At 73.6% G+C, this 57,671-nt stretch carries 45 protein-coding genes, 1 tRNA gene and 3 pseudogenes (1 of these 49 running past the window's edge); 29 read left to right on the top strand and 20 right to left on the bottom strand.

Translation table 11 applies throughout. The annotated features are described in order from the left end of the window. The 3 genes from BL253_RS03225 to BL253_RS03215 all read left to right on the top strand — a co-directional run. Positions 1-660: the 3' portion of a DivIVA domain-containing protein gene (locus BL253_RS03225; protein WP_076813444.1), read on the top strand. 405 nt of this gene lie to the left of the window's left edge; only the last 660 of its 1,065 coding nucleotides appear in the window; its start codon lies off the left edge, out of view; its stop codon occupies positions 658-660. 269 nt (positions 661-929) lie between these two features. Then, positions 930-3,272 (top strand): AAA family ATPase, encoded by a 2,343-nt coding sequence (locus BL253_RS03220; RefSeq protein WP_076813443.1) that lies wholly within the window; start codon positions 930-932, stop codon positions 3,270-3,272. A 290-nt stretch (positions 3,273-3,562) separates the two neighbouring features. Next, a complete protein-coding gene (locus BL253_RS03215; RefSeq protein WP_420801618.1) occupies positions 3,563-5,473 on the top strand; it encodes a glycosyltransferase family 39 protein in 1,911 nt (636 codons plus the stop codon). Positions 5,474-5,531: 58 nt separating this feature from the next. Here BL253_RS03215 and BL253_RS03210 read toward each other — a convergent pair whose 3' ends face one another. Further along, positions 5,532-7,238: a glycosyltransferase gene (locus BL253_RS03210; RefSeq protein WP_241834479.1), complete on the bottom strand. Its 1,707-nt coding sequence runs from the start codon at positions 7,236-7,238 to the stop codon at positions 5,532-5,534. A 670-nt stretch (positions 7,239-7,908) separates the two neighbouring features. Here BL253_RS03210 and BL253_RS03205 point away from each other — a divergent pair. Beyond that, positions 7,909-9,762 carry a glycosyltransferase family 39 protein gene (locus tag BL253_RS03205; protein WP_076813441.1) on the top strand — a complete coding sequence of 618 codons (1,854 nt, stop codon included), beginning with the start codon at positions 7,909-7,911 and terminating at the stop codon, positions 9,760-9,762. Next, on the top strand, positions 9,759-11,315 hold the full coding sequence (locus tag BL253_RS03195; protein ID WP_241834478.1) for a glycosyltransferase family protein: 1,557 nt from the start codon (positions 9,759-9,761) through the stop codon (positions 11,313-11,315). Before BL253_RS03205 ends, BL253_RS03195 begins: the two co-directional genes overlap by 4 nt. 63 nt (positions 11,316-11,378) lie before the next feature. On the opposite strand, the gene BL253_RS03190 is transcribed toward BL253_RS03195, so the two are convergent. The 3 genes and pseudogenes from BL253_RS03190 to BL253_RS03180 form a co-directional block, all read right to left on the bottom strand. After that, on the bottom strand, positions 11,379-11,573 hold the full coding sequence (locus tag BL253_RS03190; RefSeq protein ID WP_076813435.1) for a DUF5703 family protein: 195 nt from the start codon (positions 11,571-11,573) through the stop codon (positions 11,379-11,381). A gap of 325 nt (positions 11,574-11,898) precedes the next feature. Beyond that, positions 11,899-12,336: pseudogene (locus BL253_RS03185) on the bottom strand (maleylpyruvate isomerase family mycothiol-dependent enzyme); the annotation flags it as partial. Between the two features lie 27 nt (positions 12,337-12,363). After that, the gene (locus BL253_RS03180) at positions 12,364-12,657 is read right to left on the bottom strand and encodes a helix-turn-helix domain-containing protein (protein WP_076813720.1); all 294 of its coding nucleotides are present in this window, start codon (positions 12,655-12,657) and stop codon (positions 12,364-12,366) included. A 169-nt stretch (positions 12,658-12,826) separates the two neighbouring features. On the opposite strand from BL253_RS03180, the gene map reads away from it, so the two are divergent. From map to BL253_RS03155, 5 genes are all read left to right on the top strand, one after another. After that, positions 12,827-13,594 carry a type I methionyl aminopeptidase gene (gene map, locus BL253_RS03175; protein ID WP_076813719.1) on the top strand — a complete coding sequence of 256 codons (768 nt, stop codon included), beginning with the start codon at positions 12,827-12,829 and terminating at the stop codon, positions 13,592-13,594. Positions 13,595-13,662: 68 nt separating this feature from the next. Beyond that, the gene (locus BL253_RS03170; protein ID WP_076813433.1) at positions 13,663-14,211 is read left to right on the top strand and encodes a PadR family transcriptional regulator; all 549 of its coding nucleotides are present in this window, start codon (positions 13,663-13,665) and stop codon (positions 14,209-14,211) included. Beyond that, positions 14,208-15,014, top strand: a complete 807-nt coding sequence (locus BL253_RS03165) for an ABC transporter ATP-binding protein (protein ID WP_081437947.1) — start codon at positions 14,208-14,210, stop codon at positions 15,012-15,014. The genes BL253_RS03170 and BL253_RS03165 overlap by 4 nt, the downstream gene beginning before the upstream one ends. Then, positions 15,011-17,503, top strand: coding sequence for an ABC transporter permease (locus BL253_RS03160; protein ID WP_081437946.1), 2,493 nt, complete (start codon positions 15,011-15,013; stop codon positions 17,501-17,503). Before BL253_RS03165 ends, BL253_RS03160 begins: the two co-directional genes overlap by 4 nt. Before the next feature lie 321 nt (positions 17,504-17,824). Further along, complete coding sequence (locus BL253_RS03155; RefSeq protein ID WP_076813431.1) at positions 17,825-18,265, top strand: CBS domain-containing protein; 441 nt, start codon at positions 17,825-17,827, stop codon at positions 18,263-18,265. A 188-nt stretch (positions 18,266-18,453) separates the two neighbouring features. On the opposite strand, the pseudogene BL253_RS44640 reads toward BL253_RS03155, so the two are convergent. After that, positions 18,454-18,627: pseudogene (locus BL253_RS44640) on the bottom strand (TfoX/Sxy family protein); the annotation flags it as partial. 148 nt (positions 18,628-18,775) lie between these two features. On the opposite strand from BL253_RS44640, the pseudogene BL253_RS03145 reads away from it, so the two are divergent. Beyond that, positions 18,776-19,051, top strand: a pseudogene (locus BL253_RS03145) (alcohol dehydrogenase catalytic domain-containing protein); the annotation flags it as partial. A gap of 11 nt (positions 19,052-19,062) precedes the next feature. Here BL253_RS03145 and BL253_RS03140 read toward each other — a convergent pair. Beyond that, positions 19,063-19,953: an alpha/beta fold hydrolase gene (locus BL253_RS03140; protein ID WP_081437945.1), complete on the bottom strand. Its 891-nt coding sequence runs from the start codon at positions 19,951-19,953 to the stop codon at positions 19,063-19,065. 27 nt (positions 19,954-19,980) lie between these two features. Here BL253_RS03140 and BL253_RS03135 point away from each other — a divergent pair, with 27 nt between their 5' ends. Beyond that, a complete protein-coding gene (locus tag BL253_RS03135; RefSeq protein WP_076813429.1) occupies positions 19,981-20,589 on the top strand; it encodes a TetR/AcrR family transcriptional regulator in 609 nt (202 codons plus the stop codon). A 185-nt stretch (positions 20,590-20,774) separates the two neighbouring features. After that, positions 20,775-21,152: a ClpX C4-type zinc finger protein gene (locus BL253_RS45275; protein WP_076813427.1), complete on the top strand. Its 378-nt coding sequence runs from the start codon at positions 20,775-20,777 to the stop codon at positions 21,150-21,152. 188 nt (positions 21,153-21,340) lie between these two features. Here the strand turns inward: BL253_RS45275 and BL253_RS03125 are convergent, their stop codons facing one another. The 4 genes from BL253_RS03125 to recD2 form a co-directional block, all read right to left on the bottom strand. Next, entirely contained in the window at positions 21,341-22,171 is an 831-nt protein-coding gene (locus BL253_RS03125) for a class I SAM-dependent methyltransferase (RefSeq protein WP_076813425.1), read from the bottom strand. Between the two features lie 252 nt (positions 22,172-22,423). Next, the gene (locus BL253_RS03120) at positions 22,424-24,025 is read right to left on the bottom strand and encodes a TROVE domain-containing protein (RefSeq protein ID WP_076813424.1); all 1,602 of its coding nucleotides are present in this window, start codon (positions 24,023-24,025) and stop codon (positions 22,424-22,426) included. 111 nt (positions 24,026-24,136) lie between these two features. Continuing rightward, positions 24,137-24,208 (bottom strand) — tRNA-Pro (locus tag BL253_RS42150). A 448-nt stretch (positions 24,209-24,656) separates the two neighbouring features. After that, positions 24,657-26,891, bottom strand: coding sequence for an SF1B family DNA helicase RecD2 (gene recD2 / locus BL253_RS03115; RefSeq protein WP_076813714.1), 2,235 nt, complete (start codon positions 26,889-26,891; stop codon positions 24,657-24,659). Positions 26,892-27,431: 540 nt separating this feature from the next. Here recD2 and BL253_RS03110 point away from each other — a divergent pair. Next, the gene (locus BL253_RS03110) at positions 27,432-28,724 is read left to right on the top strand and encodes a septum formation family protein (protein ID WP_076813422.1); all 1,293 of its coding nucleotides are present in this window, start codon (positions 27,432-27,434) and stop codon (positions 28,722-28,724) included. A gap of 81 nt (positions 28,725-28,805) precedes the next feature. Here BL253_RS03110 and BL253_RS03105 read toward each other — a convergent pair whose 3' ends face one another. Beyond that, on the bottom strand, positions 28,806-29,303 hold the full coding sequence (locus BL253_RS03105) for an anthrone oxygenase family protein (RefSeq protein WP_081437944.1): 498 nt from the start codon (positions 29,301-29,303) through the stop codon (positions 28,806-28,808). Between the two features lie 167 nt (positions 29,304-29,470). Between BL253_RS03105 and BL253_RS03100 the strand changes: the two genes are divergently transcribed. The 3 genes from BL253_RS03100 (at position 29,471) to BL253_RS03090 (ending at position 32,633) form a co-directional block, all read left to right on the top strand. Then, positions 29,471-30,466, top strand: a complete 996-nt coding sequence (locus tag BL253_RS03100) for an AraC family transcriptional regulator (protein WP_076813421.1) — start codon at positions 29,471-29,473, stop codon at positions 30,464-30,466. A 182-nt stretch (positions 30,467-30,648) separates the two neighbouring features. Then, the gene (locus BL253_RS03095) at positions 30,649-31,968 is read left to right on the top strand and encodes a septum formation family protein (RefSeq protein ID WP_076813420.1); all 1,320 of its coding nucleotides are present in this window, start codon (positions 30,649-30,651) and stop codon (positions 31,966-31,968) included. A 71-nt stretch (positions 31,969-32,039) separates the two neighbouring features. Continuing rightward, a complete protein-coding gene (locus BL253_RS03090) occupies positions 32,040-32,633 on the top strand; it encodes a septum formation family protein (RefSeq protein WP_076813418.1) in 594 nt (197 codons plus the stop codon). Between the two features lie 184 nt (positions 32,634-32,817). Here BL253_RS03090 and BL253_RS03085 read toward each other — a convergent pair whose 3' ends face one another. Beyond that, the gene (locus BL253_RS03085; RefSeq protein WP_241834476.1) at positions 32,818-33,603 is read right to left on the bottom strand and encodes a TylF/MycF family methyltransferase; all 786 of its coding nucleotides are present in this window, start codon (positions 33,601-33,603) and stop codon (positions 32,818-32,820) included. A 440-nt stretch (positions 33,604-34,043) separates the two neighbouring features. Between BL253_RS03085 and BL253_RS03080 the strand changes: the two genes are divergently transcribed. Together BL253_RS03080 and BL253_RS03075 are read left to right on the top strand one after the other, a co-directional pair. Then, positions 34,044-35,546 (top strand): amidase, encoded by a 1,503-nt coding sequence (locus BL253_RS03080; RefSeq protein ID WP_076813416.1) that lies wholly within the window; start codon positions 34,044-34,046, stop codon positions 35,544-35,546. Positions 35,547-36,045: 499 nt separating this feature from the next. Then, positions 36,046-37,842: an ABC transporter ATP-binding protein gene (locus BL253_RS03075; RefSeq protein WP_241834475.1), complete on the top strand. Its 1,797-nt coding sequence runs from the start codon at positions 36,046-36,048 to the stop codon at positions 37,840-37,842. A gap of 163 nt (positions 37,843-38,005) precedes the next feature. Here the strand turns inward: BL253_RS03075 and BL253_RS03070 are convergent, their stop codons facing one another. Both BL253_RS03070 and BL253_RS03065 read right to left on the bottom strand, forming a co-directional pair. Continuing rightward, on the bottom strand, positions 38,006-38,743 hold the full coding sequence (locus BL253_RS03070) for an MBL fold metallo-hydrolase (RefSeq protein ID WP_081437942.1): 738 nt from the start codon (positions 38,741-38,743) through the stop codon (positions 38,006-38,008). Further along, positions 38,743-39,828, bottom strand: coding sequence for an S-(hydroxymethyl)mycothiol dehydrogenase (locus tag BL253_RS03065; protein WP_076813415.1), 1,086 nt, complete (start codon positions 39,826-39,828; stop codon positions 38,743-38,745). The genes BL253_RS03070 and BL253_RS03065 overlap by 1 nt, the downstream gene beginning before the upstream one ends. 347 nt (positions 39,829-40,175) lie before the next feature. On the opposite strand from BL253_RS03065, the gene BL253_RS03060 reads away from it, so the two are divergent. Genes BL253_RS03060 through BL253_RS03040 form a run of 5 tightly spaced genes read left to right on the top strand, consistent with a single transcriptional unit; the run spans position 40,176 to position 44,839 of the window. Beyond that, the gene (locus BL253_RS03060; RefSeq protein WP_076813413.1) at positions 40,176-41,249 is read left to right on the top strand and encodes an aliphatic sulfonate ABC transporter substrate-binding protein; all 1,074 of its coding nucleotides are present in this window, start codon (positions 40,176-40,178) and stop codon (positions 41,247-41,249) included. Further along, the gene (locus BL253_RS03055) at positions 41,246-42,184 is read left to right on the top strand and encodes a TauD/TfdA dioxygenase family protein (RefSeq protein ID WP_081437941.1); all 939 of its coding nucleotides are present in this window, start codon (positions 41,246-41,248) and stop codon (positions 42,182-42,184) included. The genes BL253_RS03060 and BL253_RS03055 overlap by 4 nt, the downstream gene beginning before the upstream one ends. Next, complete coding sequence (locus tag BL253_RS03050) at positions 42,181-43,143, top strand: ABC transporter permease (protein ID WP_076813411.1); 963 nt, start codon at positions 42,181-42,183, stop codon at positions 43,141-43,143. Before BL253_RS03055 ends, BL253_RS03050 begins: the two co-directional genes overlap by 4 nt. Further along, positions 43,140-44,108: an ABC transporter ATP-binding protein gene (locus tag BL253_RS03045; RefSeq protein WP_241834474.1), complete on the top strand. Its 969-nt coding sequence runs from the start codon at positions 43,140-43,142 to the stop codon at positions 44,106-44,108. Before BL253_RS03050 ends, BL253_RS03045 begins: the two co-directional genes overlap by 4 nt. Beyond that, complete coding sequence (locus tag BL253_RS03040; protein WP_076813409.1) at positions 44,105-44,839, top strand: TetR/AcrR family transcriptional regulator; 735 nt, start codon at positions 44,105-44,107, stop codon at positions 44,837-44,839. Before BL253_RS03045 ends, BL253_RS03040 begins: the two co-directional genes overlap by 4 nt. On the opposite strand, the gene BL253_RS03035 is transcribed toward BL253_RS03040, so the two are convergent. Then, the gene (locus BL253_RS03035) at positions 44,761-45,252 is read right to left on the bottom strand and encodes a GyrI-like domain-containing protein (protein WP_241834473.1); all 492 of its coding nucleotides are present in this window, start codon (positions 45,250-45,252) and stop codon (positions 44,761-44,763) included. The genes BL253_RS03040 and BL253_RS03035 overlap by 79 nt on opposite strands. A 469-nt stretch (positions 45,253-45,721) precedes the next feature. Continuing rightward, the gene (locus BL253_RS03030; RefSeq protein WP_241834472.1) at positions 45,722-46,261 is read right to left on the bottom strand and encodes a hypothetical protein; all 540 of its coding nucleotides are present in this window, start codon (positions 46,259-46,261) and stop codon (positions 45,722-45,724) included. Between the two features lie 92 nt (positions 46,262-46,353). Here BL253_RS03030 and BL253_RS03025 point away from each other — a divergent pair, with 92 nt between their 5' ends. Then, positions 46,354-46,950 (top strand): TetR/AcrR family transcriptional regulator, encoded by a 597-nt coding sequence (locus BL253_RS03025; protein ID WP_198946137.1) that lies wholly within the window; start codon positions 46,354-46,356, stop codon positions 46,948-46,950. 246 nt (positions 46,951-47,196) lie between these two features. Further along, entirely contained in the window at positions 47,197-49,116 is a 1,920-nt protein-coding gene (locus tag BL253_RS03020) for a P-loop ATPase, Sll1717 family (protein WP_131831437.1), read from the top strand. A 52-nt stretch (positions 49,117-49,168) separates the two neighbouring features. Here the strand turns inward: BL253_RS03020 and BL253_RS03015 are convergent, their stop codons facing one another. Then, the gene (locus tag BL253_RS03015; RefSeq protein ID WP_076813701.1) at positions 49,169-50,323 is read right to left on the bottom strand and encodes a cytochrome P450; all 1,155 of its coding nucleotides are present in this window, start codon (positions 50,321-50,323) and stop codon (positions 49,169-49,171) included. A 306-nt stretch (positions 50,324-50,629) separates the two neighbouring features. Between BL253_RS03015 and BL253_RS03010 the strand changes: the two genes are divergently transcribed. Together BL253_RS03010 and BL253_RS03005 are read left to right on the top strand one after the other, a co-directional pair. After that, positions 50,630-50,905: a cell division protein SepF gene (locus BL253_RS03010; protein WP_076813402.1), complete on the top strand. Its 276-nt coding sequence runs from the start codon at positions 50,630-50,632 to the stop codon at positions 50,903-50,905. Beyond that, complete coding sequence (locus tag BL253_RS03005; RefSeq protein WP_241834471.1) at positions 50,902-51,927, top strand: alpha/beta fold hydrolase; 1,026 nt, start codon at positions 50,902-50,904, stop codon at positions 51,925-51,927. The genes BL253_RS03010 and BL253_RS03005 overlap by 4 nt, the downstream gene beginning before the upstream one ends. Before the next feature lie 151 nt (positions 51,928-52,078). On the opposite strand, the gene BL253_RS03000 is transcribed toward BL253_RS03005, so the two are convergent. From BL253_RS03000 to BL253_RS02990, 3 genes are all read right to left on the bottom strand, one after another. After that, positions 52,079-53,095 carry a Gfo/Idh/MocA family protein gene (locus BL253_RS03000; protein ID WP_076813401.1) on the bottom strand — a complete coding sequence of 339 codons (1,017 nt, stop codon included), beginning with the start codon at positions 53,093-53,095 and terminating at the stop codon, positions 52,079-52,081. 376 nt (positions 53,096-53,471) lie between these two features. Further along, positions 53,472-53,921 carry a hypothetical protein gene (locus BL253_RS02995; protein WP_241834470.1) on the bottom strand — a complete coding sequence of 150 codons (450 nt, stop codon included), beginning with the start codon at positions 53,919-53,921 and terminating at the stop codon, positions 53,472-53,474. A 326-nt stretch (positions 53,922-54,247) separates the two neighbouring features. Next, positions 54,248-57,358 (bottom strand): WD40 repeat domain-containing serine/threonine-protein kinase, encoded by a 3,111-nt coding sequence (locus tag BL253_RS02990; protein WP_241834469.1) that lies wholly within the window; start codon positions 57,356-57,358, stop codon positions 54,248-54,250. A 37-nt stretch (positions 57,359-57,395) separates the two neighbouring features. Between BL253_RS02990 and BL253_RS02985 the strand changes: the two genes are divergently transcribed. Continuing rightward, positions 57,396-57,671 (top strand): transposase family protein (locus tag BL253_RS02985; RefSeq protein WP_241834468.1); only part of this gene is annotated, 276 nt, incomplete at its 3' end.

The following is a 57,671-nucleotide window of genomic DNA, read 5'->3' as shown; positions in this document are numbered from 1 at the left end:
GAGGCGCGCCGGCTCGCCAGGGAGCGCCACGAGGACCTCGAGGCCGAGATCGCCCGCTCGGCCACGTCGCTGGAGGCCCTGCGCCGCCAGCAGGGCGAGCTGCTCGGGGCGATGCTGCGGCTGCGCGGCCTGTTCGCCTCGGATGACATGGAGCGCGCGGTGACCGACCTCGCCAGGGCCGGCGCCGAAGTGCCGCCCGAGGACGCGGAGCGGCCGCCGGCCCGGCAGGGCGACACGGCCCCATCGGTCACACCGTCGCCGCCCGCGGCCACACCGCCCGCGGCCACACCGCCCGCGGCCACCGCCCCGGCGCCAGCCGCGCCCGCCGCTCCGCCGCCGCGCGCGGCGCCCGGGGCGGCCACCGGCGCCGCGGAGTCACGCACCGCGCAGCCACGGCCCGCGACACCGCCGCCGGGTGAGGCGACGCGCCCAGGGAGTCCAGCAGGCCCGGGGGGTCCGGCGGGCACGGGGGTCCCGGGGCAGCCGGCCGCGGCGCGGACCGGCACCGGCCGCCACCGGGCCGCGCGCGGTCCCGCCATGGCCGACATCCTCGACGGCGAGCTCTACCCCACCGACTCCATGCCGGTGACCCCCCCGACCGGTCCCATCCGCCGCGGCGCCGACGAGGACATCGTCGACGCCGAGATCCTCGACCGCTGAGTCCTTCCGCCGGCGCCTGAGGGCCGCGGCCCGCCAGCGCGCCGAGGTCCCACGGCCGCGGAACGGGGCCGCGCGAGAACGAGGCGGCCGCCGGCCGAGACGGCGGCGGGACGCGGACCGGCGGCGCGCGGGGCGGCTCAGGCGGCGCTGGAAACGGCCCATACCGACCCCGGCGCGGCGGCGGTCAGGCTACCGGGACGCGGCCCGGCGCTGGTTACGCTTCGGGCATGCCGGACCAGACCTCCCCTGCCCCCGACGCCCGGAGGACCATGGGCGCGACAGGCTTCGCCACCGCCTCCGCGGGAGCCCCCGCGGACGCGCACCCGCCGGTCCCCGGCCAGGCACCCGCCACCGACCCGCTGTTCGGCGCGTTCTGCGCGGCGGGGCTGTGGCCAGGGCTCGGGCGGACCACGGCCTCCCGGCTCGCCGGCGCCGGCATCCACCGCCCCGCCGACGTCGACCTGGCCAGGCTCTCCGCCGTCGAGGGGGTGAGCGGGCCGCGGGCACGCCGGCTGCTGGACACGTTCCGCGCCGCCTCCGGGAAGTACGAGGTCGCCGAGCTGCTCGCCGCGGCCGACCTGCCGGTGCGGCTGGCCAGGGGGGTCGGCGACGAGCTGGGGGCCCGGGCCGCCGACGAGCTGCGCGCGGACCCCTGGGCGCTGCTGGTCGGCGGGGAGGCCGAGCTCACCCATGCCGACCGGCTGGCCCGGTCGATGGGGCTCGGGCGCGACGACCCGCGGCGCGGGCCCGGGGTGCTCATCCACCTGCTCGCCAGGGCCGCCGCCCGCGCCGGGGACACGGCGGGGCCGGTCGAGGCGGTGCTGGCGGCGGCCGCCCGCGAGGGCGTGAACGACCCGGCGGCGGCGCTCAGCGACGCCGCCCAGGACGGCCGCCTGGTTCTCGTCGACGACAGGATGGGCCTGGAGCGGTACGCGATGGCCGAGCAGGCCGTCGCCGACGGCATCGAACGGCTCACCGCGACCGCCGAGCCGCTGCGCCCCGGCGGGCGGCGCCGCCCGCGCCCCGGCGCCGGGGCGCCCGCGGACGGCGGCCTGGCCCGGCCCACCGGCGGCGACGAGGACGAGGACGAGGACGACCAGGCGTCGGCACACCTGGCCACCGAGCTCGACTTCGGCCTCGACGAGGGCACCGGCCAGCCGGACGACGGCGACAGGGACAGGGACGGGGACGGGACCGACAGCGCCGCCGTCGCCGGGGGAACCGGCGGCACCGGCGGCGCGCCTGGCGACGACGGCCCCGCCGTCCTCGCCGCGGCGGCGGCCGGCGCGACCGGCGGCGAGGAGGACCTGACCGACGGGCTGGACGAGGTGCAGCTGGCCGCGGCGCGCACGGCGCTGGCCGTCGGGGTGAGCGTGCTGACCGGCGGCCCGGGGACCGGGAAGAGCCGCACCGTGGCCACCGTCGTCCGCCTCGCCCGCGCCGCCGGCGCCGAGGTGGCGCTCGCCGCGCCGACCGGGCGGGCGGCCAAGCGGCTCGAGGAGCTGTGCGACGCCCCGGCGAGCACGCTGCACCGGCTGCTCGGCGCGCAGGGCAGGGGCGGCGGGTTCACCCGCGGCGAGCACTACCCGCTCGACGCCGACCTGGTCGTCGTCGACGAGGCGTCGATGGTCGACGCGGAGCTCGCCGCCGCCCTGGTGGAGGCCTGCGCGGACGGCACCCATCTGCTGTTCGTCGGCGACCCGGCGCAGCTGCCGAGCATCGGTCCCGGCCAGCTGCTCACCGACCTGATCGAGTCGGGCGTGGCGCCGGTCACGGAGCTCTCCCGGCTGTACCGGCAGTCCGCCGGCGGGGCGATCGCGCAGCTGGCGACGGCGGTACGCGGCGGCGACCTGCCGCCGCCCGCGGGCGGCCCGGACCGCGAGGTGGTCGTCGTCATGGCCCGCTCGGCGGGTGAGGCGGCGCACCGGGTCGTACAGCTCGTCACCGACTCGATCCCCCGGGTCCTCGGGATCGTGCCGGCCGACGTGCAGGTCGTCACCCCGGTGCACGCGGGCCCGGCGGGCACCGTCGCTCTCAACACGGCGCTGAAGGCGGCGCTCAACCCGGGACCGGGGACGGTCAGCGGGTTCGACGTCGGCGACCGGGTGGTCGCGACGGCGAACCATCTCGACGTCGGGTTCGCCAACGGCGAGATCGGGGTCGTCACCAAGCTCGCCGACCGCGGTGGACTGCTCGTCACGTTCCCCGGGGGCACGGTGGAGGTACYGGCCGGCGTGCTCGGCGACCTGCGGCACGGCTGGGCCGTGACGGTGCACCGGGCGCAGGGCAGCGAGTGGCCGGCGGTGGTCACCGTCTTCCCACCGGAGGCTGGCCGGATGCTCAACCGCCCGTTGGTCTACACGGCGATCACCCGGGCCCGGGGCCACCTGTCGATCGTGTGCGTGGGCGGCCCGGCGCTGCGCCAGGCGGTGCGCACGTCCGGCGGCCGACGCCGGGTGACCCTGCTCGCGCCGCTGCTCGCCGGAGCCGAGGCGGGCGAGCCCACCGAGCCGGACGAGGACGAGGACGTAACGGATGAGGGCGTCGACGCCGTGGGGCCGCCGACTGGTCACCTGGGTGGTGGCCGGCGCATGACCGAGTCCGTCGGGTGAGCCGCGACCAGGCGGCCGGGCAGCCCCGAGCCGGTGGCGCCGGGCGCGGCGTCTGGCGCATGGGCCGGCCGGGCGCGGGCGACATCGAACCAACCGGGACCGGGCGGGGATGGCGGCCTCGTTGGTCGATCCCGGGCCTCGGTAGCGTTCGTGGGGTGAACATCGACCCATCCGCCAGCCCGATCGTGTACCCGTCGGGCGACGACACCTCGCTGGCGGCACAGGCCCCGCCCGAGCTGACCACCCCGGCCGTGCCCGCGCGGGCGTCGATCAACCCGCCCGCGGACACCGTGACGACGGCCACCGTCCCGCGCCAGGCACCGCCTGTCGACCCTGGCCCGCCGCGCCACCGGGAACCGGCGCCGTCGGCCGCCCCCGCCGTCCCTTCCGCCCCCGCCGCCGCCGTCCCGGCCGCCGCCGCCACCCGCGAGCCGGCCCTGACGGCGGGCCCCGCGCGGGCAGGCTCCCTCTCAGCCGTGACCGCCCCCGAGAGCGACACGAACAGCCCGGCGGACGGCACGCCGGCCGGTACCGCCGACCGCGACCCGGCCGCCGGCGCCCGAGGACCGCTGGGCGCCGCCCATCGCGCCGGCCTCTGGCTGGTGGCGTTCTGGGTGAGGCTGCGCGACCGGGCGCGGCGAAGCCCGCTGGCCGCGCGGGTGGGCGGACAGCTGCCGCTCGTGCTCATCGGGGCCGCCGTGCTGATCGGCGGGGTGCTGCGCTTCGCGACGACGAGCCACCTGTGGCTCGACGAGTCGCTCACCGTCGAGATCGCGCACCGGCCGGTCGGCGGCCTGCTCTCGGCGCTGCGCCACGACGGCGCGCCGCCGCTGTACTACCTGCTGCTGCACCTGTGGATCAAGATGTTCGGTGACGGGGACGTCGCCGTGCGGTCGCTGTCCGGGGTGCTGTCGCTGGGGACCCTGCCGCTGGCGTGGGCCGCCGGCGCCCGGGTGGGCACGCTCGCCGCCGCCTACGGCAACGGGGACGAGGCCACGCCGCGCCGGGTCGCCCGCGCGACGCTGCTGCTGTTCGCCTGCTCTCCGTACGCGATCCGCTACGGCAGCGAGACCCGGATGTACTCGATGGTCGTCCTGCTGGTGCTCGCCTTCGGGCTGGCGCTGGTCCGGTCGCTGGACCGGTCGTCGACGTGGCGGCTCGCGTTACTGACGCTGGCGACCGCGGCCCTCGTCTACACCCACTACTGGACATTCCTGCTGATCTTCACGGTGGCGGCGTTCCTGCTGCTGCAGTCGCGGCGCCGTCCCCTCTACCGCCGGCCGGCGCTGCGCGCGTTCGCCGCGATGGCGGCCTCCGCCGTGCTGTTCGCCCCGTGGATGCCGTCGTTCCTGTTCCAGATGCTGCACACCGGGACGCCGTGGGCGCCGCGGGTGCAGGCGCAGGTGCTGCTGGACACGGTGTTCGACTGGGCCGGCCCGCAGTCGACGGGGGCGCTGCTGGGCCTGGTGCTGCTCGGCGGGGCGCTCATCGGCCTGACCGGCCGCCCGAGCGGACGCGAGCTGGTCGTGAAGCCGTCCGGGCGGATGCCCGGCCGCTACCTGGCCGCGGTGTGGCTCGTGCCGCTGACCCTGGCCTACGTGGTGAACATGTTCGGCGGCAGCGCGTACGCGGAGCGCTACACCGGGATCTCGCTGCCCGCCTGCCTGATGCTCGCGGCGCTGGGTGTGTCGATCCTGCCGTCGAAGCGCTGGCGCAGCGGGGTGCTGATCGTCGCGTCGCTCGCGGGCCTCGTCGGCGGCTTCCAGCTGGCCCGGACCGAGCGCACCCAGGCCAGCGAGATCGCGGCGGAGATCGCCAGGCAGGCCAGGCCGGGCGACGTCGTCGCGTTCTGCCCCGACCAGCTCGGCCCGGCCGTGTACCGGGCGCTCACCCGCCTCGGCGAGACCGACCTGCGCGAGGTCGCCTACGCGGACGCCACCGGCCCGGCACTCGTCGACTGGGTCGACTACGCCGCCCGGATGCAGCAGGCCAACAGCGACGAGTTCGCCCGCTCGCTGGACACCCTCGCCGGCCCGGACCACACGATCTTCCTGGTGGGGGCCGACGGCTACCGGTTCCTCGAGGGCTCGTGCAGCCTGGTCTCCGAGCAGCTCGGCGTCCGCCGCGACCGCAGCGTCCTCGTCAACAAGAGACCCCTGTACGAGGGCGCCTGGCTGGAACGCTTCACCACCCTGCACTGAGGCGTGGCTCGGCCGGGGCGTGGAGCGCCGCGGCCGAGCCCGTCGGAGCGCCCAGGGCTCAGGGGTGGCCAGGACGCCGAAGGCCCACCCGCGTGGCTTCGGCGGCCGGCCGGGGCGGGGCATCGCGAGGGCGGGCAAGCGTGCTGGCCATCGCCAGGACCAGCAGGGCCATCGGCAGGGTGTAGTGGTTGAAGAACGACTGCTTGTTCAGCTCGACCACGGTCAGCAGGACCAGCGCACCGCCGGCCGCGAAGCCGGCCGCGTCGCCCCGCGCCCGCCAGGCGAGCAGGTACGCCACCGCCAGCGCCACCGCGGTCGCTCCGAAGCCGAGATTGACGCCGAAGTGGTGCGCCCAGCCGGTCACCGACAGCGAGTGGTCGAGCACCGGGTAGCTGAGGTTGGTCTGCACGGCGTCGTGGAAGAAGGCGCGCGGGTCGTCGAGCACCCAGGGCGCCACGAGCGCGAGCGCGAGCCCGCAGGCCGCGGCGGCGCGCCGCCGGCCGAACGCGGGCCACACCGCCGCCACCGGGACCAGCAGGACGACGTGCTGCTTGCTCGCCAGCGCCACGGCGAACGCGACGACCGCGATCGTGCCCCGGCCGCCGCTGGCCGCCCACACCATCACGGCCAGGCAGGCGACCAGCAGCGGCTCCGTCCAGGACTGCTCCAGCGCGTAGCAGGACTCCGGGAAGACCAGCACCARCAGCGGAACGACGGGCATCCACGGCGCGTCGCGCCGGCCGAGCGCCCGGACGGCGTAGACCGCGACGACGAGCGCCGCGAGCAGCCCGTAGCGGACGTCGCCGAGCAGGAGCCGGAACGGCGCCAGCAGCACGGACGTGGCCGGCAGGTAGGGGTAGACGTCGACGAGCCCGCCGTGCAGGTCGCCGGGCCGGCCGGTCAGCCACACCTGGTGGTACATGTTCACGGCGTCGACGAGTCCCCGCGAGGACTCCTGGAGCAGGTGGAACACGTCGATCTCCGGGTCGGGCGCGGCCAGCACCGTGGCGCCCCCCGCCGTGACCGCGAGCGCGACCACGGCGCCGAAGGCACGCCGGCCGCCCAGCGCCCCGAGCCCCCGGGACAGCGCCGGCGGCCAGGGCCTGGGCCGTTCGGCGAGCAGGCCCGCGACGACGCCCGCGGCGGCGAGCAGGCCCGCGGCGATCGAGCACCAGTCGGCGAGCTCGGCCCACCCGCCGGAGCCGTAGTACCGGGGGTGGCGCAGCACCGGCCCGAGACCCACCAGCAGAGCGACGGCGGCCCAGGTCACCCGCCACGACAGCCACGGCGTCGACCGCCCGAGCCGGCGGGCGGCGACCCGCACGGGCCGGCCGAGCCAGCTCGCCGGGCCCTGGCCGCCGCCCAGCAGGGCGACCGTGACGGCGGCCACTCCCCAGCCGACGAGAACCGCCGAGATCGACCAGGCACCGTAGCGGCCGTCCTTCGCCGCGATCCCGACGGCGAGCGCGCACCACGCGGCCACCAGCCCCGCGAGCGGCCTCGTGACCGCCGCCAGTTCAGGCGCGTGCCCCGGCGGCGGCGCCTCGGTCGTGCGCGCGCCGTCACCGGGCTGGCCGACAGCGGTGGGCCCGTCCCCCAGCGCGGCGCGGCCCGCCGCCGCGGCCCCGGCGGCCCCTGTGGCCCCGACGGCCCCGGCCGCGGTACTGGCCTGCGCGCCGTGGCTCACGTCGGCACCGACGGCCACGGCGGCCGGCGTGCCGCCGGCCACGTCACCGCGACCCGCGCCGGTGATCTCAGCCGTCATGCCGGCTCCGGCGGGACGCGGAGTGAGGCCCTCGGGTCACGCGGAGGGTGACGACGCGCGCATCGCGGACGAGTGAGGCCATGACGGCACCTTGCCAGACCGCGCCCGGCCAGGCCCGGACCGGCCCGGACGGCGCACCACCACACCGCGGCCGTCCACCGCCGGTGCGCCGGCCCGGCGCCCACGGCCGGCCGGCCGGGTGCGTCGGCGCGGCGCGGCGCGGCGATCGACCCGTGGCGATGGGACGATCACCACTGACGCGCAAGGAAAGGCGGGACGGACCGGTGGCCAGACGGCACAAGGGGCGAGCCGGTACGCCCCCGCGGCCCATGAAAGACTGGGCGCGCACGCCGGCCGGCGGCCGTCGGCGCCACCTCGCCTGCCCTCGACGGCGAGCCGGGCCCACTGGTAGAGCCACTACCTGGGGGCACCGTGGCGTCGCTGGAAGCCACGGCGGCACCACAGCGGACCAGCGCACGCGGGAACCCAAAAAACAGCGGACCGATAACCGAAGGCAGCAGACGGACAACAGCGAGAGTGCCGTGAAACACCCTCCTACCGGCATGGAAGCCAGGACGGGACCACAGATGGACCCGTCCGCGCCGCGGTGGGAGTGGAAGGGCTCGGGTGGCTCATGCCCCCCGACGGACAGGGACGGAGAGGACAGACCGTGACGGACGTCGCGGTCCGGCCGGCGGAGCGCATCCCCGAGCCGGTCGACACGCCGGGGCCGCGCCCCGGGCGCGCGGATCGGATCTACCAGGTCGTGATGCTGCTGATCCTGGCGGTCGCGGTCGTGGTGCGCTTCACCGCCCGCCAGGACCTGTGGCTCGACGAGGCGCAGAGCGTCGCGATCGCGAAACTGCCGCTGACCGGCGACGGAACCACCATGATCACCGGTCTGCGCGAGGACGGCTCACCGCCGCTCTACTACCTGATCCTGCACGCCTGGATCAKCCTGTTCGGTACCGGCAACTCGGCGGTGCGGGCACTGTCGGCGATCATCAACCTGGTCGCCGCCTGGCCGCTGTACCTGCTGGCCCGCCGGGTCGTCGGGCAGCGGGCCGCCCARCTCGCGGTGGTCTTCTACATCACCTCGCCGTTCGCGCTGCGCTTCGCGACCGAGACCCGGATGTACAGCCTGATCGTGCTGCTGACCGCGCTCGGGGGCCTGGCCATCGAGCGGGCACTGCGCAGGCCCACCGCACTGTCGGTGGTCTACGTGGCGCTCGCGGCCGGGTCGCTGGCGCTCACCCACTACTGGTGTCTCTACCTCCTACTGACGGTCGGTGGCTGGCTGGTCCTCCTGTGGTGGCGGCCGAGGTTCCTGTTCGGCGGTGCCGACGGGGCCGACGACGGCCAACCGGGCGGTGGGCCGTCCGCCGACCCGGCCACCCAGGACGCCGTCGACGAGGGCCTGGCGCTGGCGGGGCTGCCGGCGGGCAGCGTCGCCGCCGACCCGGCACCACTGCCGGGGACCGGCGCCGCCGCAGCCAGGGCCGCGCGTCACTCCGCCGCCGCCGCGGCGGCACGCGCCGCGGCCGCGGCCGCCCGGCCGCGGTTCCCCGCCGCCGGGCGACGAGGAGCGTTCGCGGCGCTCCTCGGGATCGTCTGCGGGGCGATCGTGTTCTCCCCGTGGCTCGGCGAGTTCCGCTTCCAGTCGGCGCACACCGGCACGCCGTGGGGCGAGCCGGCGACGTTCGCCGCCGTCTCGCACGCCTACGGCCAGTGGGCCGGCGGCCCGTCGACCGTGGGCCGGATCCTGCTGCTGTTCATCACCTGCCTGGTCGCGCTCGGCATCGCCGGACGGGGCCTCGGCGGGCGGTTCGTCCTGATCGACCTGCGCGGCGGGGAGCCGGGGCGCACCCTGTTCCTCCTGTCGACGGTGACGCTGCTGGTCGCCGTCGCGGCCGGCAAGGTCGTCGGCAACGCCTGGGCCGACCGGTACACGGCGACGGCGTTCGTGCCGTTCCTGCTCGTCGTCGGCCTCGGCGCGACGGTCGTGCGCCACAGGCGGTTCGTCCAGTGCACCGTCGCGGTCTGCTCCCTGGCCGGGGTGATCGGCGGCTACGTCGACGTCCAGACGCAGCGCACGCAGGCCACCGACGTCGCGTCGGTCCTCAGGCGGGAGGCCAAGCCCGGCGACCTCCTGCTGATCTGCCCCGACCAGCTCGGACCGGCCCTCGCCCGCACGATCCCCGCCGGTCTGAGCGTCCACGTCGTGCCGACGTGGGGACCGCCCGACAGGGTCGTCTGGGTCGACTACGAGGAGCGCAACAAGGCCGCCGACGGCGCCAAGCTCGCCGAGCGGGCCCTGGCGGAGGCGGGCAAGGGCCACACGATCTTCATGGCCGACTCCGGCGGCTACCGGACCTACGAGACGCTCTGCCTGCAGATCCAGACCACGCTGCAGCAGAAGCGGCCGGGGGCCAACCTGGAGATGGAGCAGGGCAAGCCGTCGGACGTGTACGAGAACTACCAGCTCATCCGGTTCCCGCCCGCGCCACCCGCACCGCCCGCATGACCGACGCGCCGGACGGCGGGCGGCCGGCCGGGTCACGGCCGCCCGCCGCGTCCTCGTTCTCGTCCTCGGACGACGAGACCCTGCCGGGGTCGGACGCCTCCTCCGCGAGACCCGCCCCGGCGGCGCCGGCCGACGGGCGGCTCGTCGCGACGACGGGCGCCGCCAGGACCGCCTCGCCGGGCGCGGGCGGCGCGGGCGGCGCGGCGTTCCCTGACCGGGAGGGGGCCGGTGCCGCGCCCGAGCCTCGGTTCGAGGCGTACGGGCCCGCGGCGGCACGGCCGGTGGAGCGGCGCGGCCCCGGCGCGCACCGGGCGATGCGTCGCGACACCGGCGACATCGACAACATGCTCGTCGTGCTCGCCGACCCGGCGGCCGCCCGCGGGAGTTCCGGTGCCCGCCAGCGGTTCGGCCTGTACGACGGCGTCGCCCCCGACGTCAACCGCGGCGGCCGGCTCGCCAGCTGGTATGTGCTCGAGGCCGCCGTCGCCTGGGTGGCGGGCCGGGTCGTCGTCGCGGCGGCGCTCGGCCTGGTCCACTTCCTGACCGGCTCGGTCGCCGACAACGGCGGCAAGCTCGACCACACCGGCCTGCTCGGCTGGGACGCCGGCTGGTACGAGAGCATCGCGACCCACGGCTACGGCGGGGCTGGCGAGGAGAGCCGTCGGTTCTTCCCGCTGCTGCCGCTGCTGGTACGCGGCCTGTGCGCGCTGCCGGGCCTCGCGGGACGCCAGGGCGCGGTGCTGCTGGTCGTCGTCAACGCGCTGGCGTTCGCGCTCACCGTCCTGCTCGCCCGGCTGGCCCGGGCCGAGGGGTTCTCGGACCCGGCGATCCGCCGGGTGATCTGGCTGTCGGCGCTGGCCCCGCCCGCGTTCGTGCTGGCGATGGGCTACGCCGAGGCGCCCGCGATGCTGCTCGCGGTCGGGGCGTTCCTCGCCGCGCGTTCGGGGCGGTTCGGGCTCGCCGGGCTCGCGGGGCTCCTCAGCGGCCTGTGCCGGCCGCTGGGCCTGCTGCTGGTCGCGCCGATGGCGATCGAGGCGGCCCGCGGGCCGCGCTCGGCCAGCCCGCGCTGGTGGCTGCCGCGGTTCGCCGCGGTCGTCTCCCCGGCCGCCGGCGCCGCGATCTACGTGGCTTGGTCGGCGGCGACGTACCACGACGGCCTCGCGCCGCTGACCATGCAGCGCGACGCGGTCCGCCACGGCGCCGCCGGCAACCCGCTGTCGGTGCTGTGGGACGCGGCGCAGGGCACGATCCACGGCGAGGTCGGCACGGGGCTGCACGTGCCGTGGCTGCTGGCCGCGCTGGTCGCGCTGGTGCTGATGGCCCGGCTACTGCCGGCCAGCTACCCGGTGTGGTGCGCGCTGGTGCTGCTCACCGTGTTCACCGGCTCGAACCTGGACTCCTCGGAGCGCTACGTGTTCGGCGCGTTCCCGTTCGTCCTGGTGGCGGCGCTCGCGCTCGGCCGGCGCACCGTCTGGCCGTTCGCCCTGGCGGCCTCGGTCACGGTGATGACGGTCTACGCCACGCTGACGTTCACGCTGGCATACGTGCCTTAGCCGCCGTCGGGCCAGGCCGGTGGCCGGCCTGGCCCGACGGCGGCCGGTTCGGGTGCGGCCCCGTCAGGTCGGAAGGTAGCCGGGCAGGCTGCCTGGCCGACGGCGGCGGCGCAGCACCACGCGCCGCGAGCCGTCGGGAAGCAGCCGCAGCCGGTCGAGCTCCCAGCCTCCGAACTCGGCATGCATGGTCAGGACCGTCTGCGCCGTCCGCCGGTCCGTCGACGGCGGCAGGTACAGCCGCTGGTACTCCAGGTCCATGTGTCGACACGGTAACGGCCAGGTAGATCTCGAGGGTACGTTTCGCGGTGACTTGAGGCCCCGATGACACGTCCCACCCCATGGCATCGCGCAGGTCACAGACCCGGTAGCGGCGCGTCGCGCGACGATCCACCCACTCGCCCCTTTCCGTCACACTCCGCGTTCAGCCCGCGCACTTGTCGTGTCACGAACCGTGACCGGGGCGCGCGACTCGACAGACAGGATCTTTTCCGGCGCCGCCAGGCCGTCAACAGCGTGGACAACGCCGTACGTCACACCACCCGCGCGACCGTGGTCGATCCCGGCGCCTCAGGGCGCGGACGGGTCAGAGCGCGTAGGTGCGCAGGAGGTCCAGGACGCGCGCGGCGCCGGGGCCTCGCGTCGCCAGCCCCGAGGACGCCGGGGCGAGACGGCGGGCGGCGACGCGGCAGAACGCGCCCGCCGGGCCGCTGACCACGCAGGCGGCGTCGGCCGGGCCGTACTCCCAGCGGGTGACGCCGTCCGGGGCGGTCAGCTCGCAACGGACCGCCGGCGCCCGCTCACCGGCGGACGCGAACGCGTACGGCAGCGTGCGGTGCGCGAGCCAGGCGACGTGGCGCAGCCGGTCGGTGTCCGGGAACGGGATCGCCAGCGGCTCGGCGATGTCCAGGCCGTGCGCCCAGTGCTCGGCGAGCCGGGTGGTGGCGAGCGCCGCCGGTCGCAGTGGGGCCGCCACCCAGGTCACCGGCCCGTCCGGGTCGGCCCGGCGCAGCGCCTCGAGGGCGTGGCCACGGCGCGGACGGGTACCGGGTCAGGCGGACATGCGGTTGGCGACGTAGTCGAGAGCGTTGGCGACGCCGCCGGGGTGGGCGCAGGCGGCGGCGATCTCGTCGAGGGAGACGCCGAGCACGGTGGCGAGCGCCGCCACCGTGAAGAAGGCGGGCGTCGGGATCCGGCCGGACTCGATCTTCCGGATGGTCTCGGCCGAGACGCCGGCGAGCTCGGCGACGCGCACCATGCTGCGCTCGCCGCGGGCGGCCCGCAGCAGTGCRCCGAGCCGTTCGCCTCGCGCCCGTTCATGGTTGGTCAGCGGTGTCCGCACCATGCGCAGCATTCTAATCCCGTGATAGTTATACCGGTATAGTTATCGCAGATGTCGACCGCGCCGTCGCGCGGACCGGGACCACACGGTGGCGAGTTCGGGCCAAGTCCCGGCCCGCGGCCCCGCCGGCCGGCCGGTATGACGCGGCACAGCCCCGATGGAGGAGATGAACATGGTCGAGCTGAAGTCGCCGGCGGCGATCGAGGCGATGCGGGCGGCGGGACGGGTGGTCGCGCGGGCGCTGGCCGCGGCCCGGGACGCCGCGCACGTCGGCGCCAGCCTGCTGGAGCTGGACGAGGCCGCGGCGCGCGTGCTCGCCGACGCGGGCGCGACGTCGACGTTCAAGGGCTACCTGCCCTCGTTCGCCCCCACCCCGTTCCCGGCGGTGCTCTGCGTGTCCGTCAACGACGTGATCGTGCACGGCATCCCGGACGGCTACCGGCTGCGCGACGGCGACCTGGTCAGCGTCGACTGCGGCGCGGAGCTCGGCGGCTGGACCGGCGACGCCGCGACCAGCTTCACCGTCGGCACCGCGCACCCGGCGGACCTGCGCCTGATCGCGGCCGCCGAGGAGGCGCTGGCCGCCGGCGTCGCGGCAGCGCGCCCGGGCGGCCGGATCGGCGACATCTCGCACGCGGTCGGCCAGGTCTGCCGGCGGGAGCGCTACGGGATTCCCGAGGGGTTCGGCGGCCACGGCATCGGCCGGAAAATGCACGAGGACCCCCACGTCGCCAACGACGGCGCTCCCGGCCGCGGCTTCCCGCTGCGCACCGGCCTGGTGCTCGCGATCGAGCCGATGCTGGTCGCCGGCGGCCGGGACCGCTACCGCACCGACCTGGACGGCTGGGCGCTGCGCACCACCGACGGCAGCCGCGCCGCCCACGTCGAGCACACCGTCGCCATCACCGACGACGGGCCCCGCGTCCTCACCCTCCCCTGACCGCCCTCCCCGGCCTCTACGACGACGTGTATACATGTCGTGTATACACGTCATGTATAGTCCGGTCCATGTCGATCGGACACACGCTGCTGGGGCTGTTGGAAGCCGGGCCGCGCCACGGGTACGACCTCAAGCGCAGCTACGACGAGCGGTTCGGGCACGATCGGCCGCTGCATTACGGGCAGGTGTACGCGACGCTGTCGCGGCTGCTGAAGAACGGCCTCGTCGAGGTCGACGGCGTGACGCCCGGCGACGGCCCGGACCGCAAGCGCTACGCGATCACCGAGGCGGGCGTCACCGACGTCGAGCACTGGCTCACCCAGCCGGAGCGGCCCGACGTCTACCTGCACAGCGGGCTGTACACCAAGCTCGTCATCGCCCTGCTCACCGGGCGCGCCGCCGCCGACGTCCTCGACCGGCAGCGCGCCGAGCACCTGACGGCGATGCGGGCGCTCACCCGCCGCAAGACGGGCGGCGACCTCGCCGACCAGCTCGTCTGCGACCACGCGCTGTTCCACCTGGAGGCCGACCTGCGCTTCCTGGAGCTGACCGCGGCCCGGCTGGACGCGCTCGCGAGCGCGCTCCGGTCGCCCCAGGCCGACGAGGCCCGGCCATGACCGCCCGTGACCGGTCCGCCCGCGCCGTAGCGGCGCCCACGGCACCCGCGGTACCGGTGTCGCCGGCCGCCGGGCCAGGCACGGGGCCGGCCGGTGTGGGCCTGGCCGCGCCGGCGGACCCCTCGGAGTCGCCAGGCGCCCTGCTGGCCGCCATCGAGCTGCACAAGCGGTTCGGGGCGACGCCGGCGCTCGACGGGGCGAGCCTGCGCGTCGACGCGGGCGAGATCGTCGCGCTGATGGGGCCGAGCGGCTCGGGCAAGTCGACGCTGCTGCACTGCCTGGCCGGCATCGTCGGCCCCGACGCCGGCGAGGTCCACTACGGGACGCGGCGGCTCTCGGCGATGTCCGAGGCGGGCCGCAGCGCGCTGCGCCGCGGCGAGTTCGGTTTCGTGTTCCAGTTCGGCCAGCTCGTGCCCGAGCTGACCTGCGCGGAGAACGTCGCGCTGCCGCTGCGTCTCGGCGGGGTCGGCCGCCGCGCGGCCCGCGAGCGCGCGCACGCGCAGCTGGCGCGGCTCGGCGTCGACGACGTCGCCGGCAAGCGGCCCGGCGAGGTGTCCGGCGGGCAGGGCCAGCGGGTCGCCGTCGCCCGCGCGCTCGTCAGCGAGCCCAGGGTGATCTTCGCGGACGAGCCGACCGGGGCGCTGGACTCGCTGAACGGCGAGGAGGTGATGCGCCTGCTCACCGAGGCCGCCCGGACGGCGGCCGCCGCGGTCGTGCTCGTCACCCACGACGCCCGGGTCGCGGCCTACTCCGACCGGGAGGTCGTCGTCCGCGACGGCCGGACCAGGTCGCTGGCCGGATGAGCGCCCCGGCCGTGACCAGGACCACCGCGCCCGCGGCCGGGCCGAGGGCGCGCGCGTGGCTCGTCCAGCTTCTGCTGGGGGCGCGTCTCGCCCTCGCCGGCGGCCCGTCGGCGTGGCTGCGCACCGCCATGACGGGCCTGGGCGTCGGGCTCGGTGTCGCCCTGCTGCTGGTCGCCGCGTCCGCGCCCGCGATCCTCCATGCCCGCCACGACCGGGGCGCCGACCGTGACGCGTCGTCCTACCTCGTAGGCGGACCGCTCGCCCCCGGCGACACCACCGTCGTGGCGGAGCCGTACGAGACCACCACGCACGGCCAGGAGGTCTCCGGGCTGGTGGTGCGCCCGGACGGGGCGCACCCGCCGGTGCCACCGGGCCTGTCCGCCCTGCCCGGACCCGATCAGATGGTGGTGTCCCCCGCGCTCGCCCGCCTGCTCGACGCGCCGCGCGGCGCGCTGCTGGCCGCGCGGCTGCCCTTCGAGCGGGTCGGTGTGATCGGCGCGGCGGGGCTCGCCGGTCCCCACGAGCTGTACGTCTACATCGGGGAGCCCCGGGACCGGCGGCCGGACGGCGCGCCGGGCGACGGCCAGGAGTTCCGGATCGACCACTTCGGTTCCCCCCAGCGGGGCGCGTCGATGCCGGCCGTCCTGACGATGCTCATCATCGTGATCGTCGCCGTGCTGCTGCTGCCGATCGGCGCGTTCACGGCGGCTGCCGTCCGGTTCGGGTCGCAGGCGCGGGACCGGCAGCTGGCCGCCGTCCGGCTCGTCGGCGCCGACCCGGGGATGACACGGCGGATCGCGGCCGGCGGGGCGCTGGCCGGCGCGCTCGCGGGCTGCGTCGCCGGCGCCGCGCTGTTCGCCGCCGGGCGCCCGCTGGCGCAGCGCGTCGCGCTGTTCCGCAGTGGCGTGTTCGCGAGCGACATCCGGCCGAGCCCGGTCCTGGCGGCGCTGGTCCTCGTCGCGGTGCCGGCGAGCGCGGTGGCGATCACTCTGTTCTCCCTGCGCCGGGTGGTGATCGAGCCGCTCGGCGTGGCGCGCCTCGCCCCGACGACGCGGCGGCGGCTGTGGTGGCGCCTCGCGATGCCCGTGATCGGCATCGCCCTGCTGCTGCCTCTGCACGCGGGCGGCAGTCAGATCTTTGGCAGGAAGGACCAGGCCCAGCTCGCCGCCGGCGTCGTGCTGGTCCTGGTCGGGGTGACCGTGCTACTGCCGTGGGTGCTCGACGCGGCCGTGCGCCGGCTCGGCCCCGGCCCGCTGGCCTGGCAGCTGGCGGTGCGCCGGCTGCAGCTGGACGGCGCGACGACCGTGCGGGCGGTCGCGGCCGTGGCGGTCGCCGTGACCGGTGCCATCGCGCTGCAGATGGTCTTCTCCGTCGTCGAGGACCGGTTCACCCGCGACATCACGGTCGTTCCCGGCGGCAGGAGCACGGCGGTGACCCGGCTGTGGGTCGACGCCGGCTCCCCCGGTTCGACCGCCGCCGACCTGGGCCAGGCGCTGGCGGCCGCGCCGGCGGCGCGCCAGGTGTGGACATGGGCCTCGGGCGGGATGACGACCGTCGACCTGATCGGCGGCCGCCCGGCGGACAGCCGCCAGGCGGACAGCCACCTGTACGCGGACCTGGCGGTCGCCGACTGCGCGTCGTTGAGACGGTTCGCCGCCCTGCCCAGCTGCGCCGACGGCGACGCCTTCCTCGCGGTCCCGGAAACCGCCACGGGCGGGGGCGCGCCCGTCGTGCTCAGCCCCGAGCAGCTCACGGGCCCGACGGTCGGCGCGCTGATGTCGGGGGCGCCCCAGGCGCTGCCCGGCCCCGGCACCCGGATGATCGTGGGTACCAGCGTGGCCGGCGCTGGCCTCGCCTGGACGATCCCCGCCGGGTCGCGCGTCGTCGCCACGCGGCCGGACGCGCCGGTCGGCACCGCCGTGCTGGCCACCCCGGGCGCCGTCGGCCCGGAGCTCCTCGACACACTGATCCCCACCGGCTATCTCGACGTCGACCGCCACGAGCCGGACGCCTACGACCAGGCCGCGGTGGCCGCCGCCCGGGTCGACCCCCTGGCGCATGTCCTGACATCCGGGCGAACGGTCGTCGACCCGCTGTTCGGCCAGATCCGGACGGCTATGTATGTCGGGATCGTCGCGGTGCTCGTCATGGTCGGCGCGAGCCTGCTGGTGACCATGGTCGAGCAGCTGCGGGAGCGGCACCGGGTCCTGGCGGTGCTGGTGGCGTTCGGTACCCGGCGGCGCACCCTGGCGACGTCGGTGCTCTGGCAGGCCGCGTTGCCGATGGTCCTCGGGGTCGCGCTCGCCGTCGGCCTGGGGATGGGGCTCGGCGCCGCCCTCCTGCGGATGGTCGGCCTGCCGCCGAGTTTCGACTGGACGAACATCGCGACCGTCTCGGTCGCGACCGCCGTCGTCATCATCGGCACGACCGCGACGAGTCTGCCCGTGCTCTACCGCCTCATGCGCCCCGACGGCCTGCGCACGGAGTAGTTCGGCCTTCGCCCCACCCGGGCCGCCGGGTGACGGGGCTTGTGAGCGGGGCGGGCGGGTATGCAGGGGGCGGCCGACCGGCTCGCCGCGCCTCGGTCACCCCAGGGGTGGCCTTCCCGGGGCGCCTGTCCTCACCGGCGTCTCGGCGACGGGCGGTCGGCGGCCGACCGGCGCTGTCGACCTGTGCCAGGGCGACCCGGGGCGCGGCCAACGGCGACCGTGCCGCGCCGGCCGGCCGGCCATCCGAGTGGCCCCGCGCCCGAACGCGGCCGGGAACGGCGCTCGCGTCCGCGGCGGCCACACGCCAACGAGAGGACCGCGATGACGACCGCACGCGAGATCATGCATCCCGACGCCACCTGCATCGGCGCGAACCAGACACTCCAGGACGCCGCCCGCAAGATGCGCGACCTGGGCGTGGGCGCGCTGCCGATCTGCGGCGACGACGACCGGCTGCAGGGGATCATCACCGACCGCGACATCGTGGTGCGCTGCGTCGCGGCCGGCTCCGACCCGGCGACGACGCCCGCCAGCCAGCTCGCCCAGGGCAAGCCGTTCTACGTCGACGCGGGCGCCGGCGTGGACGAGGTCCTGCAGAGCATGAGTGAGCACCGCATCAAGCGGATGCCGGTCATCGAGGACCACCGCCTGGTCGGGATGATCAGCGAGGCGGACCTGGCCAGCTGCGGCAAGCTCAGCGAGTCCCAGATGAGCCAGCTCGTCGAGGCGGTGAAGTCCGGCCCCGCGGACCGCGTCGGCTGAGTTTCTGGTTCGCTCCGTCTGGGCACGGCGCTACGGCCCCTTACTCGCTTCGCTCCCAAGGGACCTCCGCGCCGCGGGGTTCCTGCCGGATCGACGGAGCTTGCGGAGTCGATCTGGGAGGTCCGCCTCCTCCGCTCACGTGCCCTTCGGCGACCTCGCTGCGGCCCGACCCCGGCCTGGATCAGCGCCGCCGGGTAGGCGTCCGGCCCCACCCGCAGCATCAGGCCCCGGCTCGTCACCGCACAGATCATCTTCCCGTCGAGCAGGAACGCGAGCCCGCTGAACATCCGCTTCTCGGACAGCCCTGGCCGCGGCCCGAGCACGTCCCTGACCCGTTCCGCGAGCTCCACGTCGAACGCCATCGCCGCACCTCCGAGCCGTGACCACCTGCCCCCGAAGCGGATTGTCACGGACGCCACCGACAATTCGAGCAGGGCGGATTGACCTCATGCCCAGTTCACGTTGTGAACTGGCGAGGGCGAGCGGCGGGCGAGGGCGGAGGAGCACGGCATGCGGGTGGTGTACCTGACCAGGTTCGGCGGTCCGGAGGTCCTGGTGGCCGGGACGGCGCCCGAGCCAGTCCCCGGGCCCCGACAGGTCGTCATCGAGGTCGAGGCGGTCAACGTGACCTTCCTCGACACGCTCATCCGGTCGGGCAACGCCCCCGGGCCGCTCCCGGTCGCCCCGCCGATGATCCCGGGCAACGGTGTCGGCGGCGTCGTTACCTCGCTCGGCCCGGACGTCGACCCCGCCCTCAAGGGTCTGCGGGTGGTCGCCAGCACAGGTGGCTTCGGCGGTTACGCCGAGCGCGCCGCGGTCGCCGTCGACAACCTCGCCGAGGTGCCGGGCGGCCTCGGCGTCGAGGCTCCGTGGCCCACTCCGGGCAGGATCTCCGCGTGGCCGTGTGGCATGAGCGCCACCCGGTCCTGGGCTCGGGTGGGGTGCAGCAGCGGGCTGCGTTCCCCTATCAGGACGAGAGCTGGGGTCTGGATCGCCCGCAGGTCCTCGTCGGAGAGCGGGCGGGGCGCGGGCCGGCGGGTGCGGAACGCCCGCGCGCCCGTCAGCAGCACCTTCCTGAGCTCGGGGACGAGCAGGACCGGGTTGTCCAGCCAGACCGCGAGCCGTCGGCGCAGAGGCGCCGGGGTGAGGCCGGCCATCCCGTTCAGGTACATCATCCAGATGAACCGGGCGCTGACCTTCTCCARGCCGCCGGGGTCGAGCGCGGTGACGCTCACGAGCCGGTCCGGGGCGTGCAGGGCCTGGTTGAGCGCCAGCCATCCGCCGTAGGAGTGCCCGATCAGGTGCGCCCGGGGAACGTCAAGGGCCGCGAGGGTCTGGCCGAGCCACGCCGCGCTGTCCCGCGGGTCGTGGATGGGCCGGCGGGCGACGCTGCGGCCGGGATCACCGACGGTGTCCAGGGCGATGACGGGGCGCTGGGCGCCGAGGGCGGCCAGGAACGGGTACCACTGGACCGCGTTGGAGTTGGCGCCGTGCAGCAGCACGACCGGCACGCCGACGTCGGGTCCGTAGCGATGTACATGGGTGGTGCCGAAGTCGGTCTCCACATCGGCCTCGGTCCACGGCGTCGGCCACAACGCGGCGAAGGCCGCGTCGTAGGTGGCGAGGAATTTGGCACGCTGCTTGTCGCCGCGGAACCCGCCGACCGTCCGGTCCTCGGTAGGTTTCATGGTACGGTTGTACCACGAAGGGACGCGATGCCGAAACGGGTCGACCACGACCAGCGCCGCCGCCATATCGCCGACGCGCTGCTACGGGTCGCGGCCGCACGCGGGCTGCACACCGCCGGGTTCCGGGAGGTGGCGGCCGAGGCGGGTGTGTCGGTGCGGCTGGTCCAGTACTACTTCGAGACCAAGGAGCAGCTGCTGCTGTTCGGCCTGTGCCGGGTGGGCGAGCAGTTCACCGAACGGGTGCTGCCGCGCCTCGCCGCCGCCGGGCTGTCCGCCACGGGCCGGGAGCGGATCGAGCTCGTCCTGCTGGCGACGCTGCCCCTGGACGCCGAGAGCCGATCGCTGCACGTCCTCTACAACCAGTACTTCGCGCTCGCGCTCACCGACCCCGCGCTGGCCGCCCAGCCCTACGCCAGCGACCCCGACACCCTCGAGGCCTGGTTGATCGACCAGCTGCGCGCCTGCCAGGCCGATGGACGCCTCGCCCCCGACCAGGATCCCGCCGACGAGGCGCTCGCCCTCCTCGCCCTGGGTGTCGGGCTCGGCAACGCCATCCTCGGCGGCCGGCGGTCACCGGACGACGCCCGGCGAATCCTCGCGCGCCACCTCGACCACCGGCTCGGCCCGCCGAGGTAGACCGGAGGCGCCGGCCGAGCGCCAGCGGCCCAGGTCCGGCCCGGCGGCGCCCGGGTCATGATCTCGGAACCGAAAGAGCCCTAGGCGGCGCTCGGCCGCCGCGGCTCACCTCGTGCGACGCACCGATGATTCGATCACGTCAAGGCGACCTTGACGCAGCATGCCGTCAGGGTTAGCTTGACGGCATGGCGAACACACGGAACCCGGTGCCCGGCGAAGGCCGGCTGGAGGCGTTGTGCTGCTCCTTCTGCAGCAAGGACAAGGCCGCGGTGACCAAGCTGGTGGCCGGCCCCGGCGTCTACATCTGCAACGAGTGCGTCGACCTGTGCAACATGATCATCGCTGAGGAGCCCGCGCCCGCGTTCGGCACGTGGGACGAGCGCTCGGATGACGATCTGCTGGCCGGCCTGGTGAAGGTTCAGGCGGTGGTGACCCAGGCGGACGCCGCCGTCCATGACTACGTGGACGTGCTGCGCCGCCGGGGCATCAGCTGGACCCGCATCGGAACGGCGCTCGGCGTGTCCAAGCAGGCGGCCTGGGAGCGCTTCTCCGGCGAGGACTGAGGTCCGGGCGAGGGAAGTGCCGGGCCGTTCCAGCGCTCCCCCACTACCTCGCCCTCGCTCGTGGGCCTGGTCGCGCTCGATCTGGCCGCCCCTGGCGGCAAGCACACGAGTCCGCGTCTCCGTCCGGGTACCCAGGAACCAGGTCGACTGACGTCATGGCCGCTCCCGGAGGCGTTCGCCCGGCCCCGCTATGCCGCCTTGGTCGCCCGGACCGCGGCGGTCGTGAACGAGACCAGCAGCTGGCCGTCCGCGAGGGTCGGGCCGAAGCCGGTGGACGGCCCGCCGTCGAGCTCGGCGCGCAGGTCGGCGTAGACGGCGTCCCGGTCGGCCACGTCAGTCAGGATCCGCTCCAGAGGCAGGCTCCTGGAATCCGAGACCTCATCGTGGTCGAGCTCGCCGAGCTCCGAGCGCAGCACCTCCGCCAGCTCCGGGTAGAGCAGCGCGCGCGCGTGCGACGGGTCCATCTTGCGGTGCAGCTGGTCGAACGGCCCGCGCAGCTCGGCGCCCGGCGCGACCATGTCGGAGATCGCCACGGCCCCGCCCGGCCGGCAGACCCGGACCATCTCCGCGACCGGCGCGCCGGGCCGCGGGAAGTGGTGCAGCGCGGACCGGGACAGGACCAGGTCAAAGGATCCGTCCACGAACGGGAGCGCGCTGGCGTTGCCCTCCTGCAGGAGCACGTTCGTGATGCCGGCCGCGGCCAGGCGCTCGCCGGCGAGGCCCAACAGCGCGCTGGTCAGGTCGATGCCGACGACCTGCCGCACGTGCGGGGCGACCTGCTCGGCGAGATGACCCGCGCCGCAGGCCAGATCGAGAACGATCATGTCCGGGTGCAATGGGCCCAGCCACGAGGGCGGTGGTGCCGCCTGAGGAGCGGCGAAGACGGCGCCCTCGCCGGTGAACAACCGGGTCTGCTGGCCGAAGGACCGCCGCACGGTCTCGTCGTGATCGCCACCGGCCTCGCCCGAGGTGCCGCCCGTGCCCGTTCCACCCGTGCCCGTTCCAGAGGTCTCACTCATAGCAATGAGGTCTACCGGTTTCAGGTGGTGTCCGTCTCCGCACAATCGGTCACTAATCATGCTCCAACGGCCAGACGGTCACGCCGGCCGGACGCCCGACGCGAGGCCGCCAGCCCATCATCGCGGACCGCACCCTCCGGTAGTCGTCGACGGGCCCGAGATGACAACCACCGGAGGGCCATAGACAGCGATCACGTCGCCGCCGACGCGACGGATGGCTCCGTCGCGCCGGCTTTCCGCCACCGCCTGGTGTCAGAACGGCCAGGTACCGCGATGGTGGGCGTCGAGATGGCGGAGCATGGTGAAGCCGGCGTCGGTGAGGCCGCCGACGGTCACCCGGTTCGGCGCCGCCGCCACGTGCGCGGCCCGGTAGCCGGCCACGTTGAAGGTGATGATCGGAACGTCGGGCAGGTTGTCCGGGTTGTCGTGCGCCTGCTCGTCCGTCACGATCACGACCCGCGTGTGGCCCGCGTAGGTCGCCCGCAGGGTGGTCCAGGTCAGCGTGCCGCCCAGGTCCGCCCGGCCGTGCCGGTCGACGAGCGGGAGCAGCGAGCCGCCCTTCGGCAGCCGCACCCGCTGGTGCTTCGACCGCGGGTCGTTCCACGTGCCCTGCGCGCCGTAGACGTACACGTCGGCCTGCTCGGCGCGCAGCCCGACCGCGAAGCCGAACAGTGCCGCCGCCTCCGCGCGGGTCAGGGCGGAGCGGGCCGACAGCGGCGAGGCCATCGAGCCGGACTGGTCGACGAGCACCAGCGTCCGGCCCGCCAGCGCCGGCACGTTCGCCAGCGAGTGGGTGACCGCCTGCTCCAGCGGCCACGCCCAGCGGGCCGACGGCGCCGCCTTGTACGCCGCGAGGAACCGCAGCGGGAACATCCGCGACGCGCGGACCTGCTCGGCGTCGGCGAGCCGCGCCGCGACCTGGCCGGCGAGCTCGTCCGAGACCCCGGCCCCGTCGAAGTTCCGCAGGTTGCGGACCTGCGCCATGAGGCCCATCGACGGGAGCATGGCCGACCAGGCGGTGGCGTCCATCGGGCCGCCGAGCCAGCCGGCGAGCGCCTCCCACGTCATCCCGGCCCGCGCCAGCTGGTCCGGCGCGGCGGCGCCCCACGACCGCAGCACGCCGGCACGGTCCGCCGCCGGGATCTCCTCCAGCGCCGCGCGGGCGCGCAGCACCGGCAGGTTCCCGGTGGCGACGGCGTCGTCGTGGTGACGGCGGTCGAGCAGGTAGCGGAACAGGTCGTTCTGCCACGGCGCCGAGGGGGTCGGCCGGGCGAGCTCCACCACGTCTCCGAGGCGGACCGCCTGCCGCAGGCCGTCGTACTTCAGCGCCGCTCGCTCGGTGAACAGCCGCGCCGCCGCGTCGGCGACGCCGCGCTGCACGCCGCCAGGCAGGCTGTTGCGGGCGGGACGGCGGCCGGCGAGCCAGTAGGCGACGAACTCGCCGGGCTCGTCCGCGCGCCGCAGCGCGCCGGCGATGACCGAGCGGACGGTCGGCGCGGACGCGCGGGCCGCGTCGGGCAGGGCCGTGAGCGCCCGGGCGTACTCGGCGGCGGCGACGACCGAGGCCGTGCGCAGGTTCGCGCCGTCGCGCAGCCACGGGATGAGCCGGGCCACCCACGCCGCGTCCTGGGCCGCTGCCTCCCAGAGCAGGCTGACGAAACGGCTGTCCCGCTCGCGGCCGGCCTCATAGAAGGTGTCCTCCGAGACGAGGTTGGTGATCGCGAGCGTGAAAAGCTCGCTCTTCACGTCTCGGCTCCAGCCGGCACCGCCCTCGGCGGCGGCCGTGCGCTCGCCGGTGGTGCGGACCGGGCCGGTCGCGCCGAACAGAGCGGCGGCCTTCGCGAGCTTTCCCATGCTGTCCCCTTTCCACCGGGGGACGCCACGCCGGATATCCGCCGACAGCGGTACCGAGAACCAGATCGGGCGAGGACCAAGGCGTCCTGGACCACTAGACGACGGGACCCGAAGTCCCGGCGGGATTCGAACCCGCGTCACCCCGTCCCGAGCGGAAGGAACCCCACCCTGCACTTCGGTACTGCCGTGGCGCGGGATGGTACCGAGAACCGGGTAGGACGGCGAGTGCCCCCAGAAGGGCTAGCCCCATGGGTGGGGCTATCAGGAGTCGAACCAGAAGTACGCCAGCCAAACACTTCGGTACCGCCGCGCGGATGAGGGTGCCGAGAACCAGGTCCGGGAAGCTGTTTTCCTACTGCTCTGCCACTGAGCTACCCGGCGGCCAGCGGCCGCCGGAGCGGGATTCGAACCCGCGACCTGTAGGTCAGAAGTAGGCCTGCCCGTTCACTTCGGCGCCCAATATCCAGCTGTGACGTCCGAGAACCAACACGGCCGAGGGTGGGATCTTCTTAGCAGGAAGTAACCCTCGGCCTTCACTTCGGACAGGACAAAGCGTACGACCTCGCGGGTCCTCCCGAAACTGGTTTTCGCCGCGCCGTGGCGCGCGTTGACCGCACGGCACGATGACCGCCTACTCGTCGGCGGGCGGTGGCGACGGCGGGGGCGCGAGGGAGACGATGCGGCCCTCTCGGAGGCGGTGGGCGAGRCCGGTGTGGCGGCGGCCGGCGGTGGCGGCGTGGACGGCGCGGCCGATGGCCTTCTTGGAGCCGACCAGGACGACGAGCTTCTTCGCGCGGGTGACGGCGGTGTAGAGCAGGTTGCGCTGCAGCATCATCCAGGCGCTCATCGTCACCGGGACGACGACGGCCGGGTACTCGCTGCCCTGGGAACGGTGGATTGTCAGCGCGTAGGCGTGGGTCAGCTCGTCGAGCTCGGCGAAGTCGTAGGAGACGGTCTCCCCCTCGTCGGTACGCACCGTCAGCGTCTGCTCGACCGGGTCGAGGGCGGTGACGATGCCGAGGGTGCCGTTAAAGACGCCGTTAGCGCCCTTGTCGTAGTTGTTGCGGATCTGGCTGACCTTGTCGCCGACGCGGAACACCCGCCCGCCGAAGCGCCGTTCCGGCGTTCCCGGCCGGCTCGGGGTGAGGGCCTCCTGCAGCGCGCCGTTGAGCGCGCCCGCGCCGGCGGGGCCGCGGTGCATCGGGGCGAGCACCTGCACGTCGACCCGCGGGTCCAGGCCGAACCTGCGCGGGATCCTGTTGGCGACCACGTCCACGGTGATCCTGGCGGCGTCCTCGGCCTCGTCGCAGGCGAACAGGAAGAAGTCCGCCATTCCCTGTACCTGGGGGAACTCGCCGGCGTTGATCCGGTGGGCGTTGCTGACGACACCCGACTGGGCGGCCTGGCGGAACACCTGGGTCAGCCGCACGTGCGGCACCGGGGTGCCGGCGGCCAGCAGGTCGCGCAGCACCTGGCCGGCGCCGACCGACGGGAGCTGGTCGACGTCGCCGACGAGCAGCAGGTGCGCGCCGGGCGCGACCGCCCGGGCGAGCTTGTTCGCGAGCAGCAGATCGAGCATGCTCGCCTCGTCGACGACGACCAGGTCGGCGTCCAGCGGGCGGTCCCGGTCGTAGGCCGCGTCGCCGCCCGGGCGCAGCTCCAGCAGCCGGTGCACGGTCGCCGCCGGGTGGCCGGTCAGCTCGGTGAGGCGCTTGGCCGCCCGGCCGGTGGGAGCCGCGAGCACGACCTTGGCGCCCTTCGCCGCCGCCATCTCGACGATGGAGCGGACGGTGAAGCTCTTCCCGCAGCCCGGCCCGCCGGTCAGCACGGCGACCCTCCGGGTGAGCGCGAGGCGCACCGCCTCGTCCTGCGCCGGGGCGAGGTCGGCGCCGGTCCGCCCGCGCAGCCAGCGCCGCGCCGCGTCCCAGTCGACCGACCCGAACGCCCCCAGCCGGTCGTCGTCCGCCGCGAGCAGCCGCAGCAGCTGGTTGGCGAGCGACACCTCGGCCCGGTGGAACGGCACCAGGTAGATCGCGGGAACCGGCTGCTCCGGGTCGTCGCCGGGGATCTCCTCGCGCTCGACGCCGCCCTCGGTGACCAGCTCCGCCAGCGCGTCGATCACCGCCGGCAGCGGGACCTCGAGGATCTTCGCGGCGTCGGCCAGCAGGCGCTGCTCGGGCAGGTAGCAGTGCCCGTCGCCCGTCGACTCGGACAGGGTGTACTGCAGGCCGGCCTTGATCCGCTCGGGGGCGTCGTGCGGGATGCCGACGGCCTGGGCGATCGTGTCCGCGGTGCGGAAGCCGATCCCCCACACGTCGCTGGCCAGCCGGTACGGCTCGCGGCGCACGACGTCGATCGACTCGTCCTTGAACTTCTTGTAGATCTTCACCGCTAGCGAGGTGGAGACGCCGACGCTCTGCAGGAAGACCATCACCTCCTTGATCGAGCGCTGCTCCTCCCAGGCCGCGGCGATCGCCTTCGTCCGCTTCGGGCCGARCTTCGGCACCTCGATGAGCCGCTCGGGCTCGGTGTCGATGACGTCGAGCGCGTCGACGCCGAAGTGGTCGACGATGTTCTCGGCCAGCCGCGGCCCGATGCCCTTGATCAGGCCGGAGCCGAGGTAGCGGCGGATGCCCTGGACGGTGGCGGGCAGCACCTGCGTGTAGTCCTCGACCTGGAACTGCCGGCCGTGCTGGGGGTGGCTCCCCCACCGGCCCCGCATCCGCAGGAACTCCCCCGGCTGCGCGCCCAGCAGCGAGCCGACGACGGTCACCAGCTCCCCGCCGCGCCCGGTGTCGACCTTGGCGACCGTGTACCCGGTCTCCTCGTTGGCGAAGGTGATCCGCTCGAGCACGGCGTCCAGCAGCGACCACCGGACCGGCTCACCGGCAGCCGACGCCGGCGACCGACCACGCCCGGCGCGCTGGCCTCGCTCGGGCTGGCTGCGCGCCGCCGGCTCCACGGTCACCGCCTGGACCCCCTCCCTCACCGTCTCCCGCGGTCGCGCTGCCCGGCCGCCGTCGCCGCGGCCCCAGCGTGGCCGGACCGTCCACGGCCGCCGACCGTCCGCGCTCGTGGATCAGCGTAAGGGCCGCCTCCGACGAATCCGCCCGGCGTCCGGTCGTCCACCGCACCAAGCCCGCGGGTACCGTCCCGCCTCGTCTCGTGCCCGCGGCACTCGTCGCGTCAGGTTTTCGCTACCCACAGTAGTTCATGATCCCCGAAAGTGTTAAGAAGGGGACCTACCGCGTGAATCGGTGTTAATAGCCGATATCGTCCGCGCCACAGTCCGCGCGCCGTGACCTCCGGCGGACCGAGCGGAGCGACGACGGCGCAGCCTGGCTCGCTTCCCGACTCGGCCGCTGACGGTCAACGCGCCCGACGCGATGGGTGGAACAAGACAACCGTGGCCGACGAGACCCCGCCGACGCCGGGATCACCCTGGCCCGCGCAGACCGGCCAGACGGGCAGGCTGCTGTGGCGCCGGCGGCCGGGACTACCCGACCCGGGCACCACGGGCGGCACGGGTGGCATGGGCGGGATGGGCGGCACGCCGGCGCCAGCCAGCTGGCCGCCGCCGCTCGAAGGCACGGTCGCCGACGCGCCGGAGGCGAACCCGCCGCACCCGCTCGCCCAGCCAGGCCCGCTTGGTGGTCCATGGGCCCAGAACATGACCCCGGGCCTGGGTACACCGCCGCCTCCCGCGGATGGGCCACCGATGCGGATACTCACGCCGCAGGGCCAGCCGCCCCCGCGCCGGCCCCGCGGGCGCGTCGTGGCCGCCGTGGTCGGCGGTGTCGTCGTCCTGGTCGTGCTGCTGGTGGCCATCGGGGTGGCCGTGGGCGGTGGAGGGGGCGACAAGAGCGACGTGGCCGCGTCGACCGCGGGGCCGTCCAGCACCGCGACGCCGAGCCCGACCGCCGAACCCGGGCTCGCCCAGGGCGGCTACGAACTCGGCCACTGCTACCGCTGGGACCGAGGCGGCTCCTCGACGAGGGTCGACGACGTCCCCTGCGACCGGCCGCACCTGTTCGAATCGGTCAGCGAGGACGCGGCCGACCTCAGCGCCGAGTTCCCGGCAGGCGCCCCCCGTCCGCTGGCCGACGACGAGTGGGCGGGCATCTACGACCGGTACTGCCGGACGCTGGTCGAGGCATACCTGGGATATCCGCTCGACCCCCACGGGCGGTTCTCGATCCTCGCGATCGTGCCGAGCGTGGCGGGCTGGATCCAGGGGGACCGGAAGATCCACTGTGGCATCGGCGCCTACGCCCCCACCCCCGAGAAACCCGACAACGACCTTTTCACGGGCTCGGCGAGGGGCGCCGACCAGTCGAAGGTCTACCCGGTCGGCACCTGCCTGGCGAAGGACACGACCGRCACCGGGCCGGTGACCTGCTCCACCCCGCATCAGCACGTGGCGATCGGTGACATCCGCTTCACCGAGCCCGCGGGCGCGGCGTCGCCGTCCGCCGAGGCGTTCGCCGAGCGGGCCGGCCAGCAGTGCGGGGCGGTCGCGCGGGCGTTCTTCGGCCCCTCCTTCCAGCAGACCTCAACGGTGAACATCAGCTGGTTCACCCTCGCTCCGGAAAGCTGGCAGGCCGGCAGCCGGTCGGTCAGCTGCCTCGTCAGCTACTTCACCGACGCGGGCAGTCCCCGCGCGATGACCGGCGACGCCCGCGACCCGGCCCCGGCCTGACCGGGCGTCCCGCCGCGCCGGCGGATCGGTCTGGCCCCGAGACCCGGTCTCGGGGCCAGACCGATCCGCCTCGATCCGCCGCTAACGAGGCCGGTGGGTGAGCACCAGCGCGTATCCGAGGCAGCCGAAGGCGGCCGTCGTCGCGGCGGTGCGGACGATGTTCCAGCGGATCCACGCGTCCTCGAAGTGGGCCCGGACGGCCGCCAGGTCGGTGATCTGGCCGACCGGGCCGGCGGCGTCGAGGGCGTCGTTCAGCGGGACGTTCGCCGCGACGGTGACCGCGAAGGCGACGACGTTGAGCGCGAGCCCTGCGGCCACCCACGGCAGCGCGGCGCGGCCACCGGCCGGCAGGTGCGCGGCCCCGGCGGCGAGCGCGAGCAGCGGGGCGCCGACGAACACCAGCAGGAACCAGCCGTTGAGGATCGCGACGTTGATGAACTGCATGGTGCTCACGAACGTGCGGTCGTCGGTGGACCGCAGCCCCGGCATCACCGAGCAGGCGTACGCGTAGTAGATCCCCGCCATCAGCCCCGTCGTCAGGGTCGCCGCCAGCAGCGTCCCGATCCGCGCGCCATTCACGGTTGTCTCTCCTCTGGTTCGGTGGGGCCGGCCCGGGTCGCGGTCGGGGGGAGGCCGCCGCGCCGGGGCCACCTCCATTTCGCCGCGGCCGGTCGGTCGTGACCATCGCCGAGAGGCTCCGGCGCATACGCCGTCGTCCACGCGGACAGTCGATCTAGACTTCCGGTGTGGACACGCTCGCCGGCCTGTTGGACGGTGCCCGGGCGCGCGGGGCGTTCCTGCTGCGGGCGATGCTCACGTCGCCCTGGTCGCTGCGGATCCAGGACCGGGCGCCGCTGACGGTCGTCGCGCAGTGGCGTGGCGAGGCCTGGTTCTCGTTCGACGACGCGAGCCCGCCGGCGCGGCTCGGGCCGGGCGACGTGGCGGTCGTGCGCGGCCCGGATCCGTACACCGTGGCCGACCATCCGTCGACCCCGCCGCGGGTCGTGATCCACCCGGGCCAGCGCTGCGCCACGCCCGACGGCGTCGACCTGCACGACGTCATGGGCCTCGGCGTGCGGACCTGGGGCGACGCCCTCGACGGCGAGACCGTGATGCTGGTGGGCACGTACCAGCTCGACGGGGAGGTGAGCCGGCGGCTGCTCGACGCCTTGCCGCGGCTGCTCGTGCTGGCGGGCGACAGCTGGGACAGCCCCGTCCTGTCGCTGCTCGCGGACGAGATCCCCCGGGACCGGCCCGGCCAGGACGCGGTCCTCGACCGGCTGCTCGACCTCCTGCTCATCGACGTGCTGCGTGCCTGGTTCACCGGCGGCGGCGACGGCGATGGCGATGGCCGAGGCGGCGGAGACGGGGGCGGAGCGGGACGTGAGCCGTCGTGGCTGCGGGCGCACACCGACCCGGTGGTCGGGCGGGCCATGCGGCTGCTGCACAACAACCCGGGCCATCCGTGGACGGTCGCGACGCTCGCCGCCCACACCGGGGTCTCCCGCGCGGCGCTCGCCCGCCGGTTCACCGACCTGGTCGGCGAGCCGCCGATGACATACCTGACCGGGCTGCGCCTGGACCTCGCCGCCACCCTGCTGCGCGACGAGCGGGGCGTGACGCTGGAGGCCGTCGCCCGGCGGGTCGGCTACGGCAGCGCCTTCGCCCTGAGCAGCGCGTTCAAACGGGTCCGCGGCGTGAGCCCCGCCGAGCACCGCGCCCGCCTGTCCGGCGTCGCCTGATCACGGCCGGCGCCAAAAGGAGCCTTCCTCGCGAACCGCGCGAAGCGGGCGATACTCTGTGCGCCGCAATCCGCACGCCACCGCGCCAGACGGCCGGGTGGACCGCGCCCCGGCGGGCGCCGTCGCGTCCCCACGGCCGCGGGCGGTCTGGCATCCGAACGAGGAGCGAGGTCGACACAGCCGTGGCGGACGAGGATTCCCCCGAGCCGACGCCTGCCGGGCCATCCGGCTCGACGCCGGACGCCAGTGCCAGTGCCAGTGCCGGCGCCGGCGCCGGCGCCACGACGTCCCCGGGCGACCAGCGGAGCGGCGGACATGACCCGGACGACCCGTTCGCCGGGCTGGTGCTCGACGAGTCGTTCATCAAGAAGGCGTCGGTCTACGAGGCCCCTGCCCGCACCCGCGCGGCCGTGCGGCGGCACGGCGCGCCGGGGACCCCCGGCCGACCGGCCGCCCGCCGCCGGGGGGCGATGGGCAGCCCGCCCTCGCCGCGGGACTGGAGCCCCTCCGAGGCCCCGGCCCGTCGCCGCCGGACGCGGCTCGTCGGCATCTCCGTGGGCCTGGTCGCGCTCCTCTCGCTCGGTTACTGCGCCGTGCTGCCAGCGCTGCGCGGCGGGAACCAGCAACCCGCTTCGGCCGGAGCGGCACCTGGCACGCCCCAGCCAGCGAGCTCCGATTTCGCGGCGACCGCGGCGACCGCGACGCCGACCGACCAGAACCTGATCGACAACCAGAACTACAAACGTGGCGGTTGCTACATGTGGGACCAGGATCGGGACGTCGTCCACGCTGACGGCGTGCCCTGCGCCCAGCCGCATCTGTTCGAGGCCGTCGAACAGACGCCGATGGACAGGGCCCAGTACCCGCTTACCGCGGCCTATCCGACGCTCGACGAATGGCACGCGATCATCGACCGTCACTGCGCCGCTCCCCTGGCGAACTTCCTCGGCTATCAGCTCGACCCGCATGGCCTCTTCGGCGCCGGCGCGACCTACCCGTCTGAGGAAGGCTGGCCGACCGGGGACCGCACGCTCGTCTGCGGCCTGTCTCACAAGTGGTACGACGTGAATCAGCCGTGGGGCCGCTTCTACCCGTTCACCGGCCCGGTCGAAGGCGCCGACCARTCCTGGATCTATCCCACGGGTTCCTGTCTTGCCAGCGACAAGAATCGCTTCCTCGGGGTCATCTCCTGCGAGACACCGCACTCGGAGGTCGTGATCGGAAAGGTCACGCTGCCGGGCGCGCCAGGTTCGGCCGCCCCGAGCGAGAGTGYGTTCTCCGCGTTGGTGGAGCCGCGCTGCGAAGCGGTGGCGCGCGACTACCTGGGGCCCACGTTCCGGTCGTCGGCGACCGAGCGGGCAGGCTGGATGACCATCGAGCCGGAGAGCTGGGCCGCCGGGACCCGCTCACTGAACTGCCTGATGTACTTCACGACCCCGTCGAACGAGCCGAGGCCGGTCACCGGCGAGCTGAGCCGCGCGAACCAGGGCGTGCCCGCGTGACCCGCGTGACCCGCGGCCTGGTGTGACCGTTTCGGGCGAGGCGGAGCGACCAGGAACAAGAGGTCGAGAAGGTGTCTGACTGGAAGCCGCACCGGAAGCCGTTCTGGCGGGGATCGGGCGGGGTCGCACTGGACGTCGCGCTCGTCGCGGCGGTGCTCGCCCTGGGCTGCGCCCTGGTGGCGTCGAAGGTGGGCCACCCAGACGACGCGGCCGTCGAGATGGCCATGACCACGGCGGCGCCCGCGCCGACGGCGTCCGGTGAGGCGAAAGGCGCCGACCAGTCCCTCGTGTACCCCGTGGGCTCCTGTATCGCCGAGACGGCGACCGAGGTGCGCGGCACCGTGCCCTGCGACCGGCCGCACGAGGCGGTCGCCGTCGGCACGATCACGCTGCCCACCGGGCCGAGCAGCGAGCCGCCGACCGGCGACCAGTTCGACGCGCTCGCCGCCCCGCGCTGCATGGACCTCGCCAAGGCCTTCCTCGGGCCGGACTTCCACGACTCGCCGACGATGCGGACCGGCTGGCTGCGTATCTCACCGGAGAGCTGGCGGGCCGGCTCGCACAGCTTCACCTGCACCGTCGACTACTCCACCGAGACCGGCGGCCGCCGGTCGGTCACCGGCGCCCCGCCCCGCGCGACCGCCCTCGCCGGCGGCGGTGCCTGACGCCGCCGCGCGAACCGGCCAGCCTCGGCCGGCCGGTGGCCAGGCCGCCGGCCCGAGCCGAGCCGAGCCGAGCCGACCAGCCTCGGGTCGGGTCGCGCCAGGCCCGCCATCAGCCAGATTGCCTGAGCCGGCCCGGGTCGGTGATCCAGACCCGACGCCGGCTCAGGCGGACGTGCTCGACCGGTTACCCGGCCCCTGGGAGGCGCCAGAACACCGCGTCCTGATCGATCTTGATCAGGGGCGCGGTGATGCCGTGCGCGGTGTGGAAGTCGTGCACCGCCTCCTGGCAGGCGGGGATCATGTAGTCATCGATGATCACGAACCCGCCAGGCGAGACCTTCGGATACAGGCTGTTGAGCGCGTCCATGGTCGACTCGTACAGGTCACCGTCGAGCCTGAGCACCGCTATCCGCTCGATCGGTGCCGTGGGCAGCGTGTCCCGGAACCAGCCCGGCAGGAACCGGACCTGCTCGTCGAGCAGCCCGTAGGCCTCAAAGTTGGCCCGCACGGTGTCGAGTGAGACGGCGAGCACCCCGTTGGCCAGGTGCAGCGGAGTCTGCTGGTCGCTGGGATGGCTGTCCGGGCCGCTGACCGGCATTCCCTCGAACGAATCGGCCGCCCACACCAGCCGGTCGGTCACTCCATATGCGCGCAGGATGGCCCGCATGAAGATGGCCGTCCCGCCGCGCCAGACTCCCGTCTCGACAAGGTCGCCGGGAATCCCGTCACCGATCACCGTGGCGATGCATTCCTGCACGTTGTCYAGCCGGGCGCGCCCCACCATCGTGTGTGCCACGCTCGGCCAGTCCTGACCGGTCGCGCGGCGGGTGTCGTCGAACTCGGACTCCGGCCGCATACGGCTCGGGATCGGCGGATCACGATAGATCGTATTGGTAAGGATGCGCTTCATCAGGTCGAGGTAAAGGTCGTTCCCGAGTTGTTGAGCACTCGGTGACGGCGCCAGCGTCACGTGATGTCCAATCTCGCGGAGGTACGTCCGCGGGCGGCCCGGTTTTACGCCGGGCATACAGGGATGGCAGGTGACTGCTGGCCAGAACCGTACTGTGTCGATCACCTCATCGAACGTCGTTTCCAATAATGTTCAAGATGAGAACCGGCGCTCCGGATCGGGACGCCCACCGCCCCCGTCCGGCCGGGCGGCCGGCCGGCCGGCCGGCCCACAAGACACCAGGGTCCCGACCTGGGCACGACCATGTACCACGGCGCCAGGCCGATACGGGCCGGAGCACGAACTCCCCGCGCCGAGATGACACGATCGACGCGGCTGACGCGCCCCGGACCACGGACCATGGTCCGCGGGACGACACGGGATACCGGGCAGTCCGGTCGCGCGGCAGACTTGCCTGGCCGGCGCAGCCGCCGGACGGCCGACGTCATGGTGGAGGGTCGATGGACTTCGCGCGGTACCGGTCACTGGACGGGCTGGCGATGGCGGAGCTGGTGGCCAGCGGCGAGGTGAAGCCGGCGGAGCTGCTCACCGCCGCTCGCGAACGCGCCGCGGCCGTCAACCCGAAGATCAACGCGATTGTCCGTCCGATGGACGCCATCGCCGACCAGAGGCTCAACGAGGAACTGACCGGCCCGTTCGCCGGGGTCCCGTTCCTGCTCAAGGACCTCGGCCAGGATTACGCCGGCGTGCCGACGTCGGCCGGCTGCCGGGCGCTCGCCGACAGGATGGCCACCGAGCACTCGACCGTCGTGCAACGCTGGCTGGACGCGGGCCTGGTCATCTTCGGCAAGACCAACACCCCCGAGTTCGGCTCCAAGGCGATCACGGAGCCCGCGCTGTGGGGACCGGCGCGCAACCCGTGGAACCCCGCGCACACCCCCGGCGGGTCCTCGGGCGGCTCCGCGGCGGCCGTCGCCGCCGGGATCGTGCCCGTCGCCGGGGCGAACGACGGCGGCGGCTCGATCCGCATTCCCGCCGCCTGCTGCGGGCTGTTCGGGCTGAAGGCCGGGCGCGGCGTCATCCCGCACGGACCGGCCGACGCGGAGGGCGGCACCGGCCTGTCGACGCACGGCGTCGTGTCCCGCTCCGTGCGCGACACCGCCGCGATGCTCGATCTCCTGGCCGGCGCCGACCCGTACTCGCCCTACCTGCCGGCCGAGCAGCCGCCCGGCCACTACCTGGCGGAGGCCGGCCGTGCCCCCGGGCGGCTGCGCATCGGCGTGCGGGTGACCTCGGCGCTGAACCCGTCGCCGTCACCCGACGCGGTCGCCGCCGTCGAGGGCGCGTCCGCGCTGCTCGCCGAGCTCGGGCACGACGTCGAGCGGGTGGAGCCGGTCGTCGACGAGCGGGCACTCGCGACCGACTTCCTGACCTACTGGTTCGTCAAGTCCGCCCGGCTGGTCGCCGAGGCCCGCGAGGTGCGGCCCGGTGACGACGGCTTCGAGACGGACACGCTGATCACCGCCGAGATGGGCCGGGCCACCAACGCGGTGGCGGTGCAGCGGGCCGTGGAGCGCTGGCATGGCTACACCAGGGCGCTCGTCGACTTCCACCGCTCCTACGACCTCCTGCTCACGCCCACTCTCGCCCGCGAGCCGCTGCGGGTCGGCGAGATCGCCACCGCGGCGCGGGAGCGCGCCGCGGGGACGCTCATGGTGCGGCTGCGCGGCGGAGCGCTGCTGCGCCGGCTCGGCCTGGTCGAGAAGGCCGTGCTGGCGAACCTGGGCTGGGTGCCCTACACGCAGCTGTCGAACATGACCGGACGGCCCTCCATGAGCGTCCCGCTGCACTGGACGGCCGGGGGGCTGCCGCTCGGCGTCCAGTTCGTGGCGGCGCTGGGCGGCGAGGGCACCCTGCTGCGCCTGGCCGCCCAGCTGGAATCGGCCCGGCCCTGGTTCGACCGCCACCCCCCGGAGGAAGCGCTGACCACCGGCTCGCGCTGACACCCGCGTGTCCGTAGCCGGGCTCAGGGCGACCGACGCGCGGTGTTCCTGCCCGGCTCGGGGATGATCCGCGCGCCGCGGGCCGGTCGTCAACGGCGTGGACAACGCGGTGTGGCATGTGGCGGGTGGTCGGCGGAGAAAATTCGGTGGAGAAAATGAGGTGCGGACTCGGGCCTGGACGGGCGATCCTGGTTCGGTGGACAACGGAGCGGAGCACACGGGTCGCCGCGCGCCCAATCCTTGGCGCAAACGCGCCAGGGCGCGTCGGCGGCGTTCGCGGACGCATCCGCCGGCAGCGCCGACCGTTCTTTCCAGTCAACAGGAAGCCCTTCTGGAATGGGCTCGGCGAGCCGGGCCGGACCCTGACGGAAGCGCCGCTGTCACGCCGGGCACCGCGACGGCCGCGGCGACCGGAGACGGGAGTGAACAGGCGCCGCCGAAGCGGCGGCACGCCGGTCTCCGCTCATACCTGCGGTTCATTGGCACATTCCGCCGGCCGATGTCGGTCGTCATCACCGTCTTCGTCCTCGCGGACGTCTTCCTCGCCGTCATCCCGCTCTTCATCGGGCGGTTCGTCTCGGCGCTCACCGCGACCCCGCACGGCCACGTGCTCGCCTTCACGATCGCGCTGATCGGCTGCAGCATCGGACACGACCTGTTCTGGCGCGGCGCCGAGCTCCTCTACATGCGGCTGCTCAACTCACGCCCCTACGACTATCAGAACCTGCTGTTCCGCCGGGTCATCAACCAGGAGTACCCCTATTTCTCGAGCCGGGCGACCGGCAAGATCAGCGGGTACGTGCGCACACTCGGCCAGGAGTTCCGCGAGTTCCTCGACAACGTCTGCTTCAACTACGTCGACCTGGTCGTGAAGCTCCCGTCACTCGTGCTCATCATGTTCACGGTGAACCTGCCGACGGGCCTGCTGTTCACCGGCTCGATCGCGGTGCTGTTCGTCGTCGGGCGCAGGACGGCGGCCCGGTCCGCCCGCGAGGAGAAGAGCTGGACCGACGTCAACGCCGACATGGAGAGCTACATCCTCGACGTCGTCTCCAACTTCGTCAGCGTGAAGTCGTTCCGCCGCGAGGAGGCGGAGCACAYGCTGGTGGTGGAGCGCCGCCGGGATGTCGTGCGGCAGGCCAACCGGTCGATGCTCTGGGCCATCGTGTTCTGGGGCTCGATGAGCCTCGTCGTGCGCTACCTGGTCTGGCCGGGGGCGATTCTGCTGAACCTCTGGCTGTACCAGCGCGGCGAGCTGACGATCGGCCAGCTCACCACGTTCCTGGCGGCGCTGGTCATCTTCTCGGACTTCATCTGGGGGACGATCTGGGAGATCTCCCAGCTGAACCTGCGGCTGGCGCGGGTCGAGGAGGCCTACGGCTACCTGTTCGACGAGCGTGACGTCCTCGACGACGCCGCGTTCCCCGACCCGGACGCGGTGGGCACGGACGAGATCCCGCTCCAGCCGGTGGCCGGCGCCGGCCTGGCCGGGCCGGGCGCGACCGCTGGGACCGCGGAGGCCGCGGGCGGCCCGAGCGGCCCGGCCGCCGCCCTCGGGCGGCTCGAGCTGCGCGGCGTGACGTTCGCCTACCCGGACAACCCGGGGTCGCGCGTCCTCGACGGGGTGGCGCTGGCGATCGAGCGGCACGAGAAGGTCGGGATCGTCGGACGCAGCGGCAGTGGCAAGACGACGCTGCTCAAGCTGCTGCTCGGCTACTACGCCCTGCCCCTCGATGCGGTCGCGCTGGACGGGCGGCCGGTGCCGAACCGCCGGCTCGCCCGCGCGATCTCCTACGTCCCGCAGGACATCTCGCTGTTCCACCGCTCGATCCGCGACAACATCACCTACGGCGCGCCGGGCGGGATCGGCGACGCCGAGATCGAGCAGGCCGCCCGGCGGGCGCACGCCCACGAGTTCATCGCCCGCGCGGCGAACGGCTACGACACCCTCGTCGGCGAGCGCGGCATCAAGCTGTCCACCGGGCAGCGGCAGCGGATCGCGATCGCCCGCGCGTTCCTCGACCACAAGCCGCTGCTGGTGCTCGACGAGGCCACGAGCGCGCTGGACAGCGAGAGTGAGCTGCTCGTCCAGCACGCCCTGGAGGAGCTGTGGAGCGAGCGCACCGTCATCGCGGTCGCCCACCGGCTGTCGACCCTGCTGCGGATGGACCGCATCGTCGTCCTGGACGGCGGCCGGATCGTCGAGCAGGGCAGCCATCAGCAGCTGCTCGACACCGAAGGTCACTACTACCGTCTCTGGCAGCAACAGTCCGGCGAGATGCTCGTCAACGACTGACGCGACGCTTGGCGATGAGCCCCACGGGTGCGGCCTCGGGCAAGGCCGCACCCGTGGCCATCGTGCCGACCGGGCCTTAAGCCCCCGCGCGGGCTCCACCGATCGGTCCCCGCGACCGGTGCCGCGCGGCAGCGCATGCACCAGCTGCCGGTCGGCGGCCCGGTCAGTGGCCGCGATCGATCCAGGACTGGCGGTCGGGGGCCTCCCTGCCGATGGTCGTGGAGGCGCCGTGGCCGGTCCGGACGACGGTGTGCGGCGGCAGACCCAACAGCCGCGTCGTGATCGAGTCGATGATCGTGGGGAAGTCGGAGAAGGACCGGCCCGTCGCGCCTGGCCCGCCCTGGAACAGGGTGTCGCCGGTGAAGACCGTGTTCAGCGCGGGGACGTGGAAGGAGATGCTTCCCCAGGTGTGGCCTGGGGTGTGCAGGGCCGTCAGGGTGACCGCGTCGTCGCCGGTGCCGACGATGAACGGCTGGYCCGGCTCGATCTCCCGGTCGGGGGCGCGGTTCGGATGGGTTCGGTCCCACAGCTCCCGGTCGGCCGGGTGGAGCCAGATCCCCGCGCCGGTGGCGGCGGCGACACCGAGGGCCGCGTCGATGTGGTCGTCGTGCGCGTGGGTGCACAGGATCGCGGCCAGGTGGCGGTCCCCGACGGCGGCGACGATCGCCCCCGCGTCGTGCGGGGCGTCGAGCACGACGCACTCCTCGTCGTCACCGATGAGCCAGACGTTGTTGTCCACGTGCCAGCATCCGCCGTCGAGCGAGAAGGTCCCCGACGTGACGAGGTGCTCGATCCGCACCCGCCCGCCGGAGCCCCCGGCCGCGCTCGTCTCCCTGTCATCCGCAGGTGCGGCACCCGCGTCCGCGGCGCCGCTCGCGCCGCCAGCGGCCGAGGCGCACATCAGATCATCACGACCGAACGCAGCACGTCGCCTCGTTTCATCGCGTCGAAGGCCGCCTCGATGTCGGTGAGGCCGATCTTCTCGGAGACGAACTTCTCCAGCGGCAGCCGGCCCTGCAGGTAGAGGTCGATGAGCATCGGGAAGTCGCGTTCGGGCAGGCAGTCGCCGTACCAGGACGACTTCAGCCTCCCGCCGCGGCCGAACACGTCGAGCAGCGGCACCTCAAGCGTCATGTCCGGGGTGGGGACGCCGACGAGCACGACCGTGCCGGCGAGGTCCCGCGCGTAGAACGCCTGCTTCCAGGTCTCCGGCCGGCCGACCGCGTCGATGACCACATCCGCGCCGAACCCGTCGGTGAGTTCCTGGATGGCGGCGACCGGGTCGGTGTCGCGTGAGTTGACGGTGTGGGTGGCGCCCAGGGACGTGGCGAGCGCGAGCTTGCGCTCGTCGACGTCGACCGCGATGATCTTCGCGGCGCCGGCGAGCCGGGAGCCGGCGACGGCCGCGCCGCCGACGCCGCCACAGCCGATCACCGCGACGCTGTCGCCCCGGCCGACCTCGCCGGTGTTCATCGCCGCGCCGAGCCCGGCCATCACGCCGCAGCCGAGCAGCCCGGCGATCTCGGGGGGTGCCGCCGGGTCGACCTTGGTGCACTGCCCGGCGGCGACGAGCGTCGTCTCCAGGAACGCGCCGATCCCGAGCGCTGGCGAGAGCTCGGTGCCGTCCTCCAGCGTCATCCGCTGCGTCGCGTTCGCCGTGTTGAAGCAGTACCAGGGCCGCCCGCGCCTGCAGGCACGGCACTGGCCACAGACGGCCCGCCAGTTGAGGACGACGTAGTCGCCGGGGGCGACGTGGGTGACACCCGGGCCGACCTGGGCGACGACGCCGGCGGCCTCGTGGCCCAGCAGGAACGGGAAGTCGTCGTTGATCCCGCCCTCGCGGTAGTGGAAGTCGGTGTGGCAGACACCGCAGGCCTGGACGTCCACGGTGACCTCGCCGGGCCCCGGGTCCGGAACGACGACGGTGCRCAGCTCCACCGGCGCGCCCTTCCTCATCGACACGACGCCCTTGACCTGACGGCTCACAGTTGGTCCTCTCCCTCTCGCCCTTCGCGCCCACCGGTGTGACGGCCCGCACGTATCAGGACGTCATCGTCACGTGACGGCCATGCCAACGCAACGTCCCAGTATCCCGGTGCGGGGGCGAACCACTCCTCGCAGGTCAGTTCGGGTGCGCGACTCCCCCGCCGGCCGCGACCACCCGCAAGATCGGGCTGAAACATTTGAGCAGCATTCCTACCAACTAAGTTGACAAACAGCTGACTTAACTGCTTCAGTGAGTGGCGCCAAGGCGTCGGCCCGACGGGTGTCGGGCGCATTCCTGGCCGCGCCGGACGCCGCGCGGCATTTCCACCGCTCACGAGGAGCAACCGTTGACGCCTGCCCGCTGGGCCGGCCAAGGCCGGCCGCGCCGCACTCCCGTGCTGGCCGCTCTCTCCGCCCTTCTCGCCGTCATCGTGCTGGCGGCCTGTGGTTCCAGTGAGCCCGGATCCGGCGGTACCGGCTCGGGCGCGTCCACGGCCGCCGCCACCGGGTTTCCGACGGCGGTGCCGGCCGGCACCAAGCTGCGGGTCGGCGACCAGGGCGGAACCCTCAAGGCCCCGCTCGACCTGTCCGGCCAGACCACCGGCGAGCCGTACGCGGTCGACTGGTCGACCTTCGCGTCCGGGCCGCTGCTGCTGGAGGCGTTCCGCGCGAACGCCGTCGACGTCGGCTACGTCGCCGACACACCGCCGGTCATCGCCGCCGCCTCCGGCCAGGACCTCGCGGTGATCGCCTCCTGGCAGAACCCCGCCGGCCAGCTCATGCTCGCCACCAAGCCCGGCAGTGACATCCGAACGGTCAGCGACCTGAAGGGCAAGAAGGTCGCGTTCAGCGTCGGGACGATCCTGCAGGCCTACCTGCTGCGCTCGCTCGACAAGGCCGGCCTCGCGCAGAAGGACGTGAAGACCGTCAACCTGCTGCCGACCGACATCGCCGGTGCGCTCTCGCGCGGCGACGCCGACGCCGCCGTGCTGGTCGAGCCGCTCGCTTCGCCGTATCTGAAGGACAACCCGACCGCGCACAAGGTGGACGGCGCCGACGCGTCGCCGAGCGTCCAGTACCTGATCACCACGCACAAGGCGCTCTCCGACCCGGCCAAGCAGGCGGCGCTCGGTGACTTCGTGGCGCGGTGGGTGAAGGCGTCCGCCTGGCGCGACAGTCACATCGACGAGTTCACCCAGAAGTACTACGTCGAGCAGCTCAAGGTGCCGGCCGAAACCGGAAAGCTGCTGCTGGCCAAGACGTCTCCGTCGGCATTCGTYCCCATCGACGCGACCAGCACCGGCGGCGCGCAGAAACTCGCCGACCTGTTCACGTCCAGCGGAGTCATTCCCAAGAAGGTCGACATCTCCAAGGTTTTCGACGCCCGTTACAACTCCGCGGTCCAGGAGGCCCAGCAGTGACCATCACCGACGCCGTGACCATCACCGACGACAGCGCGACCCCGTCCGACATCGGCCTGGACGTCCGGCCGCTGTCCGGCTACATCGGCGCCGAGATCTTCGGCGTCGACCTGCGCCAGCCGCTCGAGCCGGCGGTCGTCGCCGAGATCCGGGCGACGCTGCTGAAGTGGAAGGTCGTCTTCTTCCGCGACCAGGACATCACCCCGGCCCAGCAGGTCGCGTTCGGCCGGCAGTTCGGCGAGGTCACGCCGGGCCACCCGACCCTGCCGACGCTCGAGGGCCAGCCGGAGGTCTTCCCGCTGGACAGCCGGGCCGAGCACTACCGCTCCGAGATCCGGGTCCAGAGCCTGTGGCACACCGACGTGACGTTCGTGCACAACCCCCCGACGGCGTCGATCCTGCGCGGCGTGATCGTCCCGCCCTATGGCGGCGACACCCAGTGGACGAACCTCGTCACCGCCTACGAGACGCTCTCCGCGCCGATCCGTGACCTCATCGACGGCCTGCATGCCGTGCACGTCAACCAGCTCCACCTGGAGCGCGGAGACAGCTCCAAGCTGTCCGCGCTGTTCGCGAAGACGGCGTACGAGGCCGTCCACCCGGTGGTCCGCGTGCACCCTGAGACCGGTGAGCGGGCGCTGTTCGTCAACCCGAACTTCACCACCCGGATCGTCGAGCTCAGCAACCCCGAGAGCGCGCAGATCCTCGACCTGCTCTATCGGCACCTCGCCACCCCTGCGTTCACGGTCCGGTTCCGCTGGCAGCCGAACAGCATCGCCTTCTGGGACAACCGGGCGACCGCCCACCTGGCGCCGACCGACCAGGGCAACACCGACTTCGACCGGGTGATGCACCGGATCACCCTCGCGGGCAGCATCCCGGTCGGCGTCGACGGCAAGCAGTCCGAGACGCTCGAGGGCGGGTCCTTCGCGTGACCTCGCTCACCCTGGACGGCCCCGGTGGCGCTGACGCTGTCGGCGCCACCGGGGAGCTCGCCCGCACGCCCGCCGGGCCGGCGGTGTCGCCCGTGGCCGTGCTCCCGCTCGCGGCCCCGACCGCGGGCGGGAGCGCGAGCGGGAGCCGGCGCGGCGTCGAGATCACGCTCGCGGACCCGGACCGCCGAGCACGCCGGCCGCTGCCGCCGTGGCTGCGCCGACTGCTCGGCCCGGTGCTGTTGCTGGCGGCCTGGCAGATCGGCTCGGCCACCGGCCTGATCGCGTCGAACATCCTCGCCGGGCCGTGGACGGTGCTGCACACCGGCTACGACCTGGCCGCGGACGGGACGCTGCACCACAACCTGCTGATCTCGCTGCGGCGGGTCGCGCTGGGTCTGGTGCTCGGCGTCGGGGTCGCGCTGGTCCTGGCCGTCGCCGCCGGGATCTTCCGCCTCGGCGAGGACGTCATCGACGCCCCGATGCAGATCCTGCGCGCGGTGCCGATCCTCGGCCTGGTCCCGCTCGCCATCCTCTGGTTCGGCATCGGCGAGCAGGTGAAGATCTTCCTGGTCGCGCTCGGCACCGCGTTCCCCGTCTACATCAACACGTTCGCCGCGATCCGGGGCGTCGACGCCCGGTACATGGAGCTCGCGCGCACCGTGCGGCTGAGCCGGGCCGCGGTGATACGCCGGGTCGTGCTGCCCGGCGCGCTGCCCGGTTTCCTCGTCGGCCTGCGGTTCGCGTTCACGGTCTCGTGGCTGGTTCTCGTCGTCAGCGAGCAGATCAACGCGTCCAGCGGCATCGGCTACCTGATGGACCAGGCGCGCACGTTCGGGCAGACCGACGTCATCGTCGTCGGCCTCGCCGTCTACGGCCTGCTCGGTCTGCTCTCCGACGGGCTCGTCCGTCTGCTGGAACGCCACGCCCTCGCCTGGCGCCGCGGTCTGGAGGCAACATGACCACGCTCACGACGTCCCCCGCGGCGGGCACGGCCGCCGGCTCCAACGCCGGCGCCGGCGCCGGCTCAAGAACCCACGACGAAACGCACGCCGACGCGGGAACGCACGCCGACGCGGGAACGCGCACGGACGCGGGAACGCGCCCGGACGCGGAATCGCACGCGGACGCCGAATCGCCCGCGCTCGCGCCGGCGGTGCGCGTCCGCGGGGTGCGCCGCGAGTTCGGCGGGCGGGCGGTGCTCGCCGGGATCGACCTGGACATCGCCGCCGGTGAGTTCGTCGCGCTGCTCGGCCGATCCGGATCCGGCAAGAGCACCCTGCTGCGCATCCTCGCCGGCCTCGACGCCGACGCGACCGGGCGCGCCACCGTCCCAGCCCAGAGCGCCGTCGTCTTCCAGGACCCGCGGCTGCTGCCCTGGGCGCGGGTACAGGACAACGTGCTGCTGGGCCTGAAAGGCCGCGACGCACGCGCCCGAGGCGCCGAGGCACTGGCCGAGGTCGGGCTCGGCGGGCACGAGCGTGCCTGGCCGGCGACGCTGTCCGGCGGCGAGGCGCAGCGGGTGGCGCTCGCCCGCGCGCTGGTCCGCTCCCCCGGGCTGCTGCTGCTCGACGAACCGTTCGGCGCGCTGGACGCCCTGACCCGCATCCGGATGCACAGCCTGCTGCGCGACCTGTGCCAGCGTCACCAGCCGGCGGTGCTGCTGGTGACGCACGACGTCGACGAGGCGATCCTGCTCGCCGACCGGGTCGCCGTCCTCACCGACGGYCGGCTGTCACTCGACGAACCGGTCCAGCTGGGCGAGGCGCGGCACCGTTCCGACCCGCGGTTCTCCGCGCTGCGCGGCCGGCTGCTCGCCGAGCTCGGCGTCACCGACGACGAGGCGGCCGGCCATACGGTCGATACCCTGACCAGGTCCTCGGGTGAGCCAGGCAGCCCGGATGAGCAGGTCGAGCAGGCGGGATGAGCCAGGGGACCGTGACCGAGTCGATCGAGCCGCCGAGCGTCGCCGTGTCGTCCGCGCACGCGCACGCGTCCCGGTCCCAGGACGCGCGGCTGCGGCTGCTGCTCAGCGCCGAGCGGCTGTACGCCGAGAACGGCCTCGAGGCGGTGTCGCTGCGGCATATCTGCCGGGCGGCCGGCAACGGGAACAACAACGCGGTGCAGTACCACTTCGGTGGCGAGCGCGGCCTGCTCGAGGCGATCGTCTCCTACCGTGTCCCGCCGCTCGACCAGCGCCGTGCCGAACTGCTCGGGGCCGCCCGGGCCACCGCGGACCCGTTGGGGGTCCGCGAGCTGATGGACGTTCTGATGCGCCCGCTCGCGGAGGAGGCTCGCAGGCCTGGCAGCCACTACGTCGGCTTTCTCGGCCGGTTCGCGTCGCATCCGCCGGAGCGGCACCCGTGGTGGGTCGGCGGCGCCCCGGCCGGGCCGGTGGGCCACGAGGTGTCCATGGCCATCCTCGACCGGCTGGCGGCGGTGCCGGAGCCGCTGCGCGGTCTCCGGCTGCGTCACGTCGTCAGCCTGTGCCTGCCAGCCCTGGCCGGCTACGGCCAGTCCCCCACCGGCGGCGCCCCCCGAGGCAGCGCGGATGCTCGCGACGTCGTTCCCTACGACCTCTACGTCACCGATCTGTTCGACATCGCGGCCGCGGCGCTGACCGCTCCCCTGTCCTCGGGGGCCGACAGCAGCCAGTAGATCTCGGTCTCGAGGTCCGCGGGGTCGTCACGGTGATCGCCGTAGATCTCCCACCGAGGGCCGGCGGGGCGTAGGCCGCCAGCGGAGCAGTGGTCGAGGACGGCCTGGTGCGCGGCGGCCAGCGCGGCGTACGGACCGCGGTGGACGGTCGTGGCCACGAGGCCGGCGGGCAGGACCGAGGGCACGACGCGTCCGGTCAGCGGGCAGGCCTCGCGCAGCGCGACTCCGACCTCGACGTTCGGCACGTCGTCGTGGTAGAGCATGACGGTCCGGCAACCGGAGGCCGCACCCGCCGCGCGGACGCTCGCCCAGACCTCGCCCAGCAGCGTTCCCCAGAGAGCCGGGAACTGCGCCCAGCTGGTGGTGGCCGCCACCACGGCGGTCCGGCAGGCCTGGACTTGCTCGATGGACACCTGGTAGCTCATCCCGTCTCCGGCTCCCGTCCCGCTCCCAGCCGCGATGCGCCGTCTCGCGCGGCCCTGCGCAGTCCTGCGCTGCCCCCGGCTACCAGCATCATCGCGGCGCGATGACCGCCACGGGCATGTTGCCGCGGTTGCGAATTCGGCGATTACGCGACGATGACGACACGCTTTTGGCGATCATGAGTCGTCGACGGGACAGGTGTTCGCGGCCGCGCTGGCAGTTCGTCAGGGTGAGGGTGCGGCCCGAGGTCCGGTTGGGGCCAGCCGTAATAGACCGGCATCTCATCCGAGCCTTCGCCTTCCCATGCGACCAGCGCCCCATGCTCCGCGACCCCCTACGCGTGATCGACGATCTAGCTGGACAGCCGGACCGGACGCCATGGGCTCGCGCTTGCGGAGCGGACGGCCGCCGCCGGCCCGAACGCGACGCCCGACCGGCACACCTGCATCCGGATGACCGTCAGGACGTTGGCGTTGGCTTTGGCTTTCTCGGCCAGACCGTGTGGCTCAGGGCCCAGAGGAGGTCGGCGGTAAGGATGAGGCCCAGCAGCGGGTAGCGGGCCTCCAGGCCGACCGTCCTGTCCGGGTCGTCGACCAGGACGACGAGGGTCCAGATCAGCGCGGCGGCGATGAGGACCGCGAGGCCGGTGCGGCCGACGTCCTTCCAGCACTCCCGCGTGTACTCCGCGCCGTGGCGCCGTACCGGGGCCGGTCCGCCGGCGAACCGGTGCGCGGCGCGCACGTCCGCCCAGTTGATGAGCTTGTGCCCGTAGGTGGCCGAGAAGCCGAGGTAGATCGCGGCCAGCCCGTGGAAGGGGCCGGCGGTCGCGCCGCCGCGCAGGTCGACGACGGTCACGGCCAGCAGGACGACGTCGACGAGCGGCGTCAGCGCCAGCAGGACGAGCCCCGTTCGCCGCCACCGCAGCGCGTAACGCGCCGCCAGACCCAGCACGACGAGCGCCCAGAATCCGACCTCGCACGCGACGATCACCGCACCCATCACGGCGCTTCCTCCTCGCGGACGCCCCCATGGGGCATATCTTGGCAGCACGGTTGTGCTAGAACGCCAAGCTAGCACAGCCGTGCTACTTTGTGCCCGTGCCGAGGACCATCGACCGTGACGCGCGCAAGGCGCAGCTCGCCTCGGCCGTCTGGCGGATCATCGTGGAGCGCGGGATCGGCGCGGTCTCCGTGCGTTCGGTGGCCGACGAGGCCGGCGTCGTGGTCGGCTCGCTGCGCCACGTCTTCCCGACGCGGGCGGAGCTGCTGGAGTTCTCGGCGCGGCTCATGGTCGAACGGGCGACGGCGCGCATCCTGGCGACCCCACGGTCCGACGACCCGGTGGAGTTCGCGTGCGCGATCATGCGCCACCTGCTGCCGCTGGAACCGGACAGCCGGGCCGAGTTCGAGGTCAACCTCGCGCTCATCGCCGAGAGCCCGGCCCTGCCCAGCCTGGTGGAGATCCGCGACTACGCCACCCGTGAGGTCGAGGAGCTCTGCCACCAGGCCGTCGAGCTGCTCACCGCCCGCCCACGCGACGACACCAGCCTCGCGGCCGCCCGCCATCTGCACGCCCTCGTCGACGGCCTGGCCCTCCATCTGCTCACCCAGCCCGCCGACGCCGACTCGACCTGGGCAACCGCGCTCCTGCGCGCGGAACTCGCCAGCCTCACCGCCCGGAGCCCCTGAGCCAGCCATCGCCTGCCTTCGCGGCCCGCAGGTTCCCGCGAGCCGCGAGCCGCGACCGGGCGACAACGCGCCCCGGGCATGGACGAGCGGCCCGTCGCGAGGAACTGGCCTTCGCCCCAGGCCGAAGGGTCCACGGACGGCCTACCGCACGTGTTGCCAGGTCAGGTTCGCGGTCCGACAATGCCCGCCACCTGGCGTAAACGGTCTGCTATGCTCCGCGACAGTCGTGATCTTCCGGGGGGCGCGATGACTGAGGGCGACCTAGCGGTGGCGGCGCTCGAGCGGCTGTACTTCGGCCGGGACGACGCCGAGACGGACATCACCGACGACGGGCTGCTCAAAGAGAGCTTCCTCCAGACCGACGCCTACACGGAGATCGTCAAGGGCCGCAAGTCGCTGATCCTCGGCCGCAAGGGCTCGGGCAAGAGCGCGGTCTTCCGCAATCTGCACGAGGCGCCGCCGGCCGGTTTCGCGGTCCGCATCGTCACCCCGGACGAGATCTCCGCGGAGGAGATCCGCACGTTCGAGCTGGACGGGATCACCCCCGAACAGGCGAAGGCCTTGCTCTGGAGGTACATCTTCGCCCTCGAGATCGCGAAGTTCGTGGTTGCGCACGCGAAGGAGGAGCACCACAAGCCGCGCGACTCGGTGAAGCGGCTGCGGCAGTTCCTCGTCGACAACGGCGAGGCCGACGGGCCGGGCGCCGGTCAGAAGTTCTGGAAGGTGCTGGAGCGGCTGCGCTCCTCGCTGTCGCTGAGCGCGTTCGGGGTAGGGCTCACGTTCGACATGGCGCCGTCCGAGGGCCTGAAGGTCTCCAACCAGCTTGAGGTCGTCGAAGAGCGTCTCCAGATCGCGATCCGCGACCTCAGCTGCCCGAAGACGCACACCCGGCTTCTCCTGATGGTCGACCAGGTGGAGAAGGCCTGGAGCGACGACCCGGAGTCCGACCGGATGGTCACCGGTCTGCTGCTCGCGTCCAAGCATGTGGCCGCCGGGTTCGCGCCGACCAGGTGCGCGGTGTTCCTGCGCGCCGACATCTACGAGGCGCTGAAGTTCACGGAACGGGACAAGTTCCGCGGCGACGAGCTGTGGATCGAATGGACGGCCGGACGCCTGGAGGAGCTGGTCGTGCGACGGGYGGCGGCGTCCCTCGGACGGCCCCTCACCGCGGCCGAGTTCTGGGGCACGTACTTCCCTCACCAGTGCGACGGCACGCGGATCCAGCGTTTCCTCATCGACCACACCCTGATGCGCCCCCGGGAGCTGATCCAGCTCTGCAACCTCTGCCGGGACACGGCCGAGAAGAACGGCAACACGACGATCACCGAGGCAGACATCCGCGAGGCGGTGCCCCAGTACTCCAGCTGGAAGCTGCAGGACCTGGCCTCGGAGTACCGGATCAACTACCCGTTCCTGGCCGAGCTCTACGTGCCGTTCCAGAACAGCGCCTACCTCCTCGGCCGGGCGGAGATCCACTCCCGCTTCGACCTGATCCGGGGCGCGCTTCGGCGGCGTTTCCCCCGGTTCGCCTCGGTCTTCGCGCCCCCCGTGCTGATGGACCTGCTGTTCGCCATCGGATTCCTGGGCGTCCTGCGCAACGGGCAGGCCACGTTCGCCTTCCAGAAGAACCCTGGCTCCGTACGGCCGGAGGACTCGACGTTCGTCATCCAGCAGAGCTTCCGCGAGGCGCTGCGGTCGGCCACCGCGCTGGACGTGCGCCCCTATGAGTCCCGGGCGCGGGCCCGGGCCCAGTATGGCTGGCTCAGCGGCGGATTCGACGTGGAGACCGGCATCGCCGGCCGCAGCCCACGGTTCCGGCAGGTCTCGCTTGGCCCCGAGATCGAGCGTCATCTCGCCCGGATCGGCGAGGTGACGCGGGCCGCCGCCATCCCGGACGAGGTCAAGGGCGAGTTGACCCGCAACCTGAACACCATGGCGACCGACATCCGTGGCCTGTTCAGCGCCGGCGCCGACGACCTCGACTACCTGCCGGTGTGCCAGGACATCGCGGCGACGCTCCTGGAGTTCGCCGAACGCCTGCGGGCCGGTGGCGGTTTCGCCGGCGGCCAGCCACCCAACCGCCGTCTCATCACCGTCCTCATCGACACGGCGGACCACCTCGGCAACCGTGACGGCCTGGCCCGCCTGCGCGACACGACGACCTGACGCGCCCGGGCCACCGCCCCGCACCACCTATTGCGGAGCGCGAGACGCACACTCAGCCGGTGATGACCGGGAGTGACTCCCAGCCGCGGACCACCGACGTGCGGGCGCGGGCGGCGCCCGGCCAGTCGACCTCCCACGTCGGGAAGCGCCGCAGCACCTCCTCCAGCGCGACCCGACCCTCCAGGCGGGCGAGCGCCGCGCCCAGGCAGTGGTGGATGCCGTAGCCGAACGTGAGGTGGCGGCCGACGTCGCGGTGGATGTCGAACCGGTCGGGGTCGAGGTAGCGGCGCTCGTCCCGGTTCCCCGAGCCGACGAGGAAGACGATGACGCTGCCCTCCGGGACCGGCTGGCCGTGGTGCGAGACGTCCCGGGCGACGTACCGGGCGTGCGCGGGCGCCGGCGCCTCGTAGCGCAGCAGCTCCTCGACCGCGTTCGGGATCAGCGTGGGGTGGGCCGCGAGCTCGGCGCGCTGGTCGGGGTTCTCGGCGAGCACCGTCCCGGCCCAGCCGATCAGTCTCGTCGTCGTCTCGTTGCCGGCCGCCGCCAGCAGGTTCACGTAGACGAGGATCTCGGCCGTGGTGAGGGTGCGGATCGTCCCCGTCTCGTCCTCGAACTCGGTGGTCAGCAGCTCGGTCATCAGGTCGTCCGAAGGGTTGCGGGCCCGCCAGTCGATGTACTCGGCGTACTGGGCGCCGTCGCTCATCCTGGGCGCCGGATCGGGAGCGTCGCCGGTAAGCCGCAGGCCGCGGTCGATCCCCGCCCGGATCGACTCCTGGTCGTCCTCGGGGATGCCTAGCAGGTAGCCGATCGTGCGCATCGGCATCGGCGCGCCGAGGTCCCCGACGAAGTCGAACCGGCCCGCGCCCACGAGCGGGTCGAGGCTGCGCACGCAGAACTCCCGGACCTTCGCCTCCAGCGCCAGCATCTTCTTCGGGGTGAAGACCCGGGAAAGTATGCCGCGGTGCACGGTGTGCGCCGGCGGGTCCTCGAACAGGATCAGGCCCGGCGGCATCTCCAGCTTCGCCTCCAGGCTCGCCCTGATGAACTCCAGAACCGAGCCGCGACCCGAGCGGTAGGTGCGCCAGTCCGAGAGCCCGGCCTCGACGTCGTCGAACCGGCTCAGCGCGTAGAAGTCGAACTTCTCGTTGTAGTAGAGCGGTGCCTCGTCGCGCAGCCGCCGCCAGACCGGGTACGGGTCGGCGTCGATGACCGGGTCGTACGGGTCGTAGGAGAGTTCACCCCGGCCAGCCGACGCGTCGGCCCCGGGGCCGGTCGCCGCGTCCGGATCCGAGCCCGAGTCCTGGTTCGTGACTGTCACCGCTGGACCTCCCGACCGCCGGTGGGATGTGACGCGTGCCGCACAGCCAATATCGCTCACCTCGGGTCCGCGCACGATGGCCCGCGTGAACCAGTGCCGGAAGCGCGCAATGTTCCCGCCCCGGCCGACGTTGGCAGGAGCGGGACCCCCAGCCGGACCCGTGGCCCGTGCCCAGGCGCCGAGGAGTGGTGTGGAATGACTGTCGCGGTGGAACCAGCGGACGGCGCCCCCGTCTTCGTCATCCATGAGTACCGGGACGTGGCGCCCGCCGCGCGCGACGTCCGCACGAGCGGCGCGGTGATCGTGGACGTCCGGCCCGCGGACGACGAGGCGCGCCGACGGGTGGTCGACTTTCTCGCCGGCGTCGGCTTCGGGATCGGCACCTCGCCCCTCAGACTGGCGGAGGGCGTGTACTTCCTGTCGGGCGAGCGCACCCCGACCAGGTCCGAGCACGAACGTTTCAGGCCATGACCCGGTCGGAGCACCGCCCGACGCAGGACGACGAGCCCACGACGGACGACGAGCCCACGACGGACGACGGGCCCGCGGCGGATGACGGGCCCGCGGCGGATGACTACGACGAGTTCGGCTTTCTGCACGAGAACGCCGCGGAGATCGGGATCCCGTTCCCCGGGCGGCCCGACGTCGGCCGCGGGCTCCTGGAGGTCGAGCCAGGCCGGGAGCTGAGCTACATCCGCTGGGGTGCGGTCGGGCCAGGCGCCGAGCCCGAGATCGTGTTCCTGCACGGCGGCGGGCAGAACGCCCACACCTGGGACTATGTCGCGCTCGCGCTCGGCCGCCCGGCCATCGCCGTCGACCTGCCCGGCCACGGTCACTCCTACCGGCGCCCGGACCGCGACTACGGGCCGTGGCGCAACGTCGAGGCGCTGGAGGTGGCGCTGCCGGCGCTCGCGCCGAACGCCGCCGTGGTCGTCGGCATGTCGCTGGGCGGCGCGACCCTCATCCACCTCGCCGCCAAGCGCCCCGACCTGTGCCGGCGCGCCGTCATCGTCGACGTGACGCCGCATGTGAGCGACACGCGCCAGCGCCTGACGCGGGCCGAGCAGGGCACCGTCGCCCTCGTCGGCGGCCAGCCGACCTACGCGTCGTTCGAGGAGATGGCCGACACGGCGATCGCGCTGAGCCCCTACCGGGCGGCCGCCGGGGTGCGCCGCGGGGTCCGGCACAACGCCTACCGCCGCCCCGACGGGATGTGGACCTGGCGCTACGACCTGTTCGGCCCGGCACCGGCGGGGGCGGAGGACTGGCACGACATGGGCCGGCTCTGGGCCGACGTCGACGCGATCACCGTGCCGACGATGCTGGTCCGCGGCGGCGAGTCGAAGTTCGTCGCCGACGCCGACGCCGACGAGTTCCGCCGCCGTCTCCCGTCGGCCCGCTACGAGGTCGTCCCCGCCGCCGGCCACGCCGTCCAGAGCGACCAGCCCCTCGCCCTCACCGCCCTGATCCGGGACTTCGCCTTTCCCTCCTGACCGCGAAGCCACGGCGCCGCCCCACGCGTGGTGATCGCGGCTTGTGCACTCCAGCGGTCGTATCCCGAGGGCCGGATGTCGACCACTGGAGGGCACCGACGGCGTCAGGCCGCCGCCAGCGGCTGGCGGCCCTCCGCGACCAGTGGAGCGCTCAGGTGGCGCAGGCGGATGGTCGGGGTGGCAGGCCGGCGGCGCGGTAGATGTCGTCGATCACCCGCATGTTCGCGAGGGCGTCGGCGGGCGGGGTGAGCACGGGCTTTCCCTGCCGGACGGCATCCTGGAACGCCCGCAGCTGCAGGGTGTAGGTGCTCTCACCCGGCACCTTCTCGCGCCGCCGCCGGTCGGTCCTCACCGTCAGGCGGTGGTACATCTGCGGGGCGAGCGGGTTGAAGACCCGGGCCTCGCCCCGCTCCCCCGTGACGACCAGGTTCAGCGCCAGGCCAGGCCACGCCCACATGCCGGTCTCCAGCCGGCCCGTGACACCGCCGTCGAACCGCAGGTCCGCCGTCAGGTAGCGGTCGACGTCGGGCAGCCGGGTCCGCGCGGCCGCCGAGACGACGGCGGGCTCGGAGCCGACGACCGTCCGCATCATGTGGACCCCGTAGCTGCCGATGTCCATCAGGCCGCCGCCGCCGAGGGCGAGCTGCCAGCGGATGTCGCGCCGGTTCGGAATCGGGATGACGAGGCGGGCCGCGACGTGCCGCACCGGCCCGATCTCACCGCTCGACACGATCTCCAGCAGGCGGGCGGCGAGCGGGTGGTAGCGCCAGTGGAACGCCTCCATCACGACCACGCCGCCGCGGTCCGCCGCCTCCTTCACCGCGAGCGCCTCGTCGGCGTTCGCGGTGAACGGCTTCTCGCACAGCACGTGCTTGCCCGCCTCGATGGCCCGGATCGTCCAGCGGGCGTGCGCGGAGGGGATCAGCGGGATGTAGACGGCGTCGACCTCGTCGTCGTCGACGACCGCGTCGTAGTCCGCCAGGACGCGGGGGACGCCGTGCCGGCTCGCGAACCGCCGCGCCCGCGCCTCCTCCCGCGCGGCGACCGCGACGACCTCGACCCCGTCCACAGCCGCCGCCGGACGGATCAGCGCCGCCGGCGCGATCCGCGCCGCCCCGAGCACCCCGATCCGCAGAACCTGCCCGTCCCGCGCGGAAAACGTCGCCATCTTGATCCTTAACCGTCTCGTCGTGAGGGCCACAGCCTGACACCACGAAAACCAGGCGCCCACGCGGCTGCCACCGACGGCGCCGCCCGATCGCGCCCGGCCCCCGCCGCGAGCCGCCGCCCCCGAAACCGCCCGCGGAAACGCGCCCGCGGAACGCGCCCCATGCCCCTCCAACCACCGTCTCCAGCCCCCACCGCCAGCAGGCCGACGATCAGCCAGACGCCACGCGGCACGCGGCGCGCCACGTCTGACTGTTCTCCGGAACTCGCGTGACTCGTCTGCGGCCCAGACATCTCCGTCGGTGAGCCAGGCCGATCACGTCGACGGGCCCATGCCGTGCCGGCCGCGGCCCTGTTCACCCGAAGCGGCGGCGGCCTCAGGCCACGGTGGCGGGACGTGTCTGCCAGGGGCGGACGAGGTCTCCCACCGGGCAGGACCACCAGGGCGCCGCCTCGTGCACCGTCGGGACCATGGGATGCGGGTGCCCCGCGCACGGCGGGACCGGCTCCGAGATGCCGCCATCGGCGAGCGCATCCTGCAGCCAGCTCGCGAGGCCGACGGCAGTCTCGGCCGGGTCCATCGCCGGGTACGCCAGGGCGGTGGTCGTTCCACCACTACGGCGGCGTGCCGAGACCAACCAGCCGCTGACCCAGCCCGGGAGGTCCTGTTCCGCTATCCGGGTTCCCAGCCGCCGACCCGCCTCCGCCGCGGTGAGCCGGCCCTCCGCCAGCCACACCCGCGCCCGGTCCAGCTCCGCGTTGTCCGCGCCCTCGACGGTGACCGTCATCCACCGGGCGACGGCACCCAGCTCGGCGAGTGCCGCCATTACCAGGCTCTCGATCCGGCGCCGAGCCGGATGTCCGACCATGGCGGACGCTGCCGGACCAATCCGCGTCAGTGGACTCCCCTCGGGAAGCTCAAGGTCTGCCGAGAATGCCCACGCGACGGACGGAGCGCCAAACTGATCATCCATCATCGTCGGCTCTGGTCTCCATCGGTCGTCAGGCGGCTCTGGGCACGTCGTCGGGTCGCCGTMCAGGGCCAACAGCGATCGCTGGGTCCCCGTCCTGGCTGGCCACCGGCTGATCCTCGCGGGCTCGGCTGAACGCTCGAGGTAGCCGACCATCTCGTCGCGCTGAAAAAAAATCAAGCTCAGGCCGGGATCTGCAGGGCCCAGTCGACGTGCCAGAGGCGCACTGTGGTGTCGTGGCCGCCGGACAACAGGAGGCTTCCATCGGCGCTGACCRCAACGGAACGCACGGAGTCGGTGTGGCCGTCGAGGGTGGCCAGACAACGGCCGGTGGCCACCTCCCATACCCGCACCGTCCGGTCGCTGCTCCCGGAGAAGGCGAAGTGCCCGTCCGCGCTGACGACGATGGCGGGCACGGCACCGTTATGGCCGCGGAACGTGCGTAGCCGATGCCCAGTAGCCAGGTCCCACACCCTTACCGTTCCCCGGTCGGTGCCCGCCAGGACGAGACGCTGATCCGCGGCCATGGCGACCGACAGGAACTTCTCGCCGTCGCCGCGGAAGACGCGCAGCTCACGGCCTGAGGCCAGGTCCCACTGCCGTACCGTCCGGTCTGCGCCGCCGGACAGGCCGACAAGCCCATCCGCGCTCGTGACGACCGCATGCACGCCGGCGCCGTGGCCCTCGAGGCTACGCAGGTGGCGGCCGGTGGACAGGTCCCACACCCGGACGGTCCGGTCGTGGTACCCGCCCGACACCAGAAGGGACCCGTCCGCGGCCATGGCGACCGAGGCGACGCTTCCCTCGTGGCCTTCGAGGGTGCGCAGGAGGCGGCCCGTGTCCAGATCCCACACCCGCACCGTCCCCGGGGTCACTGTGTCCTGCCCGGGCGGCACGAGACGGCCGTCAGGGCCCACCACCACCGCTGACACGGGGCTGAGTGGACCTTCGGGGACACGGGACCGGATGCCCCGAGCGTCGCAGGAAGCACCGAGACGGCCATCCGCGCTCATCGCGACCGCGTGCACATTGCCAAAGTGACCCCGGAGAGTATGCAATGCACAGCCCGTGGCCAGGTCCCAGACCCGCGCGGTCTGGTCGCCGCCCGACAGGGCGCGACGCCCGTCCGGGCTCACCGCGACCGAACGGACGATGCCGGCGTGGCCCTCGATCAGGCCGGACTGCCAGATACCGCGGACACCGACCCGTGTCGCGACGAGCGAGAGTTTTTGCCAGGCGTCGAGCACCCGTGGCTGTCGTTCGTACCCCTCGATTCCCCTGGCCTGCGTCAGAAGGTCCAGCGCCTTGGAGGACCGACCACGCGCAAGATGACTCTCCGCGGCGCTCACCAGCGCGTCCAGCCGGGTCTGAAGGTGGGTGAGCTCGGAATGCGCACGCGGGCGGCAGAGCTGGAACCGGGCGCGATGGGCGGCGATCGGGGACAGGTCCCAGATCCGCGCCGTGCCCTCGGCGCCGCCGGTGAGGGCGAAGCGGCCATCCCCGCTCACCGCAACCGCGAACAYAGGGGCGCCGTGGCCGTCGAGTGTGGCCAGACAACGGCCGGTCGACAGGTCCCAGACTCGTGCCGTCGGGCCGCCAGCGGTGAGGGCGATCCGACCATCCGTGCTGACGACACCGGCGGTCACGGGATGGATCAGTCCGTCCAGTGTGCCGAGGCAGCGGCCGGTGGCGAGCTCCCAGACCCATACGGCTTGGTCGTCGCCGCCGGACAGGGCGAACTGGGCGTCTGCGCTGACGGCGACCGCGCGGATGGGGCCGGTATGACCGCCGAGACTGCGCAGGTGGCGGCCGGTGGCCAGTTCCCAGACCCGTAGTTCCTGGTCGTCTCCGCCGGACAGGGCGATGCGGCCGTCGCTGCTGACGGCTACCGCGTGGACAGGGCCGGTGTGGCCGACCAGCGTATGGATCCCACGGCCGGTGCGGGCCTGCCAGACGCGGAGGGTTCCGTCGTCGCCACCGGAGACAGCGAGGCGGCCATCTGCGCTGACGGCGACCGCGCGGATGGGGCCGGTATGACCGCCGAGACTGCGCAGGTGGCGGCCGGTGGCCAGTTCCCAGACCCGTAGTTCCTGGTCGTCTCCGCCGGACAGGGCGATGCGGCCGTCGTTACTGAGGGCCACCGCGTGGACAGGGCCGGTGTGGCCCACGAGGGTTCGCAGTGGTCGGCCCGTGGCAAGTTCCCAGGTGCGGAGGGTTCCGTCGTCGCCACCGGAGGCAGCGAGGCGACCGTCGCCGCTGAGCGCAACCGACCGTACGCCGCCGGTGTGCCCCTGGAGAATCCGAAGGCAGCGGTCCGAGGCATGGCCGGTGGGCAGTCGTCCGAGCAGAGCGCGGGCATCGGCGTCGTCGGGGACCCGCTGGACCGTCTTCTTCAGCAGCGCGAGCGCCCGGCCGGTATCTCCGCGTTCGAGGTGCACCTGGGCAAGCAGCCGCCGAGCCAGCCAGGGGTCGGGGGCCAGCGGCCCGACCGTGTCCAGTCGCGTGACGAGCACGTCATCGAGGATCCTGGCCGCTCGCCACGACAACAGACCGGCGTTGTAGGTCGCCTCCAGATGCTGTGGGTCGGTCTGAAGCGCCTGGTCGAAGAGCTTTGCCGCCTCGTCCGACCTGTCGAGGTCGAGCATCGACAGCGCCTGGTTCGTCAACTCGTCGGCCCGCAGATCCGCTTCCCGCGGCGCCACCCGGGCATAGGGGCCGCCGCATTCCTGGCCATAGATCTCGGAGATCTCCGTGGCCACTTCCGTCAGCCGACCAGGCCGCCCGTCCGGCTTCTCAGCCAGGCAGCGCGCCAGCAGGTCGGCCAGGCGCTCCGGCAGCGCCGGAGGCCCGTCGGCGCCAGACGGGCCGCGATTGCGGTGGACGGCGAGGGCGACGCCGACGGCGGGCCCCTCCCGCCAGGTCCGTCTTCGGGTGAACATCTGCAGCACGGTCGCCGCGTAGCTCCACACGTCACTGCGTGCGCCCACCCGGCCGCCCGCCATCTGCTCCGGCGAGGCATAAGCCCGTGTCATCCCTCCCACCTTCACCAGCACGTTCGTCCTGTCGGGGTCGTCGTCGGCGTCGGGTCTTCGGCCCGTGGCGAGGCCGCGGGCCCCGGCGATGCCGAAGTCGGACACCTTCGCGGTGCCCGACGCGTCCAGCAGGCAGGGCCCCGGCAAGTTTGCTGAGGTGCCGGCGATCGGCGCTGCCTGGGGTTTCTGGTGGGGCTGTGTAGCGAGGGACTGACGCCTGGTCGGGGCTTCATGGGTGCGGGCACGACACCTGGAAATCATGGAGGTTCCTACGCCATCATGATCGACCCGAGGTGTCATGCCCGCCGCACCAGTATCACCGTCTGCCCCTGTTCTCGATCAGCTGGCTGCCGCCGTCACCGACGGCCACGACCGGCTGCCGTCGGCGTCGGGCCTGCTGGCGGTCTTCGGCCAGCTCTCGGACCCGCGCAAACCCCGAGGCAGGCGGCATGACCTGGCCGTGGTGCTGACCTTGGCGACCTGTGCGGTGCTCGCGGGCGCGCGGTCGTTCACCGCGATCGGTGAATGGTCCGCCGACGCTGGCCTGTCGGTCGCCGGCCTGCTTGGCATCGTC

The organism is Pseudofrankia asymbiotica (genome assembly GCF_001983105.1).
Classification (GTDB): Bacteria; Actinomycetota; Actinomycetes; order Frankiales; family Frankiaceae; genus Pseudofrankia; species Pseudofrankia asymbiotica.
The sequence above is the reverse complement of the archived record's forward strand: the minus strand, read 5'-3'. Positions and strand labels throughout refer to the sequence as shown.

Bases quoted from the DNA above. Each gene is read 5' to 3' on its own strand.
- BL253_RS03195 (WP_241834478.1), top strand. From the start codon at position 9,759: ATGACCGACGCGCCGGACGGCGGGCGGCCGGCCGGGTCACGGCCGCCC.
- BL253_RS03190 (WP_076813435.1), bottom strand. From the start codon at position 11,573: ATGGACCTGGAGTACCAGCGGCTGTACCTGCCGCCGTCGACGGACCGG.
- map (WP_076813719.1), top strand. From the start codon at position 12,827: ATGGTCGAGCTGAAGTCGCCGGCGGCGATCGAGGCGATGCGGGCGGCG.
- BL253_RS03170 (WP_076813433.1), top strand. From the start codon at position 13,663: ATGTCGATCGGACACACGCTGCTGGGGCTGTTGGAAGCCGGGCCGCGC.
- BL253_RS03165 (WP_081437947.1), top strand. From the start codon at position 14,208: ATGACCGCCCGTGACCGGTCCGCCCGCGCCGTAGCGGCGCCCACGGCA.
- BL253_RS03160 (WP_081437946.1), top strand. From the start codon at position 15,011: ATGAGCGCCCCGGCCGTGACCAGGACCACCGCGCCCGCGGCCGGGCCG.
- BL253_RS03155 (WP_076813431.1), top strand. From the start codon at position 17,825: ATGACGACCGCACGCGAGATCATGCATCCCGACGCCACCTGCATCGGC.
- BL253_RS03135 (WP_076813429.1), top strand. From the start codon at position 19,981: ATGCCGAAACGGGTCGACCACGACCAGCGCCGCCGCCATATCGCCGAC.
- BL253_RS45275 (WP_076813427.1), top strand. From the start codon at position 20,775: ATGGCGAACACACGGAACCCGGTGCCCGGCGAAGGCCGGCTGGAGGCG.
- BL253_RS03125 (WP_076813425.1), bottom strand. From the start codon at position 22,171: ATGAGTGAGACCTCTGGAACGGGCACGGGTGGAACGGGCACGGGCGGC.
- BL253_RS03120 (WP_076813424.1), bottom strand. From the start codon at position 24,025: ATGGGAAAGCTCGCGAAGGCCGCCGCTCTGTTCGGCGCGACCGGCCCG.
- BL253_RS03080 (WP_076813416.1), top strand. From the start codon at position 34,044: ATGGACTTCGCGCGGTACCGGTCACTGGACGGGCTGGCGATGGCGGAG.
- BL253_RS03040 (WP_076813409.1), top strand. From the start codon at position 44,105: ATGAGCCAGGGGACCGTGACCGAGTCGATCGAGCCGCCGAGCGTCGCC.
- BL253_RS03030 (WP_241834472.1), bottom strand. From the start codon at position 46,261: ATGGGTGCGGTGATCGTCGCGTGCGAGGTCGGATTCTGGGCGCTCGTC.
- BL253_RS03010 (WP_076813402.1), top strand. From the start codon at position 50,630: ATGACTGTCGCGGTGGAACCAGCGGACGGCGCCCCCGTCTTCGTCATC.
- BL253_RS03005 (WP_241834471.1), top strand. From the start codon at position 50,902: ATGACCCGGTCGGAGCACCGCCCGACGCAGGACGACGAGCCCACGACG.
- BL253_RS03000 (WP_076813401.1), bottom strand. From the start codon at position 53,095: ATGGCGACGTTTTCCGCGCGGGACGGGCAGGTTCTGCGGATCGGGGTG.
- BL253_RS02995 (WP_241834470.1), bottom strand. From the start codon at position 53,921: ATGGCGGCACTCGCCGAGCTGGGTGCCGTCGCCCGGTGGATGACGGTC.